Below are 57,671 nucleotides of genomic sequence, written 5' to 3'. Positions count from 1 at the left end.
GCCCGAGCGCGGTGGCCCTGGCGAACCGGTCGGCTGCCGCGCGCACCGCGTCCACCCGCACGCCCGCGCGGTCGGCGGCGGCCAGCACCAACCTGGCGTCCTTCTCCGCGTTGTCCACGGTGAACGCCGGGGTGAAGTCACCCGATCGGATGGCGGCGGACTTGCCCTGGAAGTAGCCGCTGTCCATCGGGCCGCCGCTGACCACCTCGACGAAGCGCGCCGGGTCGACCCCGAGGCCCTTGGCGAGCGCCAACGCCTCGGCGACACCGCTGGTCAGCGCGAGCACCCAGGTGTTGAGCACGAGCTTGAGCCTGCTCGCGGCCCCGGCCTCGGTCGCGACCCACACGGTCGTGCGACCGATGGTGTCGAACACCGGGGCCAGCACCGCGCGCACCGGTTCCGGTCCGGCGGCCAGGACGACCAGCTGGCCCTGTTCGGCCGGTTGCCGGGTGCCCTGCACCGGGGCGTCGACGAAGGCGATCCCGCGTTCGGCCGCCCACGCCGCCAGGCCGTCGATGTCCTCCCCGACCGTCGACAACTGCGCCCACACCACGTCGGCGGCCAATTCCGGGGCCGCCGCCTCAATGGTGTCCCGCACGGCAGGTGCGTCTTTGAGGACGGTGAGCACGATGTGCGCACCCTTGACAGCGGCGTTGGGGCTCGCGGCCACCGTGACGCCCGCGGACAGCAGTTCCTCGGCCTTCTCCCGGGTGCGGTTCCAGACCCGCACCTCGAATCCCGCCCTGGCCAGGTTCCGCGCCACCGGCGCGCCGATGATGCCCGTCCCGAGCACCGCAACGGTCGGCCGCGTCGAACTCATGGTGACTAGCTCCTCACGTGTGCCTGCTGTGTTCTCACTCGACGACCACCACCCCGTCGGTCACGGGGTCCGAAATGGACACCTCGGGCTCCCTCCTCCCGAGGTGTCCACGGGCTACAGCACCCGCAGGACCATCTCGACCACGCCGACCAACGCGTCCCTGGGCATCGTCTTGCCCAGCACGCGCAGCCCGTACATCGAGTTGAGCACGTACAGCGCCACAGCATCCGGGGCGTCACCCGCGGCCAACTCCCCGCTCGCCCTGCCCTCACGGATGGCGTTGGTCAGCGCCGTGGCCATGCGCTCGAACACCGCAGCGACCAACTCCCGCACCTCGGCGTCCTGATCAGCAAGCTCCAGCGCCGTGTTGACCGCGAAACAACCCCGAGGACCGTCGTCGGCACACTCCTCCTCAACCACGGTCATCAGCAGCCCGCGGACCCGGTCGCGCACCCCTCCCCCGCCCGCCAGGAACTCCTCCTGCCGAGCCGCCCACACCTCGTTGTACCGACGCAGTGTGTGGTGGAACAGATCTTTCTTGCCCGTGTACGCGTTGTAGAGACTCCCCCGACCGAGCCCGGTGGAATCCACCAGGTCAGCGGCAGAGGTCGCGAGGTAGCCCTTCGACCAGAACGCCACCATGGCACTGTCGAGAACCCGCTCCGGGTCATACGCCTTGGGTCGAGCCATGAGGGAAGACTAGCAGTTGTGTAACACTCGTTCAAGTATTCAGTCAGGTGCACTCGGTGAGCACGTGTCGATCGAGTCCAGGTGCGGGGAGCCATGGCCGCCCGGCGGGCATTCCAATAGCCCCTGACCTGGCGATTCGCGAGCTTCGCAGCAACGCGTGCTACTCGATGGAGCGAAGCCCGAGGTGCCAGCCTGCCCCCAGTCAGGTCTGCCCCAACCCACCTACCCAACCCGTGGACACTCGGACCTAGCGGTGCCAACCCCGCCCCCGTCAGGTCCGCCCAACCCACCTACTCAGCCCCTGGACACTCGGAACGGCCGGTGCCATCCCAGCCCCCTCTCGGCTGCCCTGCCAACCCAGCGCCTGGACAGTCGGACTCGCTGGTGCCAGGCCGGCTCGATGGGGCGGACTTGTTTTGCGTGGGGGGACGGCACCCGTAGCGTCGTCAGCGGCAGGGCCATGCTTTTCGGCCCCTGCTTTGCGGTCCTGCCGCGGGTGTTGTAGGGGCCCCGCGCAAAACAAGTTCGCCCCATCGAGCTCGTCGCATTGCCGCGGATCGGGCCCGATGTCGCCGCTAGGCGACGAGGCGTCCGATCCCGGGTCGCCGAGGTTGCCGCCAGGCAACGAGGCCGACCCACACCCCCGCCACCGGTGACACGTCCCACGCCAGAACCCGCCCCCACAACCCGTGCGGCATACTTGCGTCGCTGGTCAGGCGAATCTCGGAGGGACACGCGTGCGGGTCGTGATCGCCGAGGACGACGCCCTTCTCCGCGAGGGCCTCGTCCTACTGCTCAGCACCGCGGGCGTGGACGTGCGCGCGGCCGTCGACAACGCGACCGACTTCCTCGCCGTGGTCACCGCCGAGCGGCCCGACGCGGTAGTGGTCGACGTGCGGCTGCCCCCGACGTTCACCGACGACGGCCTGCGCGCGGCGGTCGAGGCGCGCCGGGTGCACCCCGGTCTCCCGGTGTTGGTCTTGTCGGCGTTCGTGGAGAACAGCTACGCGGCCGAACTGCTCGCCGACGGCGGTGGCGGGGTGGGGTACCTGCTGAAGGAGCGGGTGGGGCGGGTCGACAAGTTCCTCGACGCCCTGCACCGCGTGGCGGGCGGTGGCACGGCGATGGACCCCGAGGTGATCGCGCAACTGCTGGTCCGGCACCGAGCGGACGACCCGCTCGACACCCTGACCGGCCGCGAACGCGAAGTGCTCGCCCTGATGGCGGAGGGGCACAACAACACCACCATCGCGTCGATGCTCGTCATCAGCGACGGCGCCGTGCAGAAGCACATCCGCAACATCTTCAGCAAGCTCAACCTCCCCAGCGATGAGGCGGGCCACCGCCGCGTCCTCGCTGTTCTGGCGTACCTCAACGCTTCGTGACTGGGCCGTTCGCGCTTCGTTGGTAGCCCTAGCACTACCTTCCGACTGCAGGTAGCGCGACCTCGAAGACGGGTGCTCGCGGCATCGGAACTCGGCTATCCGACTTGTAGCTTGGGATTCACCGGGAAAGCCGGTTCCTAGAGGGGGAATCCCATTGCTAGTAAACAAGGTTAAGCGCCTGGGCGCGCTCGCGGCCGCGGCGACCATGGGGGTCGGCCTGCTGACAGGCACGGCAGCCGCGACATCCACTGTGGACAGCCTTGGGCAGTTCACCAAGCAGAGGCTGACCTGGAAGCCTTGCGAACACGAGGTTCTAGACAAAGCGGGCGCCCAGTGCGCGGACGTCACGGTGCCGATGGACTACTCGCGGCCACGTGGTCGCACCATCACCGTCGCGATCTCCCGGCTCAAGGCGACCGGCACCGGGCAGCGGCGTGGCGTCATGCTGTCCAACCCCGGTGGCCCTGGTGGGCCCGGCCTGGACATGATGGTGGGGGTCCGCGAGCGGATGACCGCCGACGTGCGGGCCAGGTACGACCTGATCGGCATGGACCCGCGCGGCGTCGGCCGCTCGACCCCGGTGGACTGCGGCTGGCCGGTCGGCACCATGCTGCGCTCGGGTGGGGAGAACCGGGCCGCGTTCGACCGCAACACCGCACTGCAGGCCGACCTCGCCCGGCGCTGCTCGGCGACCGAGGGCGAGTACCTGCGGCACATCTCGACGCGCAACACGGCGCGGGACATGGACGTGGTCCGGGGCGCTTTGGGCGAGTCGCGGATCAGCTACTTCGGGTGGTCGTACGGCACCTACCTGGGCGCGGTGTACACCCAGATGTTCCCGGGGCGCAGCGACCGGATCGTGCTGGACAGCGCGATCGACCCGCGTGAGTACGGGCTGCCGATGCTGCAGGCGATGGGCGGGGCGAACGAGGCCGCGCTCGACGACTGGGCGAGCTGGGCCGCGACCCGCGACGCCGAGTACCACCTGGGCACGACGCCGCGGCAGGTGCGCGCCGGGGTCGAGGACCTGCTCCGGCGGTCGGCCCGCAACCCGATCCCGGTGGGGAAGACCACGATCAACCAGCACGAACTGCCGACGCTGCTGTTCGTGCGCGTCGCCGACGCCCGCGACAACGCCGCACTCGCCGCCGACGTCCGCCTGCTGCTCGACGCCGCCGACGGCAAGCCGGTCACGCCGAGCCCGGGACTGGACGCCATCCTCCAGCTGCTCCAGAAGCCGACGCCGCAGACGCAGGGCTCTGGCCAGGCCGCGGTGATGTGCGGTGACTCCGCCATGCCGCGCGACCCGCGCTGGTACTGGCAGACCATCCAACGCGTCCGCCCCGCGCAGCCCGTGTTCGGCGCCCTGACCAACAACCTCAACGCCTGCGCGTTCTGGGCCCGGCCCGCCGAACCGCCGACCAGGGTGCACAACGCCGTCCCCGCCCTCATCGTCCAGGCCACCGGCGACACCCGCACCCCCTACACCAGCGGCGTTGGCCTGCACCGCGCCATGACCGCCTCCCGCCTCCTCACCCTCCAGAACGTCCGCATCCACGCCGTCTTCGGCCACCTCCCCAACACCTGCGCCGAATCCACCATCAACACCTACCTCCGCGACGGCACCCTCCCCCGCACCAACCCCACCTGCCACTCCGACTGACCCCCGCACCGGGGGTGGGCGGCCGCCCACCCCCTTCGGCGGATACCTGAGGAAGTTCACACCCAGGCGGACTGCCCACCGACCTCGGTGTCCGGGTGCCGAGATGGCCGGGCCCATCGGGTGGGTCACTCTGGGGTCCGCTGGTCAGCGCCGGAGTCGGGTACGCGATCGACCACAGTTGGAAGTAGGTTGGGTCGGTGTCTGCATTGTTGCTGGTCACCGACCTGACCTACCCCGCTCGCGGTCGTCGCTACGGCGATGAGGACGCGTACCTGTCCGCCCGCCTGCGGGAGTCCTTCGACGTCGCGTTGTGCCACCCGTTGGACGCGGTCGCGTTGATGGACCGGTTCGACGTGGTCGTGGTGCGCAACAGCGGGCCGGTGATGAACTACCCGGCTGAGTACGCGGCCTTTCGGGCGCGGGCCCTGGAGCGCGGGGCCGCCGTGTACAACCCGCTGGGCGGGCGCGGTGACATGGCGGGCAAGCAGTACCTCGTGGACCTGACGGCGGCGGGGTACCCGGTGATCCCCACGGTCGACAAGCTCGCGGATGTGGACCGGCTGCCCCAGGTGGAGACCTTTGTGGTCAAACCGAAGGCGGGCGCGGACTCAGCGGGACTCACCTTCACCACGCGCGACGGCATCGACACGAGCGGCGATGTGCTGATCCAGCCCCGGGTCGACTTCGAGTACGAGGTCTCGTTCTACTTCGTCGACCACCGGTTCCACTACGCGCTCTACGCGCCCGACCCCGCTCGCCGCTGGGAGCTGACCGAGTACCGGCCGAGCGGCGACGACTTGGCGTTCGCGCAGCGGTTCATCGACTGGAACACCCTCACCCACGGCATCCAGCGGGTCGACGCCTGCCGGACCGGGGCCGGGTTGCTGCTCGTCGAACTCGAGGACCTCAACCCGTACCTGTCGCTCGACCTCGTCCCCGAGGCGACCCGCGACACCTTCATCCACGCCGTCGCGCAGTCCGTGCGGTCACTGCTCGGCTAAGACAAGAGGCGACCGTGCGGCCCTGGATACCCGCCGCGGCCGACTTTCCCCGCACGGGAACCGATACCCGACTTCAGGGTGGTCGCCGACTCCGCTCGCGATGGGTCGTGCCACCGCGGTTCACCCCGCCAGGGACTGGGAAACCGGCGCCCGGTGTCCATAGCATTGGCGGTGTTCGGAGCCGACGGGACTGTCCACACCGGAAAGTCGACCGTCACCCAGAGCGCGGGTCTCCTCATCGGACGCCAGGTCCGGTGGGGGGACCCGCACCACATCCCCGGACCGGCGGTGCTTCAGGACCGCGGGCGAACCGACTTCAGCCGCTCGGTCTCCTTGCGGAACTCCGCCTGGGTCTCCTGCTCGCGGCGCAGCCAGTCCGGGTCCTCGGCCTTGATGGCCTCGATCTCCGCGGTGGTCAGCGCGTCGGTGAGCCCGGCGCGGGTGAGGCCCCCGATCGACACCCGCAGCTTGGCCGCCACCACCTGCCGCGGGTGCGGACCGTCGCGGCGCAGGTCCCGCAGCCAGGTGGGCGGATCGGTCTGCAGCGCGTTGAGGTCGTCGCGGCTGATCGGGCCTTCCTGGAACTCGGCGGGGGTGGCCTCCAGGTAGACGCCAAGCTTCTTCGCCGCGGTGGCGGGCTTCATCGTTTGGGGGGTCTTGCGCGCCGAGGTCATGGGGGCAAGCGTAGCGGGGGCGTTCACGGGCGGTAGTCTGACCTGGTGACAGGGTCGGACGTGGGTGCCCCCTTCAGGCTCGCGTACGTGCCGGGGGTGACGCCCACCAAGTGGGTGCGGATGTGGGCGCAACGCTCCCCCGAACTCCCGCTGGAGCTCAGCCAGCTCGCCGCCGCGGACGCCCCCCAGGCCGTGCGCGACCGCCGCGTCGACGCCGCCCTGCTCCGCGTGCCCGCCGACCGCAGCGGCCTGCACGCCATCCCCCTCTACACCGAGACCACCGTCGTGGTGATCCCCAAGGACCACCTCCTCACCGCCACCGACGAGCTGACCCCCGCGGACCTGGCCGACGAGATCGCCCTGCACCCCCTCGACGACACCCTCGGCTGGGACCACCCACCCGGCCACCCGGCCCTCGACCGCCCAGCCACGACCGGCGACGCGATCGAACTGGTGGCCGCGGGCATCGGCCTCCTCGTCGTCCCCCAGTCCCTCGCCCGCCTGCACCACCGCCGGGACTTGACGTACCGCACGCTGGTGGACGCCCCCCAGTCCCAGGTCGCCCTGTCCTGGCTGGAGGACGAGACCACCGACGCCGTGGAACACCTGATCGGCATCGTCCGCGGCCGCACCACCAACAGCACCCGCGGCCGCCAACCCGCCCCGGTGGAACCCAAGCCCGCCCCCAAGCGCCGCCCCACCCCACCGCGCGCGAAGCAACGCCGCCGCTAGTCCTCAGTAGACAGATGTGGCCGCGGCCAACTCCACCATCCGGTCGATGGCGAACCGCCGCTGCGCCGACTGCGGTTGCCCGGCGGCCTGATCGAGGAGCTCCCGGTACCGGTCGAGTCCGGCCCGCCCGAGGATCTGCCCGTAATCCGGCAGCACGGTGAGGAACACCCCGTTCTCACTGGCCAGCGCGAGGGCCACCAGACTCTCCGCCAGCTCCACAGGATCCGGCTCCCCCGCCGCGCAGGCATCAAAGTGCACCACCTGCACCCGCTCCAACACGTCGTCCACAAGCCCCCCATCATCATCAACATCCGCCGCCTCGAGCAGCTCAACCGCGTACTCAGCCAACCGAACCACCTCCCGCGGACGACTCGCGATCAGCGCCTCCAGCTCACGCACCACTTCCCGCGCCCCCTCGAAGTACGCCCAAGCCCCGTCCTCATCGATGTACCCCTCCACCTCAAGCACCCGCCGAAGCCGCTCCCGGACCTCATCCACCACAACCACCCTCCACACACTTCTGTCCACAACAGACCCCTCACTGGCCTGCGTCTCCCCCTCAGGATCCCAGAACCCCCACCACCGATCTGCCCCAGCCTCACCTACCCCACCAACCGTCGGGCAGCTCTCTGCGCCACTTCACCCTGTACCCGACCGCCCCCGCAGTACCAGCCACCGGACACCCGGATCCAACTCGGCTCTACTGTGCGGTCCTGCCACGGGTGTCGTGGGGCCCCACGCACAACAAGTACGCCCCATCGGGCTTACCACGCAGCACCGACAAAACAGCTGCGGCGACGAAGATCTGCGAACAGCAGCAAACGTTGTGGACCACCGACCACCACAACCGCCCCGCCAAGATCAACTGGATCGAGAGCCCCCGATACAGCCTACGAGAGCGCACCGACAAACCGGGAGCAGCAAAAGGAACCTGTGGACAAACGAACCGGTTGTGGACAACCTGCCCACAACCCCTCAACCAGCAGCCGCCCGTGCCTCAACATCCCCGCCCCGCGGCGCCTCCAACGCAAAGATTGCCAGCGCAGCGCAAATCAGCACCAAGTTCTTCAACACGAACTCGCCCGTAGCGGTCAGAAGCAACGGGTTGCTGTCGTGCACCGCCATGGCCGGGACCTGGACGAACACCAAGAACGTCCCCGCCAGGTGCGCCGCAACCGCGACCGGCGCGAGGCGTCGGAATGTGCCTGCCAGGAGCAGCAGGCCCAGGACGATCTCGACCGCCCCCAAAGCCGGTAATAGCCACGGACCGTGCACCCACGGCATCGTTGCCCGGACCAGGTCTTCGACCGGCGACTGGCCGATCACTTTCAGGACGCCGAACCACAGGTAGACCAGGGCCAACGAGATCCGCAGGGCGGGCAGCGCGAGTCGTGCAGGGGTGACGGTTGGGCGGGTGGGGAGTGTCTTCATCGCGTACCCCTGTGGTCGGCCGGGCAGGTCGATCCAGGGTAGGTCAGTGCGCGAGAGTTGGTCTAGACCATTGATCTTGTCGGGCGTTCACACTTCCACGATCTAGATGGTGACCACTGTGGACAGTCAGACCGCGAGGGCGGCGGCGATCTGGAGCAGGGTGGCGTCGGCGTGGACGCGGGTTTCCAGGCAGGCGCCGACGGGGAGGCCGTCGGGGGTCTTGCCTACGGGTAGGGAGATCATGGGGATGCCCGCGACCGTACCGGGGGTGACGTTGCGGGTCACGGTGGGGAAGGTGGCGACGAGACGGCCGTTGAGGCTGGTGAGGTCGTCGGCGCCGAGCAGTGGGGGTGGGACCGGGGAGGTGGGCGCGAGCACGACGTCCACGCGCTGGAACAGGTCGGCGTAGTGGCGGCGGAGGGTCCAGCGGTCGGCGCGGGCGGACCGGTAGGCGCCGACGGGCAGCGGTGTGGCCATTTGTTCAATGAGGGCGCGGACGTCGGGCGAGGCGATGTGGTGGTGCCATTCGTCGATCGGGTGGTCGATACGCGGGGTCAGTAGGCGTGGGGCTTCATGGAAGACAAGGGTGTTCCCGCTGTGCGACAAGGCATCGAGCTCGGTCAGGTCGAGGTCGACCAGGTGGGCGCCGGATCGCTCCACAGTGGACACGAAGTCGGCGAGGACGACCGCTATGTCCGGACTGAGGTCGTCGAAGCGGTTGCGGGGTATGCCGATGCGCAGCCCGGCGAGACTGACCGGCGGAGCAGCGGGCTCGCCGGTGATGAGCTCGTCGATGATGCGGACGTCTTCGGGGGTGTGGGCGTGGATGCCGATTGTGTCGCGGGTGCCCGAGAGGTTCACGACGCCATCGCCGGGGTACCGGCCGGTGGTGGGGCGGAAGCCGACGATGCCGCAGTAGGCGGCGGGGATGGTGACCGAGCCGCCGGTATCGGTACCAAGCGCGAACGGCACGACCCCCAGGGCGACGCTCGCCGCGCTGCCGCCGCTCGATCCCCCTGCCGATTTGGTCGGGTCCGCCGGGTTGCGGACCGGGCCGAAAGCGGCGTTGTTGCTCGTGATGCCGAAGGCCAACTCGTGCAGGTTGGTCTTGCCGAGGACGACGGCGCCCGCGTGGCGAATGGCGTCGACCAGGCCGGCGTCCACCTCGGCGGGCGTGGCGCGGAGCAGCCGACTACCGGCGGTTGTCGGGCATCCCTCGACGTCGATGTTGTCCTTCACCGAGAAGGGGATCCCGGCGAGCGCGCCACCACCGTGGGTGATGTCGGTGGCCACGCTGATCCAGTCGCCGTGGCCGGATCGCCCGGCCGCGGCGCGGGCCAGCGCGAGGTGGTGGGCCCGGCGGGGCGGGTCGAGCGCCAGCCAGTCGGTCAGTGTGGTGGGCACCTCGGCGAGTTCCTTCCGGCGCGGGTGGAGGTCGCACCGTAAGTTCGGTGGGCGGACGGGTCAATGACCGTGCGCGAACACAGCTGTGCACCCCGTGCACGTGGTCGGGCGGACACCGGGGGTGTCCGCTTGCTATTATTGGTCTATACCAAACCGGTCGCGGTTGGCTCGAGGACAGGAAGCACATGGAGATCGTGATCGTTGCCGACCGCGCGGCGGTGGGCGAGGTGGCCGCCGGGGCGATCGCCGACCTGGTCGGCGCGAAGCCGGGGGCACTGGTCGGGGTGGCGACCGGGTCCAGCCCGCTGCCGGTGTACACCTCCCTCGCGCGCCGCGTCGCCGCGGGCGAGCTGGACGTCAGCCAGGTGCGGGTGTGCCAGCTCGACGAGTACGTCGGCCTGCCGCCCGGGCACCCGGAGAGCTACCGGGCGGTCATCGAGCGGGAGGTCCTGACCCCGCTCGGGCTGACCACGGAGTCCTTCCTCGGGCCGGACGGCGCCGCCGCCGACCTGCCCGCCGCTTGCGCCGCCTACGAGCAGGCGCTGCGCGACGCGGGCGGGGTCGACCTGCAACTGCTGGGTATCGGGTCGGACGGGCACATCGGGTTCAACGAGCCGTGCTCGTCGTTCAGCTCGCGCACCCGGGTCAAGACCCTCACCCAGCGCACCCGCCTGGACAACGCCCGCTTCTTCGGCAGCCTCGACGAGGTGCCGTGGCACGTGGTCACCCAGGGCATCGCCACGATCAGCGACGCCCGCCACCTGGTCCTGGTCGCGACCGGCGAATCCAAAGCCGAGGCCATCGCCCTCGCCGTCGAGGGCCCCCTGGCCGCCGTGACCCCCGCCTCGGCCCTGCAACTGCACCCCCACGCCACCGTCATCGTCGACGAGTCCGCCGCCAGCCGCCTCAAGCACGCCGACTACTTCCGAGCCACCTACGCCGCCAAGCCGACCTGGCAGAAGCTCTGACCGGAGAGCGCTGCTCTCCTTCGCGAGCGCCGCTCACAAACAAGAGCACCGCTCTCGCGATCAACACCGAGTCGACACAGAGAACAACGCCCACAACGCAGAGCACTGCTCTCTTATGAGAGCAGTGCTCTGGCTTTCGCGGCACTCCCCGCGAACTCCACCCCCGGTCAACCCGGCACGAGAGCGCTGCCCGCCGCTGGCGTCCCGTCCTGCAGTGGCCGACACCTTCAGGGGCTGCGGCAGACCCAACGAGGCGAGAGCGCCGCTCTTGAATCAGAGCGCCATTCACTTGAGAGAGCAATGCTCTTGATGGAGAGCACTGCTCTTTGTGCGAGCACTGCTCTCCATCAGAGGCGGGCGGGCGGTACTCGTCGCAATGAGCGGCGTCCAGGCGAGTGCGAGCGGTGCTCTCGGATCTAGAAGCGGCGGATGATGCGGAGGGACGTCGCGTAGGTGCCGGGGCCGTCGAGGGTGGAGGGGCCGCCCAGGTCGGAGAGGGTGGGGCCGTTGACGGTTTTGCGGCTGGAGATGAAGCGGGCGTGGCCTGCGGGGTCTGGGCCGAAGTAGATGCCGACGTGGTCCAGTTCGGCGGTGGGGTCCGGGTCGGCGTCGAAGCAGACGATGTCGCCGATCTGGAGGTTGGGGTAGGGCGGGGCCGTGGTGTCGTCGCGGTGGACGATCACGCCGGGGCCGTGCGGGCCGATGTCGCGGGAGCGGCGCGGGAGCGTGGTCCCGTCGAAGCTCGCGGGGTTGTCGTAGACCACGGGGATACCCAGGTGGTAGCCGAACACCATGCGCACCATGCCGGAGCAGTCCAGCGTGCGCAGCCACTCCGCGGTACCCGCGGGCCTGGTCTCGCCGCTCTGGAACGTCCACGGGATCCCCATGTACTCGTGGAAGTCCGCGCCCTCCACCCGCGTCCCGTCCGGGTTGAGCGGCCCGTAGCCCGACTCCCCCAGCACCTGCGCCCCGCCCTGCGCGGGCGAGTTGTACGGCGCCGCACCCGTCGAGAGCATCGCGGCCAGGGCCAGGGCGTCCGGCGAGATGTCGGTCGGCCACGCCCGCACCCGCTGCTCCACCGCGGGCGTCCACGTCCCGCTGTACGCCGTCGGCAGGACCCGCACCCACGTGTCGTGCGTGACCACCGGCGGCGTCGCCCACACGCCGCTGCCCGCGAACTCGTGCACGTACACCCGGCTCGGCACCGCGGTGCTGTTCTTCGAGGCGATCGCGCGGATGCCGAGTTTGCCCGCGCCGAACGTCGCGTCGTCCAGGACGTGCGTCCACGTGCTCGGCTCGGCCAGGTCGGACCGCCACGCCCTGGCGCGCAGGGTGATCCCGGTCCGCTCGACCCGGATCCGCCACCGCTGGTTGGCCGCGTACCCGGTGCCGACCTGCACCGCGGCCGCCAGCGTGCTCACCACGTCGGCCTGTTCCTTCTCGACGCTGAGGCGCACCAGCCCGGCCGAGGTCACCGCGAGTCGGGCTCGGTAGTGGTTGTCGTAGCCCTGGTAGGCGAAGGTGAGCGAGACGGAGGTGTCCGCGCCCGCGGGCACGGCCTCGAGGCTGACCAGCGCGGTCGCGGAGAAGTCGGCGATGTTCGGGTCGTTGAGCGTGGTGAAGTAGCTGGAGTTGTTCTGCGACAACAGGATCACACCACGGCCGGGCTCGACGTAGTAGTTCGCCGGGGCGCCGTTGGCGGTGGTCCAGGTGCCACCGCCCGGGGACATCCCCCAGTCGCCGGTGAAGGTGCGGGCGAACGCGTCGACGAAGGGCCGCTTCTGCTCGGTGAACGTGCGGCGGGGGCCGCGGACGGTCACGGTCTTGGCGCCGGTGGTCAGCACGGCCAGGACCCCGCGCGAGTCGGAGACCTGGGTGCGCGCGGGCGTCCCCGGCAGGACCTGCACCGTCAGCGGTTCCCGGACCGCGTCGGGGAACCAGGTCGGTTCGCCGAACGCGATCATCCCCGGGATGCGGTTCTGCGCGAACTCCACCCCGGTCGCGGCTTGACCAGCCGCGGCAGCTTGACCAGTGGCAGCTTGACCTGCGGTGGCCTGGCCAGTGGCGGCGCTCGCGGTGGCCGTCCCGACCAGCGGTGCGGCGGCGGTCGAGGCGAGCGCGGCCAGCACGGATCTACGGTTGAACGAAGGCATGACGAACTCCCCCAGAGAGTCACGGCGTTCCGACCACCGACCTTAGGTGATCGGCGATCTTCCGACAACGGTGTTCGGCACCACCGGCCAGCTAGTCCATTGAGGACAATCAAGCTTCACCCCAGCGAATCCCGCAACGTCGACTCGAACCGCTTGAGCCAGCCGGTGATCGTCGACTCGTCGAACAGGTCGGTCGAGTACTCGGCGACCACCGTCAACGCGTCCTGCGCCGGGACCAGCACCACGTACAGCTCCGTCCTGGCCATCCCGGGGTGCGTGAGGGCCCGGACCGTGCACGAGGCGCCGGGTAGGGACAGCTCCGCGGGCGGGGTGGTGACGACGGTGAAGTACACGTCCGGGTGCGGTTTGTCGATGGTGATCGTCGGGTCGACGAGCCGCGAGGCCTCGACCAGCGGCAGGGCCTGGTGGTCGAGCGCCCGGTAGACCGTCTCCCCGAGTTCGGTGACGAGCGCGTCGAAGTCGCCGGTCAGCCGAGTGCGCAGGAGGACGCCCTCCCCCACCGAGCCAATCACCGAGTCAAGGTCGGGGTGCAGCCGGTTGGTGCTCGAGGTCGCGAGGACGAGGTCGGTGCGCTCGGCTAGGGCGCCGATCCACACCGCGACGGCGCCGGCCAGCACGATCGACGGTGTGGTGCCCGGGGCGGCGGCGCGGTCGCGGACCCGGGGCATGACGTCGTCGATGACCAGGTGGGCCAGGCCACCACGGCCGGACAGCACTTCGGGGCGGGGGCGGTCGGTGGGCAAACCGGTGCGCAGCGAGACATCGGCGAGTTCCGCGCGCCAGAAGCGTTCCAGCTCAGGCCGCCTGCGGTCCGCCTCCGCCTGCCGGGCGCCCATGACCTCCAGGTACGCCGGTGCGGGGTCGAGCGTGGCGCCCGTGTACAGCGCCGCCAGTTCCCGCCACATCAGGCCGAGCGACCAGGCGTCGCTGATGCAGTGGTGCACGGCGACCATCAGCGTCCACCGGTCGGCCAGCCTGCCGAGCCCGAGCCGGAACAGCGGCGCCGAGGTCAGGTCGAACGAGGTGTCGGCGACCTCGCGGCACCAGCGCTCGAGGTCGTCCGGGGTGTCGAACTCCAGCACCGGCAGGGCGACCGGCACCGCGTCGAGCACCGCCACCTCGCCGCCCGCGACCGGCCGCAGCCGGAACGCCTGGTGCCTGCGCACGAGTTCCTCGAACGCCCGGGTGAGCGCGGGCACGTCCAGGTGGCCGGTGATGTCGACGCGGGTCGCGATGGTGAACACCGCCGGGTTCCCGCAGGTCTGGCCCTTGCGCCACATCCGCCACATCGGCGGCGGCATCGGCTGGGTGTCCACTCGCGACAGCAGTCCGGCCACCGCGCGGATGGTCGGGTTGCGGAAGAACTCGGTCATCGACAGCCGGACGTCGTGGTCGCGGGCGAGCCGGTTCACCAGCCGGACCGCGCCGAGCGAGTGGCCGCCGAGCTCGAAGAACGACCGCGTCACCGGCACCGCGGTGATCCCCAACTCCGCGCACCACGCGTCGTGCAGGGACCGCTCCAACTCCGTCTCCGGCGTGTCGGCGGGCGCCGCCTCGGTCGACGGGGCGGGCAGCCTCGACTGGTCCAGTTTGCCGTTCACCGTGACCGGCAACCGGTCGAGCCGAACCCATTGGCGCGGCACGAGGTACTCGGGCAGGAGTTCACCCAGTCGGCTCTCGAGTTCCTTGATGGCCAGGGAAGGTGGAACGACGTAGCCGACCAGTTCCCGTTCCCCGTGCGCGTCCTGGCGGACCACCACGGCCGCGTCGCGCACCCCGGGCAGCCCGGCCAGCACGACCTCGACCTCCGCGGGTTCGACCCGGTGGCCGCGGATCTTCACCTGCGCGTCGCGCCTGCTGACGTACTCGATCTCTCCGTCGGACCGCCACCGCCCGAGGTCGCCCGAGCGGTAGGCACCATCCACAAAGGCTTCAGACTGGATCCCGAGGTACCCGTCGGCCACGGCGAGCCCGGCGACCTCGATCTCCCCGACGGCCCCCACCGGCACGTCGTGCCCGCGTGGGTCCACCACGCGGATCCGCACCCCGGGGATCGGCCCCCCGATCGGCGGGCGAGCCGGGCCGGTGATGTCCACCCGGTGCGAGGTGACGATGATCGTGGTCTCGGTCGGCCCGTACTGGTTGTAGAGCGCGCACTCCGCGTGTTCGGTGAAGAAGTCGCGCAGCGCCGGGGTGAGGACCATCTGCTCCCCCGCCGCGAACACCTCGCGCAGCGACGGCAACGACGGCCGTGACTCCACGAGGTACTTCAGCGGCGTGTACGGCAGGAACAACCGCTCGACCGAGTGTGCCGCCACCACGGCGGCCAAGTCGTGCCGGTCCTGCTCGTCCACCAAGACGAGTGCGGCGCCGGACGCGAGCGTGGTGAACACCTCCTGCACGCTGACGTCGAACGACAGCGACGTCCACTGCGCGGTCCGCGCGGGTTCGAACGTCTTCAGGTGCCACTGGATCAGGTTCACCGGTGCGCGGTGCGGTACCACCACACCCTTCGGTCGACCGGATGACCCCGACGTGTAGATGCAGTACGCCGGGTCGAGCGGGCTCACCACGGGAAGTGTCCCAGTAGGACTCGCCACGATGTCCTCGACGAACAGCACCCGCTCGGCGACCAACCCCGGGTGCCGAGCGAGGGTGTCCCGGTCGGTGACCAGCACCCGCGCCCCGCTGTCGGTGACCAGCATGCTCAACCGCGCCGTGGGCAGAGCCGGATCCATTGGCACATAAGCAGATCCGCTCTTGAGCACACCCAGCACCGCCGAGATCAACTCCGGCCCGCGCGGCAGCAGCACCGCCACGAACCGGCCACTCACCTGGTGGGCCACCTGCGCAGCGCGCGTGTCCAGCTCCCGGTAGGTGACCTCGTGGTCGCCCGCCACCAAGGCCACCGCGTCCGGCGTCCGCGCGACCTGCCGCTCGACCAGCTGGTGCAGGCACAGGTCCGGCTCGGGCACCGGCGCGCCCTGCCACCGCTCGACCAGCGCCCGGTCGCTGGGCACCATCGAGGTCAACGCGGACAGCGGGGCGTCCGAGTCGCTGATCGCCCCGCGCAGGACGTGCTCGAGGTAGCCGAGCAGCCGCGCCACCGTGGCCTCGTCGAACAGCGCGGTGTCGTACTCGACCATGCAGCGCAGCCCGTCGGGGTGCTGGGTGAAGTACAGGGTCAGGTCGAACGGGGCGCGGTCGCTGGGCACGTCCAGCAGCCGGGCGCTCAGCAGTGGCGGCGCGAACCGCACCCCGGCCTCGTTCTCGAACTCCACCATCACCTGGAACAGCGGGTTCGCACCGGGGTCGCGGTCGGGGTTGATCGCGGCGACCAGTTCGTCGAACTGCGCGGCGCGGTGGTCGTACGCGTCGGCCGCGCGGGTCCTGACCTGCCCCAGCAGTGTCCCGAAGGACGGGTCGCCGGACAGGTCGGTGCGCAGCACCACGGTGTCGAGGAACAGGCCGACCTCGTGCTCCGCGCCCTCCGGCCGGTTGGCGACGGGCGTGCCGACCACCACATCGGTCTGGCCGCTGAACCGCCCCAGCACCACCGACACCGCGCCGAGCACCGCCATGAACGGGGTCGCCCGGTGCCGGGCCCCGACCTTGGCCAGTCCCGCCCGCACCTGCGGGCCGAACTCCCAGGTGAGCGACGCGCCCGCGCCGGTGCGGGTCGCCGGTCGGGGCCGGTCGCCCAGCGGTGCGGCGGACGGGAGGTCGGCCAGTTCGGCGCGCCAGAACTCCAGGTCCCGCCCCACGGCGGCCGGGTCGACGACCTCGGGCTCGCGGCTGCGCAGCGGCGGCAACTCGGGCGGCTGCGGCCAGGACCGATAGGCGGCGGCGATGTCCTGGACCAGCACCGCGGTCGACGACGAGTCGAAGACGATGTGGTGGGCCAACAGGAACAGCAGGTGCCGCTGGTCGCCCAGCTGGGCCAAGCGCGCGGTGAGCAGCGGGCCCTCGGCGAGGTCGAAGGTCTGCTCGGTCTCGCCCGCCAGCAGTTCCTGGATGACCGTGTCCGGGTCACCGCCGATCCGGTCGACCACGGGGCACTCGATGTCGATGGCGGGCAGCGGCACCCGGCGCGGCTCACCGTCGCGCTCCTGGAACACGACCCGCAGTTCCGGCTGCCGGTTGACCGCCCACTTCAGCGCGCCGATGAGCGCGTCGACGTCGAGCTCGCCCTCGAGGAGGATGCCCTTCGGTTCGTGGTAGGTGGTCTGACCGGGGTGCAACCGCTCCAGCAGCCAGATCCGCAGCTGCGCCGGGGAAAGCGGCAGGTCCCGCTCCTGGTAGCGCTGGCGGAGTCCATTGAGGAGCGGGAGCGAGTCGAGCACCTGGTCCGCGGGCACGCCGAAGTCCACGAAGCACGCGATCTCGTCGGCGCCCGCGGCCACCAGGCGGTCGACCACGCCTGCCGCCGTGGCGGGGCTCCCGATGAGCGCCCGGGACTCGCAGTAGCGGCGGTATGCCTGCTCCAGCATGAACTCGACGTCGTCGGCGGGGGTGTTGTCGAGGTCGATGTCCAGGCCCAGGCTGTTGGTCACCTGGTCGAACAGCGACAGCGACGACCTCAGGTAGTCGCTGAACGGTTGGTAGGCCTCGGCGCGGGCCTGGTCGGCGTCGGCGCCCAGGTAGGTGTGCACCAGGACGACGACCCGGCCCGCCGCGGGATCGAGGCCGTGCTCGGCGCGGGTTCGCCGGTACAGCGCGATGTTCTCGGCGAGTTGTTCGAGGCTCTGCGCCATGAGGTTAGTGACCACACCGAGGTCATTTCGCGCGGCGCGCCGGTAGCTCTCTGGGTTGCCGACCACGGCGACGTACAGCGGCGGCATCGGCTGGATCGGACTCGGGTGCAGGCGCACCTCGATCGGCTCCCCGGTGCCGGAGGTGGCCGCGACCGCAGCACCTGTCCACAATTGACGGACAGTCTCCAACTGGTCGTAGACGAGCTCGCGGTGGCGGCCGAAGTTCTCCGGTGCCAACGCGAAGTCCCCCGCGTGCCAGCCGCTCGCGACACACAGACCCACCCGGCCGCCGGACAGGTTGTCCACGACGGACCATTCCTCAGCGACCCGGATCGGGTTGTGCAGCGGTAACACGACCGAGCCCGCGTGCAGTCGGATCCGCTTGGTGCGCGCGGCGAGAGCGGCGGCGAGGACCGACGGGTTGGGGAACAGCGCGCCGAACGAGTGGAAGTGCCGTTCGGGCAGCCACACGGCGTGGAAGTCGTGTTGGTCGCCGAACTCGGTGGCGGCGTTGATGAGCCGGTACTTGTCGGCGGCCTGGTTCTCGGGGTAGTCACCGAAGAAGTAGAGGCTGAAGTCGCAGCGCGCCGTGGACGGGGCGATCGGCTGGGGTGCGGGCGCCGGAGTGGTCTGGACGGGAAACCTGGGCTGGATGGGAACGCTTGCCGGAGCGGGCACCTGGACCGGGATGGGGACCTGGACCGGAGCGGCGGCGGGCGGGGGTGTGCTGCCGGACAGGAGGGCGAATTGGCGCTCCATCAGGTCGACGAGACGCTCACTCACCCGCAACTGGTGGCTCACCACTTCCCGCACTCCGTCGGGGACCACGGCGAGCGGAGCGGCGGGAGCGGCCGCGGGGACGGCGACCGGCTCGGGTTCGGGGCGGGGCGTGACGAGCGCGGCCAGTTTGCCCGGGGTGTCGATGTCGGCGAACAGGTCGCGGACCGGGATCCGCACGTCGTACACGCGATCGAGTTCCCTGGTCAACCCCATCAGCGACAGCGAGTCGGCGCCCATCTCGAGGAACGAGCGGTCGGCCGACACAGCGTCCGGTTCCAGGCCGAGGGCCTTCGCCACCAGGTCGCGTACACCACTGATCGCCGACGGCGCCGCTTGCGCGACCACGGGGATCGCCGGAGCCGCCGCCGGGGTAGAGACGGGCTGGACGGCGAACACCGTGCGCGCGAACGGATATCCGGGCAGGGTGATCCGGCTGCCGGTGGTGATCGGCCGCCAGTCGATGGCGACTCCCCTGGTGTACAGGGCGCCCACGGCCTCACACAGGGCGGTGATCGAGTCGATCCCGTGCCGCTGGGTCGACAGCCACCTACCGTGCGCGGCCGTCGCGGCGAGCACCCCGCCGGGGCCGACTTCCAGCCAGTCCCGATCAGGCTGCTCGGACACGACGAGGTCGAACCGGACGGGCTCCCTCGCCTGGCGCACCAGGTAGTCCGCGTCCGGCCGCCAGCCGCGTGGTCGCAGCAGCCCGTCGAGCCCGCTGAGCAGTGGTGTGCGGATCGGATGTGCCGGGGTGGCGGCGGCGAGTTCGCGCAGCGCGGCCAGCGCCGGGTCCAGCGCGCTGGTGTGGAACGCCCGGTCGACCGCGAGCCTGCGGTGGCGGACGCCAGCGAGCAGCTGCTCGGCGCGGTCCAGCCCGGCTACCGGTCCCGCGAGCACCACGGAGTCGGGCGCGTTGATCGCCGCGACCTCCACACCGGACTCTTCCGCAATCCTTTGCGCAGCAGAGCTATCCATGCGCACGGCAATCATGCCGCCCTCAGGCAGGCGCGCGAACTCCCGCCCCCTGGCGGCGGTGAGACGCAGCCCGTCGGCGAGGTCGATGGCGCCAGCCACGCAGAGCGCCGCGTACTCACCGAGGCTGTGCCCGGCAACGACATCGGGCAGCACACCCAGGCTTTCCCACAGCCGAGCCAGTGCGACCTCGAACGCGAACAGGGCGGGTTGCGCCAACTCCGTTGGCCACACCTCGTTGCCCGCACCGGTGAGCAACGCGGGCACGAGACCTGGTTCGATCCGCTCGCACTCGTCGAGAACGGCGCTAAACACGGGAAAAGCGGCATACAGGTCGCGGGCCATGCCTCGGCGGGCACTACCCTGGCCGGAGAAGGCGAACACAAGCTCGGTACCCGGTGTCGTGTCGCGGGGTTCGCGCGACGCCGCCAACTCGGCCGCGGTCGAGCCGATCAGCACGGTGCGGTGGCTGTGGTGGCCACGCCCGAAGGCCATGGTGGTCGCGATGTCCGCCGCGCTGAGCCCGGGATTGGCGACGAGGTACGCGCGCAGCCGCTCCACAGCCTCCTCCAGTCCGCGCTGGTCACGACCGGAGACGGGAACGACAACCGGACGATTCGGATTCGGTTGCGCTCGCCGGGCTGGCGCCTCTTCAAGCACGACGTGCGCGTTGGTGCCGCCGACGCCGAGTGCGCTCACCCCGGCCCGCAGGGGTCCGGCCGCGGTCCACGGGCTCACGGACGTGGCCAGGACGAACGGGCTGCCGTCGAGCGGGAGCGCCGGGTTCGGGGTGGTGAGGCCGACTGTGGGGACGATCTCGCGGTGGCGCAGCATCAGCACGGTCTTGATCAAGCCCGCCATGCCCGCGCAGCTGTCCAGGTGGCCGACGTTGCCCTTCACCGACCCGAGCGCGCAGCGGGCGGCGCCGTCCTCACCCAGTGCCCGCGCCAGCGCGGTGAACTCCACCGGGTCGCCCAGTTCCGTACCAGTTCCATGTGCCTCCACATAGGACACGCTGGAGCCGGGTACCCCGGCCTTGCGCAGGGCACGCCGGATGACGTCGACCTGACCGGGCACGCTGGGCGCGGCGAACCCGACCTTGCCCGCGCCGTCGTTGTTGATCGCGGACCCGAGGATCACCGCGTGCACGGTGTCCCCGTCGGCGAGCGCCCGGTCCAGCCGCTTGAGCAGCACGGCGGCGACACCGTTGCCGCCGACCGTGCCATCGGCGCGGGCGTCGAACGGGCGGCAGCTGCCGGTCGCGGACAGGATGGATCCCGGCTGGTGCAGGTATCCCGCCTCCTGCTGGGGGAACACCGCCGCGGCGCCCGCGAGCGCGAGATCGGTCTCGCCGGAGAGCAGCGCCTGGGCCGCCAGGTGGACGGCGACGAGGGCGGTCGAGCACGCGGTCTGCACGGCGATCGCCGGACCGGTGAGGCCGAGGCGGTAGGCGACGCGGGTCGCCAGGAAGTCCGGCTGCGAGCCCAGGGTGGCCTGCATGGCGTCGTCCGGGTGCGCCGCGGCCGCCGGACCGCGCTGGTGGCCGTAGAGGTTCATGCCGGAGCCCGCGTACACGCCGACCGCGGTACCGGGGTCGGTCGTGGCGTAGCCGCCGTCCTCGAGGGCGTGGTAGCAGCACTGCAGGAACAGTCGTTGCGCCGGATCGGTGAGCCTAGCCTCCTGCGGCGTCATCCCGAAGAAGTCGGCGTCGAATGCGTCGAGGTCGTCGATCGCGCCAATGGCGGGCACCCTGGACGGGTCGGCAAGCCTTTGCGCGGGGACACCGGCCGCGACCGCCTCCGCGTCGGTGAACAGGCGGATCGCGCTGGTGCCGGATCTCAGGTCCCGCCAGAACTCCTCGGCCGTGACCGCCCCGGGGAACCGCAGCGCCATCCCGACGATCGCGATCCGGGTGTCCTCGGTGGACTCAGTGGACTCGCTGGACTCGCTGCCCGGCGGCCGCACCACCTCGGGCTCACCCGCGGTCAGGTGGGCGACGAGGGCCGCGGTGGAGGGGTGTTCGAAGAAGGCCGTGTGCGCGATGGGGTGCCCGAGTTCGCGTTCGAGGCGGGCGCGCAGTCGCACGACCGCGACCGACGTCAGACCGGCTTCGTAGAACGGCTTGTCGTCGGGCACGGGATGGCCCACGACCTCGGCGACGGCCCGCGCGACGACCGCCGAGACGTCCACCGGGCTCTCAAGCGCGGCGACGAGCCGGTCGCGCAATGCAGCGCGGCGCACCTTGCCCGACGGGGTGCGCGGGAACTCGTCGGCGTCCATCGACACAACGTGTTCGACCGTGAGGTGCAGTCCGGTGTAGAGCGCCCGGCGGATCGCGTCCGCCAGACCGGGGCCGCCGGTGTGGAACACGGCGAGCACCTCGGTCCCGGTGGCCGCGTCGGGGATCCCGCACACCGCGACACCGCCCGCGCCGATGCCGGGCACCGCGAGGACCGCTTCCTCGATCACGTGGGCGAAGTGGTTGGCGCCGTTGAGGACGATGACGTCCTGGGTGCGGCCGGTGATCACCAACTGACCGTCGGCGATGAACGCCATGTCCCCGGTGTCGAACCAGCCGTCGGCGTCGACCACCGGCGCGGGATCGCCGTGGTAGCCCGGTGTGATCCGGGGGGAGCGGATCCGCAGCCGCCCGATCCGGCCCGTCACGGGCGTTCCCCCGTGGTCGACGAGCCGCAGCTCGGTCTCCGGGGCGGGTGGACCCACCGCGACGAACGTGACGCTGTCCTCGGCGGTCGACGCCGGTTCCAGCTCGCCGCCGAGGCTCGACTTGCGCACGTGGTGAACCGAACCCGGCTCGCCCCAACGGCCGTAGGTGATCCCCGTGACGGTCTCGGCCATCCCCCACGCCGGTCGGACCGCGCCGGGCTCGATCCCGGTCGCGTCGAGGAAGCCCTCGACGACCGGCACCGTGACCTGCTCACCGCCGCACAGCACGGAGCGCACCGCGGTGAGGTCCCTGGCCTTGCGGGGCGCGTCGGAGGCGAGCCGGAAGCCGAACGCGGGCGCCCAGGTGTGGTTGACCCGGTGCGCCGCCACCAGGTCCAGCCAGCGGCTCGGGTCATCGAGGACGTGACCGGTGGGCACGTGGATGTTCGTGACGCCCGCGAACACCGGCAGCCAGTGGTAGATCAGCAGTGCGCCGCTGTGGTCGACGGGCAGCCAGTTCAGGGCCACCTCACCCGGCTGGAAGTCCAGGGTCCGCCGGGTGCTCGTGGCGAACTTGAGCAGTCCGGCCTGGGTGAGCCGAGCGGCCTTGGGCGCGCCGGTGCTGCCCGAGGACAGCATGAGCAGCACGTCACCGTCCGACTCGGTCACCAGCCCGTCGGGTTCCCCGGTTCCCAGTTCTTCCACTGTGGACACACGGGCGCCCGGCAGCGCCGGGATCGGCCCGTCGGCGACGATGAGCGGCTCACCGAGCAACCGCCAGGTGTGCCGGAGGCGGTCCAGCGCGCCCGCGTCCGGCGACTCCGCGATAGCCGCCGGGATGACGCCGCCGAGCACGCAGGCCCACAGCGCCGGGAAGAAGTCGTGGTGGGCCAACCCGCACAGCACGACGTGATCAGCTTGGCGGACACCCTGTCCACGCAGGCCGCCGAGCAACACCCGCGCCCGGCGCAGCAGTTCGAGGTAGCTGGTCAGGGTGGTGGAACCGTCCGGCAGCAGGGTCACCACACCGGCGTCGGGCCAGGTCCGCGCGGCACGCAGCAGCGCGCCCGCGATCGTGGTCGGCTCGGCGTCGACCGGCCGCGGCTCGCGGTTCCCGGCGTGCCCCGGCTGTTCCCCCATGGCGTTGCCTCCACCCAATCCGTCTGCCCGGCCCGCCGACTACCGGCGGGCGACCGCGAAAACCAGGAAGGCCAGCGCGGCGACGACCGCGAGGCCGTGGAACGAGGCGACGACCACGGCGGGCGCGGCCACCTCCAGCGCGGCGGCGCTGGCGACCATGCCCAGCGCGAACCCCGAGGTCTCGGCGGTCGCCGACAGCCCGAACAGCCGCCCCCGCAGGTGATCGGGCTCGGCCTGCAGCCGAGCGGTGTAGGTGATCTCGGCGAACCCCTCGGCCAACCCGGCCACCAGCGCCGCCAGGCACACCAGCACCAGGGTCGTGTCGAGGAAGGCGAGCGCGAACGACACCGACATCACGGCCGTGCCGACGGCGAACGCCCGCGCGCCCGGCTCGACCCGCCGCCACCGGGTCAGCACCAGGTGCGCGAGCACGATGCCCACCGCCCAGGCCGACCAGAACAGCGCCATGACCGTCGCGGGCCGCGCCGGGTCCGCCGCGGCGGCGAACACCGGCAGCGCGATGTTGTGCGAGGAGGAACTCAGCGCGTCGACCCCGCGCACGGCCACCATGGCCAGCACCGCGGGTGCCACGACGCCCAAGAGCCGGATCCGGGTGCCCGGCACCGCTCCCGGCTCCGCGGCCTCGGGCGCGCCCCGCTCGGCGATGACCCGGCCGAGCAGCACCAGCGCGACCGCCGACGCCACGAAGCTCGCGGCGTTGAGCAGGAAGGCCACCTCGAAACCGCCGGTGCCGATCACGATGCCCGCCGAGGCGAACCCGCCCACCGCGGCGAGCGAGCGCACCGTGACCAGCAGGCCGGTGACGCGCACCCGCTCGTCCTGGCCGAACAGCTGCGGCACCGCCGTGCGCATCGCCACCAGGAAGGTGGTGTTCCCGGCGCCCAGCACGACCACGACGCAGGCCAGCAGCACCACCGACCGCGCGGCCACGCCGAAGGCCAGCACCAGCATCGCCGCCATCTGGGCGAAGTCCGCGGCCAACATCATGTGCCTGCGGTCGAGGCGCCCGGCGAGCCGACCGGCGATCGGCGCGGCGCACACCCCGGCCGCCAGGCGCAACGACATGACCAGGCCGATGCCGATCGGACTACGCGTGACCTCGTAGGTGAAAAGGCTCAACGCGATGATGTTCAGGTAGTTGCCGTACGAGGAGATGGCGTATCCGCTCACCAGCAGCGGGATTCCACCGACGCGACGGGTCCCGATCCGCGCGTTCACCATGAGACCGCCATCGCTAACACAAGAGCCCCCCAGCGGCGCCGACCGCGGTCAATGTAACAGCGCCACCATCGGCTGTCGACATCGGCGAACGTGTGATGCCGCTGCCGCGAAACAGTCGCGAGAACGCCAACCGCCGCCAAGTGGAGCATCCCGATAGGAGGTTCCGCCGAATATCGAGTGCGACCGGCAGTTTTCCACCGCTATCGTGGCGCACATCGGCCGGGCACCATTCCATCACCCATTCAGGTGGTTGCCCAGGGCCGGGACGGGCCGGTCGGGGACCGGCCGGGAAGGGGCGCCACCCATGTCGGACTCGCTATCGGGGCAGCTCGACGACCTGCGGGCCACGCTGCTCGGCGAGCTCGCGGCGGCGGCGGACCGGGCCGCGGTCGAGGCCGTCCGGCGGCGGTTCCTCGGTCGCCGGGGACTGATCACCCGACGCAGCGCCGAGGTCGACTTCGGCGCGTTGACCGCGCCGGAGCGCGCGCGGATCGGGGCCCTGTTCAGCGCGTTGCGGACATTCGCCGGTGAACAGCTCGACACTGCGGCGGACCGGTTCACCGAAACTGCCGATAGGTGGACGACCGGGATCGACCCGACGCTGCCCGGATTGCGTGCGATCCCGGGTCGACTACATCAGGTGAGCGCGATCGAAATGCTGCTGGAAGACATTTTCAGCAGTATGGGATTCACCGTCGACCCCGGTTTCGAGGTGGAGACCGAGTTCGCGAACTTCGACAGCGTGAACATCGACGCCGACCACCCGGCGCGCGACACCCAGGACACGTTCTGGCTCGAGGACGGCAGGCTGCTGCGCACCCAGACCTCCGCCGGGCAGGTGCGGCACCTGCGCCGCCACGGCGCCCCGACGCGCGCGGTGTTCCCCGGCCGCTGCTTCCGCAAGGAGGAGACCGACGCCTCCCACGAGACCACCTTCCACCAGTGCGAGGGCCTGGTCGTGGGGCCGGACGCGAACGTCGCGACGCTGGTCGGGGTACTTAAGGCGGTGCTGGCCGAGGTGTTCGGCCGGACCGTGACGGTGCGGCTGCGGCCGGGGCACTTCCCGTTCGTCGAGCCGGGGTTCGAGTTGGACATCCACTGCCTGATCTGCGACGGCGCCGGGTGCGCGGTGTGCAAGCGGTCCGGGTGGCTGGAGCTGATCCCGTGCGGGCTGGTGCACCCGGCGGTGCTCGTCGCGGGCGGGGTGGACCCGGAGCGGCACAACGGGTTCGCCTTCGGCATCGGCACGACGCGGTTGGCGATGATGCGCTTCGGGGTGCCGGACGTGCGGCTGTTCGCCAGTGGCGACATCCGCGTGGCGACCGACCGCCCCTCGCTGCTCTGACCCGCACCGGCCTGAACCGCACCGGCTTGAACGGAGTCCCGCTGTGAAGATCTCACTGAACTGGATCGGCGACTACGTCGACCACGACGACCTCGCGCCGCAGGACCTGGCCGACCTGCTCACGGTGCGCACCGCCGAGGTCGAGGCGGTGCACGAGGTCACCAACCACGCCGACCAGGCGGTGGTGGCCCGGGTCACCGACGTGCGGGTGCTGGGCGAGCGCACGGTGGTCGCCGTCGACGACGGCTTGCGGCGCCACCGGGACGTCGACTGCCCCGCCGGTGCCGCCGTCGGTGACCTGGTCGCCTACGTGCCCGTGCTGGGGACCGTGTGCGCGCCACGCGACATCGGCCTCGGGGCTGATGACCGCGTGCTGCGCGTGCCCGCCGGGTCGGCGTTGGGTGCGCCGCTGTCGCGGTGGATACCGACCCGGGACGTGCTGCTGGAGGTGGACAACAAGAGCCTCACGCACCGGCCGGACCTGTGGGGCCACTACGGGTTCGCCCGCGAGGTGGCCGCCGTCCTCGGCAGGCCGTTGCGCGAACTCGCGGTGACCGACCTGGCCGAGTTCGACGAATTGCCGCCGGTTGAACTCCACAACGACGTGGGCGAGGACTGCCCGGTGGTGACGGCGCTCGCGGTGGATGTCGCCGCCGTGCGCGGGACACCGCTGCTCGTGCTCGCTCGACTGTCCTTGATGGACGTTCTCCCCCGCGGGCTCGCCACCGACATCTCGAACTACGTCCTGTGGGAACTCGGCCAGCCGACTCAGTTCTACGATCAGTCCGCTGTGGACTCATTGCGGATCGCCCACGCGGGTGAGCTTCCCCAGTTGCGCACGTCCGATGGCGAGACCAGGCTTCTGAAGCCCGATGACGTGGTCGTCTTCAACGGCGGGCACCCGGTCGGCCTCGCGGGGATCATGGGTGTCGCCGATGCCTCGACGACCGGGCTGCTGCTGGAGAGCGCGACTTTCCGGGCCGCGCGGATCCGGCGCACGGCGGGCAGGCTGAACCTGCGCACCGACGCGGCCCAGCGGTACGAGAAGTCGCTACCACCGGCGATGACCCGCGTGGCGGCAGCCCGCGCGTTCACCCTGCTCGCCGAGGCGGGCGCCAACCCGGTCCCGCGCAGCAGGCACACCGTGGTCGGCGACCTCGACGACCAGCCCAGACCGCTGCGCGTCTCGGTCACCCGGGCCGCCGACCTCGCGGGCATCCCGCTCGACCACAGCCGGATCGCCGAGGTGCTGACCCCGCTCGGGTTCGGCACCACAGTGGACGGTGACGACCTGGTGGTGGCGATTCCGCCGTTCCGCAGCAGGCGCGACATCGCCATCCCGCACGACATCGTCGAGGAGGTGCTCAGGATCATCGGCTACGACCAGGTGCCGCCGCGGCTGCCGACCGCGACCCTGGAGCCCGCTCCCCTGGCGAAACCGGTGCTGTTCGAGCACCGCGCCCGCCGGGTGCTCGTCTACAGCCACGACCACACCGAGGTCCAGACCTACCTGTGGGGCGACGACACCTGGCACGCGGCGCTGGGCTACGACGCCGCGGCGGGCTTGCGGGTGCGCAACCCGGTGGCCCCGGAGCGGGCGCGGCTGCGGATGACGCTGCTGCCGAACCTGTTCAAGGCGACCGCGGAGAACCTCGCCCACCACGACGAGGTCTCGCTGTTCGAGGTGGGTCGGGTGCTGGTCCCGGGTACCCCGGCGCACCGGGAGGCGCGTCGGCTGGGCGCGGTGAGCGCGCTGGTGTCGACCGATCCGCAGTGGCACCTGCGCAAGGTCCGCACGGCGGTCGAGGACGTGGTGCGGGCCATCGGGCGGCCGCCGGTGCGCGCCGAGGTCAGCGCTCCCGCGCTGCCGTGGGAGGGCACGACCGTGGACCTGTTCGACGCGAGCGGGCCGATCGGCCGGATGGGTCTGCTCGCCGCGCCCCTGGCCGCCGTGGTCGCACCGCGCAAGCAGGTGGTGTGGTTCGAACTCGACCTGGACGCGCTCGACGGGGACCGGTACCCGGGCTCGTGGTCCACGCCGGTGTCGAACCACCCGCAGTCCATTCAGGACTTCTCGCTGCTGTGGCCGGTCGAGCGCGGGTTCGCCGCCCTGCAGGAGGTCTTGGGCCGCTTCACCCACCCGCTGGTCCGCGGCGTCCAGTTCGTGGACGTCTACAGCGGACTCCCCGACGGCATGAGCAGCCACACCTTCCGGTACTGGATCAGCGCGGCGGACCGCACCCTGGACGCCGCCGACCTGGCCGGGTTCCGCGCGGCGCTGCTCGCCCACCTCGACACGCACGGCATCGCCCTGCGCTGATGGCGCCCGCGCAAGACCGCTCGGGCCAAGCAGGCGCACGGCACCGCCCCGCGCTGGACCCGGTGCAGGGCGGTGCCCGCCCGCCCTACAGCGGGCTGGCCCGCAGCGTGAGCGTGCCGGTCAGCCCGCCGGTCGCGTCCAGGGTGATCTTGTAGGTGCCGGTCAGCGGCAGCGCGAAGTCGGTGGTCCAGTCGACCCACTGGTTCAGCTCGATCTGCTTGCCGTCCGGTCCGAACACCCGCCACAGCAGGGCCGCGCGCTGGAACTGCGGCGAGGCGTCGCTGCTGCCGATGCGCACCCGGCTACCCGCGGTGGCGTTGAAGGTGAGGAACGCGTTGCGGCCCGGTTCGGTCAGGTTGATCACCTTGGCGGTTCCGTTGAGCGGCATCGCACCGAGGTCGAGGTCGGTGGCGGCGACGGTCCACACCTGCGCGGTGATCGAGCCGACGACGGTGCCCTGCGGGTCGAACACGACCTTGTAGGTGCCGGTCTGCGGTACCCGGAGCTGGATGTTGTTGTTGTTCGACCTGAGCCAGGCCAGCGGGGTGCTGCCGTCCGGGGCGACCAGCTTCCACCGCAGGTCGCAGCAGCCGAAAGCGGGCGACGCCTGGCTGGTCTCGATCAGGATGTGCTGGCCCGCGGTCGCGCTGAAGGTCGTGTAGCCGTTCTGGCCGGGAGCGTTGAGGGCCAGCGTGCGCGGGGCACCGGTCAGGACGTGGGCGCCCCCGTTGAGGTCGGCGGGCACGACCCAGCCGCGCAGGGTGAGCGAGCCGGTGCGCACCTCCTCGGGGTCGAACACGACCTTGTGGGTACCGGTCTTGGTCAACGTGAGTTCGGGGGCGGTGTCGCCGATGTGTTGGCTGATCAGCGCGCCGTCGGGCCCGAAGACCTTCCAGTACAGCCAGCAGCAGCCGAAGACGTCCTCGCCGCCGGTGGTCTCGAGGATCACCCGCTGACCCGCGGTGCCGGTGAACGTGGTGGCGGTGGTCCCACCGGGCCAGCCGATGGTGACCGTCCTGGGGGTTCCGCCCAGGGTCAGCGGCCCGGCGTCGGCCTGCGGCTTCTCGTCCCAGGCGGCCAGGGTGAGCGATCCGGTCAGCGTGCCGTCCGGGTCGACCACGATCTTGTACGCGCCGGTCGCGGGCAGGACGACCTCCAGCACCGCGCTCTCGCGCAGCGTCCAGGAGACCTGGGCCCCGTCCGGGCCGTGCAGGCGCCACGCCACGCTGGTGAGCGCTGTGGTCGCCTTGACCACCAGGCGCCGGTTGGCGGTGCCGGTGAAGGTGGCGAAGGCGCTGCGACCGGGATTGGTGATGGTGACGGTCTTCTGGGCGCCGGTGAGCGCGATCGGCCCGGCGTCGAGGTCGGCGGCCACGGTCCACGCGCGCAGGGTGATCGACCCGGTGAGCGTGGCGTCGGGGTCGACCACGATCTTGTAGGAGCCCGCGGTGGGCAAGGTCGTCTCGACGGCGGCGGTGGCCCAGCCGGAGGAGCTGACACGGGTGCCGTCGGCTTTGGCGACCCACCAGCTGATCGAGCAGCAGCCGAAGACCGGGGAGGCGTTGCTCGCCTGGATGATCAGCCGTTGGTTGGCGGTGCCGGTGAAGGTCGTGTAGGCGGTGTTGTTGGCGGTCGCGACGGTGATGACTTTCGCGGTGCCGTCGAGCGGTTGGGCACCGGCGTTGACGTCGGCGGCCAGCGCGGGGGCCGCGGTGGCGGCCGAGAGCAGTAGGGCGGCGATGGCCGGTAACAGGAATCTGCGCACCAGAGAACTCCTCATTGTGGGGGAGTTGGTGATCGCGCCCCGGCCGGGGGACTCGATCGGTCAGCGCCTTCCTATCGCGCTGTGCCCACGCGCGAAAGCCGCGTCATCCCAATGGCCGCAACCGCTGGCGTTAGGGGGAAACCGCACCGTTGCGCGAATGTTCGCGCTCTGGTCACCTTGGCCGCGTACCGACAACGATCGTTGAGTCCCGCTCGTCGCACGTGCGCACCTCGGCGGTGAAACCCGCGCCCGCGAAGACTTCCAGCGACACCGGCGACTGGCGCTCACTGGTCTCGACCAGCAGGTGACCGCCGGGCCGCAGCCAGTCCAGCGCCCCATCGGCCACCGCGCGCTGGAAGCCGAGCCCATCGGCCCCACCGTCCAATGCGGACAGTGGTTCGTGCAGCCGCGCCTCGACCGGCATCCAGTCGATCTCCGCGGTAGGCACGTAGGGGACGTTGGCGACGACGACGTCGACGTGGCCGCGCAACGCCCGCGGCAGCGGGGTGAACAGGTCGCCCAGGTGGACCTCGGCGGTCGGCAGGTTGCGGCGCGCGCAGGCCACCGCGGCCGGGTCGACGTCGGCGGCGTGCAGCACGACCCCGGGCACCGCGGCGGCCACCGCGGCGCCGATCGCCCCGCACCCGCAGCACAGGTCCACCACCACCGACCCCGGCCCGCACAACCCGGCCGCCGCCTCGGCGAGGAACTCGGTGCGCCGCCGCGGCACGAACACCCCGGAGGTCACCGCGATCCGCAGCCCGGCGAACTCCGCCCAGCCCAGCAGGTGTTCCAGCGGCTCCCCCGCGACCCGGGCGGCGACGAGCTCGTCCAGCTCGACCGGCGACCCGGCGGCCTCGGTCAGCAACCGCGCCTCATCCTCGGCGAAAACACAGCCCGCGGCCCGCAGCCGAGTGACGACATCCATGGTGGGGTTAGTTTAGTGACCGACCCGCTCCGCCCTGGTCTCCAGGTAGCGCCGCTCCGGCAGGCTCAGCGTGCCGCGCGCGGCGAGCCGGTAGGCGTCCCGGGCCGCGTCGCGGTCGCCCTCGAGTTCCAGCAGGTGGGCCCGCACGGCCGCGAGCCGGTGGTGGCCCTCGACGCGCTTGTCCCCCGCCAGCGAGTCCAGGACCGCCAGCCCGGCGCGCGGTCCGGACACCTGCGCGACGGCGACCGCGCGGTTGACCGTGACCATCGGGTTCGGCGCGATCCGGTCGAGGATGTCGTAGAGCACCAGGACCTGGGCCCAGTCGGTCGACTCGGTGCTGGCGGCCTCAGCGTGGATGGCCGCGATGGCCGACTGGAGTTGGTAGGGCCCCAGCGGCGCCCGCGACAGGGTGTCGGTCACCAACTCGACCCCTTCGGCGATCGCGGCGCGGTCCCACAGCGCGCGGTCTTGCTCCGCCAGCGGCACCATCGCGCCGTCCGCGGTCGTGCGGGCGGCGCGCCGGGACTCGGTGAGCAGCATCAGCGCCAGCAGGCCGGTGACCTCGCCGTCGTCCGGCAGCAGCTTGTGCACGAGGCGGGTCAACCGGATGGCCTCGGTGGTGAGGTCGGCGCGGTTGAGGTCTGGGCCGGAGGTGGCGGTGTGCCCCTCGGTGAAAATCAGGTAGAGCACGTGCAGCACCGCTCCGAGCCGGGCAGGGTCGCCGCCGCGTGGGAATGCCTCCCCACGTAGGCGGGACTTGGCGCGGCTGATCCGCTGCGCCATCGTCGCCTCGGGGACCAGGAACGCGGCCGCGATCTGCGCCGTGGTGAGCCCGCCGACCGCGCGTAGCGTCAACGCGATCTGCGACGGGGTGCTCAGGTCCGGGTGGCAGCAGAGGAAGAACAGCTCCAGCGTGTCGTCGGTGTCGACCGTCCGCGGCGCCAGGAGCTCGGTGTGCGCGGCGACGATGTCCTCACGGCGGCGCCGGGCGTTCTCGGACCGCCAGTGGTCGGTGAGCTTGCGCCCGGCAGCGGTCACCAGCCAGCCGGTCGGGTTGTCCGGCACGCCGTCGCGCGGCCAGGCGGTGACCGCGGCCAGCAACGCCTCCTGCACCGCGTCCTCGCAGGCGTCGAACCGCCCGTGGTGGCGCACCAGCACGCCGAGGACCCGCGGCGCGCACTCGCGCAGCAGGTCCTCGACGGCAGGTGGGGTGTTCATCGGATCCGGCGCCCGGGGCTCACATGTCGGAGCCGCTGGAGAACATCACCGGCCGCACCTCGACCGCGAGCCCCTCGACCCGCGCGTCCGGGATCATCCGGGCCAGCTCGACGGCGCGCTCCTTGCTCTCGCAGTCGACCAGGTAGTAGCCGCCCATGTACTCCTTGGCCTCCACGAACGGCCCGTCGGTCACCACGGTCTCGCCGCCGCGGCTGGACACGGTGACGCTGGTGCCCGGGTCGCCGAGGGCGTGCGTGCTGACCATCTCGCCGGACTCCTGGATGGTCTTGATGAACGCCTGGTGGCCGCTCATCACGACCTCCCGCTCCTGCTCGGTGAGCGCGTCGAGGATGGCGTTGTTGATCTGCATGATCAGGAGGTACTTCATCGGTGCTCCGGTTCTTCGCGGCCGTTGTCGCCCCCATGACGGAGCCGCGGCCGGGTTCTCTACACCTACCGCAGCCGGGATGTCGCGGTCGGCTCGAGCAGCAGGTGCTCCGGTTCCCGGACCGCCAGCCGCGCCCAGGCGTCGGGGGTGGGCGGGATGGCGGGGTCCAGGGAGATGGTCACCAGGACGTGCTCGCCCTCGCGGACCGGCAGCGCGGGGAACTCGTTCGGACCGGGGTGGGTGGCCAGCACCAGCGGGTCCGGGCTGTGGTCGGCGTGCTCGTCGGCCGGGCCCGCGAAGTGGTGGACGCTGATCCGCACCACACCCGGCTCGTCGCGCGGCGGCGGGAACTGCCCGCGCACCGGGCACAGCAGGTGGACGTCGTGGAAGTCGGCCATGGTGGCGTTGGCCGCGGTGCGGTGCTCGGCCCAGACCGGGCCGGAGTAGAACGCGGTCAACGACGGCGCCCGGCTCGCCAGGTCGGGGAACGAGCGCACCCAGATGAACGCGTCCGGTTGGGACGGTTGGCGGAAGGTGCCCAGGATCGGCATCCCCACCTCGGCCTGCGAGTCGACGAACTCGCGCTCGAACAGCTCGACCAGCTCGTCGCGCCGTCCTGGGTGCGCGGTGTAGCGGCGCAGCTCGACGATCCCCGGCACCGGCATGGCGCCCTCCCCCACAACCGCCCGGCCTCGACCGGCCGGGATCCCGGGGTACATCATGCCGACCGACACCGACAGGACGTCGCGGTCGGTCGGCGCGCGCGAGAAGACGGCCGCCCGGCTGGGGGTTCCGGGCGGCCGTCGATTCGGGTGGTCGTCAGGCGGTGCGGCTGCGGCGACCGCGCAGTTCGGTGAGGCGCTCGGTGAGCAGGTCCTCCAGCTCCGCGATCGTGCGCCGCTCGAGGAGCATGTCCCAGTGGGTGCGCGGGGGCTTGATCTTCTTGGGCTCCGGGTCCGACCCGTCGATCATCTTGGACTCGGCGCCGTGCAGGCGGCACTCCCAGACCGAGGGGACTTCGGCGTCGTCGCTGAACGGCACCTCGAAGTCGTGACCCTTCGGGCACGCGTACCGGACCGTACGACGGGGGGCCAGGTCGTGGTTGCGGTCAGTCTCGTAGCTGACCGCACCTAGCCTGCTACCACGGAGAACACGGTCGGCCATAGCGGTGTCCTTTCACTGGGCCCGCCGGGACGGGCCAGGGTGTTGCTTACCCAGAGCAACGAGTGGATCGAGAAAATGATTCCCGTTCCGCCCGCCGCGATCGCTCAGGGTGACATGCTTCACCCGTCAACAACAGCATCCTCCTAAGAGATGCCACGTCTCCGGGATTGTGACGCGCGATCGGCGGAACGACGTCGACATCTCACCCACTCGGGGGATGCTATCCACACCGGGGCCGATCAGGCGAACGCGAGTTGCCCTTGCACATCGGCGGTGGTCCCGAGGTCCCCGAGGCGGAAGTGGCGCCTGCAGAGCACCCGATAACGGACCGTAGCCCCTACGGTTCCCGAGCCACTGACGTCATCGTCACCCTCCGTCGCCCCTCGGGCGGTCTCCGTGTCGGCCACCAGCACCGTGTCGCCCTCGCGGACCACCCGGCCACCGACGACCCTGGCGTTGAACCTGGCCGCCTGCCCGCACCAGCACAGCACGTCCACCTGCACCGGGCGCAGCTCGTCGGCCAACTCGACCAACCTCGCCGCCCCCGGGAAGAGCCTGCCCTGGAAATCGGTGGCGATCCCGAAGCAGTACACGTCGACCTGCGAGTCGTCGGCCAACTCGGCCAACTGGTCGACCTGGGCGGCGGTGAGGAACTGCGCCTCGTCGACGATCAGGTAGTCCACCCGCTCCCCGCGCGCCCACCGCGACCGCACCAGCTCCCGCACGTCCACCTCGGCGCCCACCTCCAGCGCGGGCCGGGTGATGCCGATCCGGCTGCTGATCTGCGGGCGGCCGGAGCGGTCCATCCGCACCAGCAGCAGCCCCACCCGCCCCTGCCTGGCGTGGTTGTGGTCGACCTGCAGGGCCAGCGTGGACTTCCCGCAGTCCATCGGCCCGTAGTAGAACCGCAGGTGACCGGAGACCGGGGTGGCGCGGCGGGCACCGGCGGCGGGGACCGCCGACAGCGCGCCCGCCGGTTCGGGCTGGGGATCAGTGGAGTCGGGCTGCACGGGCCGCAACCCTAGAGCACGGGCGGCTACAGCAGGGCGGGCTCGGGGTTGCCCGCCGCCCGGATGGCCCTGCGGACCGGGACGAAGTACATCAGCACCAGCCCGATCACGAAGAACACCACGAGCGAGATGATCGCGTACCGGTAGGACCCGGTGGTGCTGGCCATCACCGCGAACAGCAGCGGCCCCAGCCACGACGTGGCCCGCTCGCCCATCTCGTACACCGAGAAGTACTGGGCCTCCTTGCCCGCGGGCACCAGCTGGCTGAACAACGACCTCGACAGCGCGTTCGTGCCGCCGAGCACCAGGCCGATACCGCCCGCGAGCAGGTAGAACTGCAGCGCCTGACCCGCCTGCACGAAGTAGGCGAAGCCGATCACCACCACCCACACCGCCAGGCTGGCCATGATCGTCTTCTTGGCGCCGACCCGGCGGGCGAGCAGGCCGTGCAGCACCCCGCCGAAGAACGCCACGAACTGCACGATCAGGATCGTGGTGATCAGCACGTCGGCCTCGAACTTGAGCTCCTCGCGGCCGTACTGGGCGGAGACGTTGGCGACGGTCGCGATGCCGTCGGTGTAGATCAGGTACGTGCCCAGGAACGCCAGCGTCAGCGGGTACGCCCGCGCCTCGCGCAGCGTGGTCCGCAACTCGCGGAACCCGGCGGTCAGCACCGAGCCCCGGGCGCCCTCGGCCGCGGTGCCCTGCGGCCGCTCGTGGTGCCCGCGCAGCCGCCGCAGCGGGATCAGGGTGAACAGCGCCCACCAGATGCCCGAGAGCACGAACGCGATCTGCGCGGCGTTGCCCGCCGTGATGCCGATGCTGTCGCGGAACAGGTAGATGACCAGCTGGATCGCCAGCGCCAGCCCGCTGCCCAGGTAGCCGAACGCCCACCCGCGCGAGGACAGCCCGTCGCGCTCGTCGGCCGTGGCGATCTCCGGCAGGAACGAGTAGTAGATCACCACCGAGGTTCCGTAGCCGATGTTGCCGAGGATGAACAGCACCACCCCCAGCCCCCAGTTGGAGCCGCTGACCAGCGACATCGCGATCGTGGCCAGCGAACCGCCGAAGGCGAAGGCGGCCATCATCGGCTTCTTGTTGCTCGAGCGGTCGGCGATCGCGCCCATCAGCGGCACGACCAGCACCTGGATCACGGTCGCGATCGAGAGCAGGTAGCCCCACAGGGAGCCCGCCGGGAAGTCCAGGCCGAGCAGGCTGATGTCGCAGTCGCGCAGCTTGTCGGTGTTGCCGTTGCCGTCAGCGGGGCACGGGTTGGGCCCGTTGCGGGCGGTGTCGGCCATCGCGGCGGTGGCGGCGATCTCGGTGAGGTAGAGCGAGCCGAACACGGTGGTGACCGACGTGGGGAACACCGAGTTCGCCCAGTCGTACCAGCACCAGCCCCGCTGCTCCCGCTTCCTGGCCGTCGGGCTGTCGTCCACCATGCTCAAGGCCGCCTCCGTGCGGGGGAACTGCAGTGGGGGTAACGCCGATCACGCAGCCGGGAGCGTACTGGCCGGGACCGGTCGGCGGACCTGTCGAGTCCAAACAGTCACTTGGCGGCTTTCCCGGCCACCGCACCGCTGGTCACGGCCTCGGCGGTGGTGGCGGCCGCCACGGTGCCGGTCGCGACACCGGTCAATGTGGACAGCGTGAACCCGCCGTGGTCGGCGACCGCGTCGCGCACCCGGCTCTCCACGACCGAGGCCAACAGGTCCCAGGTGACCCCGGCCGACTCGGGTCGCTGCGCCCGCAGCAGCGCCAGCGCCTGCGCGGTGTCCAGCGTCGTCGCACCGCGCACCGGGGTGAGTGCGACGTCGGTGAGGTGCCTGCGCAGCCACGCCTCGGCGTGGTCGAGGGAGAACCGCTCGTCGTCGTCGAGGAACGCGGGCGGGTCGACCACCCCGCAGTCGCGGGCCGCGGTCGCCCACAGCCCGCGCAGCTCCCTGCGGTGGGCCAGCGCGTTGGCGGAGATGACCACCCGGCCGCCGGGGCCGACGACCCTGGCGAACTCGGCCAGCGCCGCGTCGACGTCGTCGACCTCGTGCAGGGCGTGCAGCGCCACCACCGCGGCCGCGGTCCCCGAGCGCAGCGGCAGGGCGTCGACCTCGGCCCGCAGGTCCACCCCGACCACGACCACCGGGCCGCGGGCGCGCAGCGCGGCCAGGGTCGCGGGGTCGGCGCCGATGAGCACGGTCGGCCCCGCGCCGGGGGCGCCCGGGTCCGCGTCGAGGTCCTCGAGGGCCGCCACGACCGCGTCGACCAGTTCGACCTTGTCGCCTGGTCGAGTGGTGCTTGTCGCCGATGGGGTGGTCACCCGGAAAGAATGCCCGCTCCGTGCCCGTTTCGGGAGCACCACCGGGTGAATGTCGGGCGTTTCGGCGTGATCCGCACCGCGCGGGGTTGTCCAGACCTCACGCGCGCTGCCACAACCCGAGTTCGACGAGGACGTCCTTGAGCACCCGCGGCCGGTCGGTCATCAGCCCGTCCACGCCGAGGTCGAGCAGGTCGCGCATCTGCGCGGGCTCGTCGATGGTCCACACGTGCACCTCGGCCGCGCGGCGCTTGGCGGCGGCGACCAGCGCGGCGTCCACCACCCGCAGCGGCCCGTGCCGCACCGGGACCTGCGCGACCAGCGGCCGGGGGCCGGGTCGCAGCACCGCGGCGGGCAGTCGCCGCGCCGCCCAGAACGCGACCATCGCGCGCATCCCCATCGAGGTGAGCACGCCCGGCCCGGCCTGCTTGCGGATGCGGGCGAGCCTGGCCTCGGAGAACGACGCCAGGCACACCCGGTCGGCCGCCCCGGTCGCGCGCAGCACCTCGAGCACCGGCCCGATCGCCGCCTCGGACTTCACGTCGATGTTGACCCGGGCGTCGGGCAGTTCCTCCAGCAGGTCGGTCAGCCTGCTGACCGGTTCCCGCCCGCCGATCTTGGCCTGGGAGATCACGCGCCACGGCAGGGCGGCGACGGTGCCGGTGGCGTCGGTGGTGCGCTGCAGCGTGCTGTCGTGGTGCACGACGACGACACCGTCGCTGGTGGCGTGCACGTCGGTCTCCAGGTAGCGGTAGCCCTCCTCGGCGGCGCGGCGGAACGCGGCGAGCGAGTTCTCCAGGCCTGCGAGGTCGTCGTCGTGCCAGCCGCGGTGCACGAAGGCGCGCGGGTGGGGGCCGTCGAAGAACCCGTGGCGGGTCGGTGGCACTGGCACTCCCCGAGTGTGCCCCAGCGGCGTGGCGCTGCGGTGCACCCCGGGTGTCCGGATAGCGTCACCGGCCATGTCCTCGACCACATCGCACGCGGCCGCGCCCGCGACCGGTCGGCGCCGCCCCGGTCGGGCCAACCCCTGCGGGTGGTGCGGTGCCCAGTTGCCGGAGGAGGCGGGCACCGGTCGACGGCGCCGCTACTGCGCCCAGTCGTGCAGGCAGCGCGCCTACGAGCGGCGGACCGCGGTGCAGCGCGGCGGCCTCCCGGAGGACGCGGTGGTGCTGTCCACGGCCGAGCTCACCGACCTGCAGGACCGGCTGTTCCAGCTGCGCTGCGCCGCCGAGGACGTGCTCACCGCGGCCCAGGACGGCGCCACCCCCGCTGAGCTGGGCGAACTCGCCGAGCTCGTTCGCCGCGGCGCGAAAGACCTCGAGCGCCTGCGCTGAACATCACCGGTCCACTACGCTTCGTGCTCGTGTCCCCACGAGAACGGGTGAGGGGTTGGGGTGATGAGCGACACCGAGTGTGATACAACGACACAGCCGGTGACCGAGCAGGCTGTGGCCGAGACGGTCGACCCGGCTGTCCCGGCCGACGCGGCGGTCATCACCGGTGCGGACGCCGAGGCGATAGCGGCCGCCCCCGCCACCCCGGACCCGGGTGACACCCGGACTCCCGACGCGGCTGATGGCCCCGGTGGTGTCACCCGGCTCAGCCTGGTCCCCAACGGTGCCGCCCCGACCGCCGCGATCCCCGCCCTGGACGCCGCGGCCGTGCTGGCGACCACCGACACCGCGTTCGCGCTCACCGACCACCGCGGTCACATCGGCTGGGTCAACCCGGCCATGTCCGCGTTGCTGGGGTTGACCGCCGAGCAGAGCGTGGGCCGCGCGCTGACCGCCCTGCTGGCAGGCGCGCCGGACGGCCCGCGCGGCACCGACGTCGTCGTCTCGATCCCGCTGCCCGACGGCGGTGGCCACCGCTGGCTGGAGATCCGCTGCACCCAGGCCAAGCACGGGCAACTGCTCTACCGGGTCGCCGACGTGTCCCGCTGGCGCGCCCGCGAGCTCGACGCCGCGGGCCTCGCCGGGCACCAGGACGAACTGCTGCGCATGGTCGACGAGGACCCGTTGACCGGGCTGCCCAACCGGCGCGCGCTGACCAGGGAGCTGGAGCGGCAGCTGGCGCTAGGCGCGCGCGGCGCGTTCCTGCTGCTGGACTTAGACCACTTCAAGGACATCAACGACCTGCACGGCCACCCCACCGGTGACCGCGTCATGTGCACCCTGGCCTCCCTCTTACGCGACCGCCTCGGCGGAGTGCAGGGTCAGGTGCTGGGCAGGCTCTCCGGCGACGAGTTCGCCGCGGTGCTCGCCGACACCGACGAGCGCGAGGCCGTGGCGGTCGCCGACCGGCTGCGCAACGCCATCGCCGCGATCCCGATGAGCGGGGTGGCCGGTGCCAGCCGGATCACCATCAGCGTCGGGATCGCCACCTTCGACACCGGCGTCGGTTGGCAAGAGGTCCTGGCCAACGCCGACATGGCGCTCTACGCGTCGAAGGCGGCGGGCCGCAACCGGGTCACCGTGTACGAGCAGGGCCACTACAAGGACACCGCGCTGCGGGTCACCGTGATCGAACGGGTCCGCGCGGCCCTCAAGCACGGCGGGTTCGTGCTCAACGCGATGCCGATGGTCAAACTGGGCAGCGGCCGGGTGATCGGCCACGAGCTGCTCCTGCGCCTGGAGGACGGCCGCGAGCCCCGCCTGGGCCCGGGCGAGTTCCTGCTCGCCGCCGAGCGCAGTGACCTGGTCTTCGAGATCGACCGCTGGGTGGCCGACAAGGCGATCGAAACCCTGGTGGCCCACCCCTACCCCGGCCTCCGCTTCAACGTCAACGTCTCCGGCCGCACCCTCGAAGACGAGGACTTCGGCGGCTTCGTCCTCGACCGCCTGACCGCAGCAGGCGTCGCCCCCGGCCGACTCGGCTTCGAAATCACCGAAACCGCAGCGGTGACCAACCTGGACGCCGCCCGCAGCCTCGCCCAACAGTTACGAGCCAGCGGCTGCCGGATCACCCTGGACGACTTCGGCTCCGGCTTCGGGTCGTTCGTGCACCTTAAGCAGCTCCCGATTACCGGCCTCAAGATTGATGGCGAGTTCATCCACGGGATCGACTACGGCAGCCGGGACACGGTACTGGTTCAGGGCATCGTCGATATCGCGCGGGGGCTTGGGCTTTCGGTGGTCGCCGAGTGGGTCGAGCGGGCCACGCAGGTTGAGGCACTCTCGCGACTGGGTGTGCGGGTAGCGCAGGGGTTCCACCTCGGAGAACCAGAGCCATTGGACGCACTACTGGCCCGCCCACACGGCGCCTGGATGCGGCGCCCAACACTGATGACCGACGCGACGGTCGCCGCTCAAGCACGGGAACGGCCCTAGGCGTTCGGTTGCTGCCCTGCCACTTGGGGCGCCTGTCGGGCTGTTGAGGTCGCTTGCCTGCCGCTGGGGGCGGGTGTCGGCTGGTGGAGTTGGTTGTCCACAACGGCTCGCATTGTCCACAGGCTATGTTTGTTGCTCCCGTTTTGTCGGGGCTCCTCGGTAGGCTGTATATCGGGGGCTCTTGTGGCGGATGATCTTGTTCGGACCGCTGTTGCGGCGGTTGTTTATCCACAACGGCTCGCTTTATCCACAGGCTGCGCTTGCTGCTCCCGTTTTGTCGGCGGGCTCTCGTAGGCTGTATATCGGGGGGTCTTGATTCAGTTGATCTTGCGGGGGTGGTTGGTTGTCCACAACGTCTTCTGCTGTCCACAGGGTCTTGCTTGGCGCTCCTGTTTGTCGGGGTGCGGCGATAAGCTGTGTATTTGGGGGCTTTCGATCAGGTTGATCTTGACGTCAGCCGTGGCTGGGAGTGCGTCGCAAGGGATTCGGGCCTCCGCCTTCGGCTCCGGGAAACGCCTCGTCGCCTGGCGGCAACATCGGCGAAGATCCGCGATTTTCGAGCTCTGCTCGATGGGGCGAACTTGTTTTGCGCGGGGCCCCTACAACACCCGACGCAGAACCGCAAAGCAGGGGCCCAAAAGCAGGCCCTGCCGCGCGGAAACGCTACGGGTGCCGTCCCCCCACGCAAAACAAGTCCGCCCCATCGAGCCGGCCTGGCACCAGCGACTCCGACTGTCCACGCGCTGGGTTGGCAGGGCAGCCGAGGGCGGGCTGGGTTGGCACCGCCGGGTCCGAGTGTCCACGGGCTGGCACTGTGGGTTGGGGCGGGCCTGACGGCAGCTGGGATGGCACCGACAGGTCCGAGTGTCCAGGTGCTGGGCAGGTGGGCTGGGGCGGACCTGACGGGGGGCGGGGTGGCACCGCTGGGTCCGAGTGTCCTGGGGCTGGCCAGGTGGGCAGGGGCTGGTCCTGGCGGGGTTGGGCTGGCACCGGCGGCGAGCGAGGGGCCAGAGGCAGCAAGTGCAGGAATATGGAGCTGGCGTAAGAGCCTCTAAGAGCTCTCGGCGAGCGAGAGGCCAACCACACCAAGACGAAGAAGTTGCCCGGAAAGCACTGCGCGGCTGGTTCGGTCGTTCGAAGACGAAGGAACCAGCCGCGCAGTGAGGAGAGATCAGCCCTTGCGGGTGAAGAGGGACTTGAGTTGGGTCCCCCGGCGGCGGAGGCCCCACTTGGTGACGCGGAGGTAGGCCTCTCGGACGATGTTGCCGCTCATCTTGGACTCGCCGCGTTCGCGTTCGGCGAAGGTGATGGGGACCTCGCGGACGGTGAAGCCCGCTTCGATGGTGCGCCAGGCCAGGTCGATCTGGAAGCAGTAGCCCTGGGAGGCGACCGTGTTCAGCTTGAGCTTCTCCAGGACCTCGCGGCGGAACGCGCGGTAGCCGCCGGTGATGTCCTTGGGCTTGGCGCCCAGGGCGAGGCGGGCGTAGAGGTTGCCGCCGCGGGAGAGGAACTCGCGGTGCCAGGGCCAGTTCACGACCTTGCCGCCGGGGACGTAGCGGGAGCCCAGGACCAGGTCGGCGTTGGGCAGGGCGGCGAGCAGGCGCGGGAGGTCCTCCGGGGCGTGCGAGCCGTCGGCGTCCATCTCGACGATGACGGCGTAGTCGCGCTCCAGGGCCCAGCCGAAACCGGCGATGTAGGCGGCGCCGAGGCCCGCCTTCTCGGTGCGGTGCAGCACGTGCACGCGCTCGTCGGCGGCGGCGAGCTCGTCGGCGAGGTCGCCGGTGCCGTCGGGGCTGCCGTCGTCCACGACCAGCGCGTGGGCGTCGGGCAGCACCGCGTGCAGGCGCCGGACGATGGGCTCGAGGTTCTCCCGCTCGTTGTAGGTCGGGATCACCACCAGCACCGGTTCGAGCTGCCCCTGCCCTTGCGGCTGGTCCATCCGTTCGTTCCTCTCCGGCATCACTTCACCCGGCCGCGCCTGGCCCGCACCGCGGTGAACACCAGGGCGGCGAGCGCGACGGCGACCATGACCCGTTCGGGCCAGGCACCCAATCGGTCCGCAATGGTAGTGGCCGTGCGCAGCGGCACGCGCTCGACCAGCGCGGCGGGCGTGAACAGTTCTGTGCGCTGGCTCACCGTGCCGTCCGGGCGCACGATCGCCGAGACGCCGCTGGTGGCCGCGACGACCACCGCGCGGCCGTGCTCCACGGCGCGGACGCGGTCCATGGCCAGCTGCTGGTAGGTCATCTCGCTGCGACCGAAAGTGGCGTTGTTCGTCGGCACCGCGAGCAGGTTGGACCCGTTGAGCACCGACTCGCGCACGACCCCGTCGAAGGCGACCTCGTAGCAGGTGACCAGCGCCACCCTGGCGTCGTCCATGGCGAACACGGTCGCCTTGTCGCCGGGGACGAAGTTGCCAGCGCGCTCGACGGCGCTGCTGAAGATCTTGAAGAACGAGCGCATCGGCATGCTCTCGCCGAAGGGCTGCAGCTGGCGCTTGGTGTAGGTGTCGACCGGGCCGCGCTCGGGGTCCCAGAGGATCACCGTGTTGCGCGGCAGCTTGTCGTCGCCGACCACCACGGCGCCCAGCGCGATCGGGACGCCGACGTCCTTCGCGGCGCGGTCGATGAGCTGGTAGGCGTCGCGGTTGCGCAGCGGGTCGATGTCGGAGGCGTTCTCCGGCCAGATCACCAGGTCCGGCTGGGCGACCGCGCCGGAGCGGATGTCCGCGGCGAGCTGCTCGGTGCGCCGGACGTGGTTGTCGAGCACGGCGCGGCGCTGGGCGTTGAAGTCCAGGCCCGCGCGCGGCACGTTGCCCTGCACGGCGGCGACGGTCACCTCGCCCGCGTCGGCGTCGGTGCCCACCAGCGGCCCGGTGGCGATCGCGGCGACCAGCGGCACGACGACGGCCAAGGCGGGGACGACCAGCAGGCGGACCTCGCGCGCGGCGATCCGGCGCACGACCTCGCCGAGGCCGAAGCCGGTGAGGGTGACCGCGAACGCGATAAGCGGGGTGCCGCCGAGTGCGGCGAGGTAGAGGTAAGGGCCTTCGGGTTGGCTAAACGCGATCCGCCCCCAGGGGAACCCGCCGAAGGGGAACAGTGACCGCAGGTACTCCCCCGCGACCCAGATCAGCGCCGCGAACACGACGCCCCCGGGCAGCCGCATGACCAGCGGGACCGCCATACAAGCCACGGCGACCAGCAGCGCCTCGAGGGCGCTAAGCGGCAACCAGGCGACCGGGCCGACGAAGATCCCGGTCCACGCGAGCAGCGGCGTCATGAACCCGAGGCCGAAGAGGAACCCGTAGCCGAGGGCGGCCTTGAGGCGGCGGCCGTGCAGGACCAGACCGAGCACGGCGAAGCCCAGCGGCGCCAGCCACCACACGGTGCGCGGCGGCACGCTCAGGTAGACGAGGCCACCACCTGCGAGCGCGGCGAGCGCGCGGGCCAGCACCCAGGCTCTCGGCCGGGCTGGTGAGCCGGTGACCTCGGGCTCTGGGGTGACGGCGGGGGCGACCACGCGGTCAGCGTACGGGCACCCACCTGAGGCTCCGGTGAGGGGACGCACCGCAGGTCGGAGGCAACTCTCAAGGTGAAGTAGAGGGTTAGGGTGGCCGGAAACTCAGTCTGAAGTAGAGGGTTCACCCGCTACCGTCTTGACCGTGGCAGAACAGTGGCGCGTCGAGTTCGACGCAGAGGTGACCTTCCGCAACGGCGGCTCGTTGAGCGTCCAGGGCTTCCGGCTGGACTCCCCCACCGCGGAGCTGACCGACGCCGAGGCGGGCGAGTCGCTGGTGCGCCACCTCGGCCTGCTGATGGTCGGCACGGTGGCGGTGGCGAACCGGCGGATGATCGCCGAGCCGCACAAGGGCTCGCGCGGGGTCGAGGTCGCCACCCGCCCGGCCGCGCGGCTGGTCGACCTGAGCCACCCGATCCGCGAGGGCATGATCACCTACCCCGGTGTCCCCGGCCCCGAGATCAGCGACCACCTCAGCCGCGAGGCGTCGCGGTCGGTGTACGGGCCGGGCACCGAGTTCAACATCGGCCGGATCACCCTGGTCGCGAACACGGGCACCTACGTGGACAGCCCGTTCCACCGCTACCCCGACGGCACCGACCTGGCGGGCCTGCCGCTGGAGCGGTTGGCCGACCTGGACGCGGTGGTGGTGAGGGTCGCCGGTGACGGTGTGCGGGCGGTCGACAAGGCGGCGCTGCTGCCGTTCGACGTGGCCGGTCGGGCCGTGCTGGTGCACACCGGGTTCGACGCGAACTGGGGCACCGAGGCGTACTTCACCGACCACCCGTACCTGACGGCTGACGCCGCGCAGTGGCTCGTCGAGCAGGGCGCGGCGCTGGTGGGCATCGACAGCCTCAACATCGACGCCACCGACGGGCCGCACCGACCGGTCCACACGGCCCTGCTCGCGGCGGGCATCCCGGTCGTCGAGCACCTGCGCGGCCTGGAGCAGCTCCCCGCGTCGGGGTTCCGGTTCCACGCGGTACCGCCGCCGGTGGTCGACTTCGGGACCTTCCCGGTGCGGGCCTACGCCGTCCTCTGAGCGACCGGCCGGGTCGCGACGCGGATGCAGAGCACCAGGTGGACGAGGATGAACGGCGCCCAGCCGTAGCGCTCCCACGGGCTGCTGGATGCGGCGTTCATCAGCGCCCCGGCACCGAGCAGGGCGACGATCACCCAGGTGCCGACCCGCGCGACCTTCGGCGGCAGCGGGCTGTCGATGACACCACCGCGACGCAGGACGACCACCGCGGCGAACGCCCACAACACGATGGCGAAACCGCTGGCGACCCGCAGTCCGGTGGGGAGCTCGGCGGCGGTTCCACCCCAGGCAGCACGCCCCAGCGGCGCGCCCGCGGCCAAGGCGAGCTGAAAGGCCGACACAACGCCGAACATCGTGGCGGCGGCGATGGTGGTTCTCCTGCGGTTCACTGTTCTTCTCCTTCGGGCAGGCGGGGGTGGGGCAGATCGGCTTCGAGCAGCGCCCCGTTCAGGCAGGGCGGGCAGATCCGGCCAGGTGTGGGCTGGCCAAGATCAGGCAGGCCGGGATCGGACTAGTCAGCTCCGGGCTGCTCAAGTTCGGAAGGGGTGGCTTCGGGCAGCGCGGCGAGGGACTCCTCGGCCCAGGCCAGGGCGGCGCGGGCGGTGTGCACCCCCGCCGAGATGGTGATCAACGAGTACGGCGTGTCCGGCCCGCCCTCCCCGGCAACGGCGGCGCGCAAGGCGGCGAACTCGGCCAACTGCCGCTCCGCGTCGGCCTTGGCTTCGAGCAACAGCGCACGACAGGCCTCAGGCCCGAGCTGACGCCCGAAGAACAACCGCAACATCACCCCGTTCCGCGGCGGCACCCGCTGCGGTGGCTCGGCCAACAACTCCCGCAACCGAGCCACCCCCTCCCCCGTCAACTCAAACGGCGCGGCCCGGTCCGCCCTCCGCACGTACCCCCGCTCCTCCAGCCCCGCGAGGGTCGGGTAGATCTGCCCGAAGCTCTCGCTCCAGAAGTGCCCGAGCACATCCCTGATCGCCTCCCGCACCGCGTACCCCGTCATCGGCGCCACGCTCAACGCCCCCAACACCGCCACCTCCGTCTGACTCCGCCGCGCCATGCCACCCCTCTCTAGTAGATATATCTAACAGATACCACGCCGCGACCCCGCCGTCCACCTGGACCTCGGTGCCATTTCCCCGACGCGACCTCACAGCCGACTGGCGCCGATCGAAGTTGATGGCAACCCGGCCAGGGGAACTATGAGCAAGCAACTCCGGCCGCACGAGAGCTCTGTTCCGGAACAGAGCCCCGGCGCACCGCATTGGCAGTCCTCGACAACGCCGATCAGGCCGCCCAGGTCCGGCCGTTCGTGCCAGGCCACCGGATAGTCTTCGTGCGAGGCCATCGGATAGTCGCAGGACGCGATGGTTGTACCCGGTGCCGTGCGCCATGATGACCCGCAGATCGGCCAGCTCACCGTTGTATCCGTGGCGATGACCAGTCCGAACACGTTTGGAGTAGGACTACGTCGCGCCCAGACCGACTTCCCGGCACAACTCCCGGCCGCACAGCCCATATCGCTAATGTCCGCCGTCGTCGGGGAGCACACATCGCCCCGTTCGCGCGGCAGGCTGACCAAACACCCCTGACACGGCGATTGGCCGCCTGCGCTATAACTTGGCCGCAGCCAAACTTTGGCGATCAGCCGGTAGGCGGTCGCGCTCTCACAGCCATGCCAAGAGGCTATGACGATCTCGATATCCAGCACTGTCACACGCCGAACGATGTCCCGGGAGGTCGCAGGTGTCCGACATCAGGGGGCCATGGTCCCAGCAGCGCAAACTCCGCCTCGAACTCGGCCATGCTCGCAACCGTGCGGGTTTCTCACAACAGCAAGTGGCCGACGCCCTGGAGTGGCCACTGTCGAAGGTCATCCGCATCGAGCAGGGCACGATCGGGATCTCGATCACTGACTTGCGCGCGCTACTGCACCACTACCGGGTCCCTGAGGGCGCGGCCGTCGAGGAACTGCTCGATCTGGCGCGGAAACGATCGGAAGGTCGCTGGTGGTAGGCGTATACCAGGAACATCCCGCCAGGCTTCGCGAAACTGATGGATCCTGAGGACGCGACGACGCTGCCGCGGCAGTTCCAGGGGAACATCGTTCCGGGTTTGCTGCAGACCGAGGACGTGGCGCGCAGCGATCTCCACTTACCCACTACTCGATTCCGGAGTAGGGCCACTACATGACACGCTTGTCCGGCGAGTTCACGTCGAATAGTGCAATACGTCGAGGCGTTCGCCGAGGTGGGGAAGTCAGCCGTTCCCGCGGACCAGTGCGGTCAATCCTGCTCGGCCAAGAGGCGCTTGACTACCTTGCCGGTGGCGTTGCGGGGGACGGTGGGGACGAAGATGACGTCTCGGGGGACGGAGAAGCGTTCTAGGTGGTCGTGGACGTACTCGCGGATGGCGGTCGCGCCTAGGCGGGTGCCGGGTTTGAGGGCGACGTAGGCGGCGAAGCGCTGGCCGTATTCGCGGTCCGGCACGCCGACCACGGCGGCGTCGGCGACGGCGTCGAGGGCTAGGAGGAGTTCTTCGACGGGGCGGGGGAAGACGTTCTCGCCGCCGGAGACGATCATGTCGTCGTCGCGGCCGGAGACGAACAACCGGCCGTCGGCGTCGAGGTAGCCGCGGTCGCCGGTGACCATGAGGTCGTCGTGCATCTCGTTGCTGGTGCCGTTGGTGTAGCCCTCGAACAGCATCTCGTTGCCCACGCAGATGCGCCCGACCGAGCCGGGGCCGACCGGGGCGCCGTCGGCGTTCAGTATCCCGACGCGGGTGCCGACCGGGCAGCGGCCCGCGGTGGTGGGGGCGGCGCGCAGGTCGGCGGGGTCGGCGATGCTGGCCCAGGACACCTCCGTCGAGCCGTAGAGGTTGTAGAGGACGTCGCCGTAGGCGTCCATGAAGGACGTGACCAGCTGCCGGGACAGCGCCGAGCCGCTGGAGGCGACCACGCGCAGGCTGGAGGTGTCGTAGCGGGCGCGGACCCGCTCGGGCAGGGCCATGATCCGCTGCAGCATGACCGGCACCGCGATCAGCGCCGTGCACCGCAGTTCGGCGATCGCGGCCAGGGTCGCCTCGGCGTCGAAGCGGCGTTGCAGCACGAGGGAGGCGTGCAGCGGCATGCCCAACTGCATGGCGGCCAGGCCCCAGGTGTGGAACAGCGGCGCGGCGACCAGCATCCGCTCCCCCGCGCGCAGCGGTATCCGCGACAGCACCGCCGCGGCCGACCCCAGTCCGGGCGGGTTGCGGCGGCGCGCGCCCTTGGGCGTCCCGGTGGTCCCCGAGGTCAGCACGATGATCTTGCCCGCCTGCGCGGGCGGGCGGACCGGGGTGGCCCGCGACGAGGCGATGACCCCGTCGAGGGTCAGCTCCCCCGGACCGGCCGACCAGGTGGAGATCCACGGCAGCGACGAGGGCAGGTTGTGGAACAGCGGCGCGAACTCGTCGTCGGCCAGCAGCGCGATCGGCCGGTGCGCCTCGATCAGGTCGGCGACCTGGTCGGCGGACAGGCCGGTGTTGAGCAGCAGCACGTCCGCGCCGAGCTTGCCGCAGGCGATGGTCGACTCGACCAGCCCGGCGTGGTTGCGGCACATCACCGCGACCCGCCGCCCGGAGCGCACGCCGTGCTCGGCCAGCCCGTTGGCCAGCCGGGTCGTGCGCCGGTCGATGTCGTCGAAGGTGAGCTTGCCGCGCTCGTCGACCACCGCGACCGCGTCGGGCACCCGGGCGGCCGCGGCCCGGTAGCCGCCGACGAGGGTGGCGCCCCAGCGGGCCAGCGCGCCCAGCTGCCGCGCGACCCGGTCCGGCCGGCCGGGGCTGAGCACCCCGGCGCGGGCGAGGGTGCGGGCGACGGTGATCGTGGACTGGCCGCGGGCGGTCTGGTCGATGCGGGTGGGTGAACTGGTGATCGCCCGCCCGGACAGGTGGTCGTCGACCCGGCTGAGGGCCTTGCGGATGCGCTTGCGCAGCCACGGCGCGGTCAGCGCGGTCCCGGCGGTGATCCCCTCCGGCAACGACAGCACGACCTCGACGAGCGTGTCGTCCCCGCTGGGGTCGAGCCGGATGGACAGGTGGCCGCCGTCCCAGGCGGGCCCCACCAGCACCAGGTGCTCACCGGGCCGGTTGACCAGCACCTCGACCCGGTCCTGGACGGGGTCGCCGCCCGCGACGCTGAAGCGGACCCGGTAGCGGGGGCGCCCGGTGGCGGGTTCGCGTTCCGCGCAGGCGATCTCGCGGACGAACCGGGGGTACAGGCCGGGTTCACCGAGGACGTCCCAGACCTTCCCCGGCGCGTGCGCGAGGAGTTGCTGCACCTCGACGAGCTCGGTCGGCATGGTCCTCCGTTGACAGACAGCCGCAGGGGGAGACCGCTCACCGCCCCGACAGCGTTGTTCACACGTGGTTCCGGTTGTTATCAGCGAAGGGCTGACCGGCGCAAGCACAGTGTCCGCCGAACGGAGCAACGACGATCAATATCACTCACTCGGCGCAGTTGATCGGCTACTCGATCCCCGCTGGTGGGACCACGACCGTGCCAGCACCTCGGGTGGTAACACCCCCGCGCCCAACCGGCCCGCCCCGTTCCGGGGACCGCCCCCACCCGGCCCCGCCCCCCACCACACCACGGGGGGCGTCCCCAGTGCCAGTCTACCCGGCCTGACCTGCGCAGAGGGGGTCGACGGAAAACTGTGGACAGCCGATCGGGTTGTGGATAACCGCGACCTGGGCGTTCAGTGGTGGCGGAGGTCAAGTTCACCCGGAGGTGCCGAGGCAAGAACGAGGCTCCAGAACAGCGTGACGGCCGCTCACCTCGGTGGCAGAGGTCTTCCCACGGTCTTCCCGCGCGGACCTGACGGGAACCGCAATTCGCTGGCCGATCCGGCTACTCGACCGGTGGGAGCACGACCGCGCCGGTGGCAACACCCCCTCGGCGGCACACGCCCGACCGGCGCGACCCCGTTCCGGGGACCGCCCCCGCGCGGCCCCGCCCCCCACCACACCACGGGGGGCGTCCCCAGTGCCAGTCTACCCGGCCTGACCAGCGCAGAGGGGGTCGGCGGAAAACTGTGGACAGCCGATCGGGTTGTGGATAACCACGACCTGGGCGTTCAGTGGAGGCGGAGGTCAAGTTCACCCGGAGGTGTCGAGGAACCGGCGCCCGGTGAAGAGGGGCAACCTGCTCGGGAGGGCTACTGGGCAGCTGGGACCACGACCGTGCCGGTGGCGCGGGTGATCACGATTGGCGGGTCCAGCACGTCGGCCGCTGATGGGCCGCGCTCGGGGGCGGCTCGGCACACGACCCGGGCCTCGAACCGGACGCCCCGGGAGCGGGTGCCGACGCGGGTGAGGGTGGCGGTGGCTTCGACCACGTCCCCTGCTCGGAGCGGGGCCAGGAACTCCACGTCGGAGTAGCCGGCGAACAGGCCCTCGTCCCCGTCCGCGCGCACGCACAGCTCCGTCGCCACGTCGCCGAACAGGCCCAGGGAGTAGGCGCCGTCGACGAGGCTGCCGCCGTAGTGGGCGTGGGCGTGGGGGACGTAGCGGCGGTGGGTGACGGTGAGGCCTGGCTCGGCGGTCATGCGGGCTGCTCCTTGCGCAGGGAGATGGCGTGGACGAGGTAGCTGGCGACCTCGCCGGGGGTGGTGCCGCGGCTGAAGACGCGGTCGACGCCGAGGTCGGGGGCCATTCTCGGGTCGAAGCGGGGTCCGCCCGCGATGAGCAGGGGGCGGCGGGCGCCCATCGCCTCGCGGAAGGCGGCGGACATCTCCTGGGTGTTGAGGATGTGCGCGTCGCGCTGGGTGACGACCTGCGACACCAGGACCGCGTCGGCCTTCTCGGTGCGCGCCCGCTTCACCAGGTCGGGCACGCTGACCTGGGCGCCGAGGTTGACCACGCGCAGCTCGCGGTAGTACTCGAGGCCCTTCTCGCCCGCGAAGCCCTTGATGTTGAGGATCGCGTCGATGCCCACGGTGTGCGCGTCGGTGCCGATGCAGGCGCCGACGACGACCAGTTTGCGGCGCATGGACCGCTTGATCGCGGTGTTGACCTCGCTCGGCGGCAGCAGCGGGTACTCGCGTTCGACGACCTCGACCTCGTCCAGGTCGATGATGTGGCGCACCGAGCCGTAGACGACGAAGAAGGTGAAGTCCGGGCCGATGGGGTTGGAGTGCACGACCATCGCGGGCTCCATGCCCATCTTCTGCGCGAGCAGCAGGGCGGCGCCCTCCGCGCGCGGGCCGTGCGGGACGGGCAGGGTGAACGAGGTCTGCACCATGCCGTCGCCGCTGGTGTCGCCGTAGGGGCGGACGTGGCGCTTGTCGGTCACCGGGCCACCCCCTCGTCGAGCAGGTCCACGGCCGGGTTGACGTAGTCGTCGGACCGCGCGACCACGCCAGCGGCACCCTTGCCCTGGTCCGGCGGGCGCTTCATCAGGCCGAAGGTGCCCTCGGCGATGGCGTTGAGCAGGCCGTCGTCGACGATGCGGGCGAGCAGGTCGACGGCCTCGCCGAGGACCTGGTGGGCGCGTTTGACGATGAGCCCGTCCGGCGCGGGGCGGAAGTCCTCGACCAGTCCCCCGGCGGCGTCGAGGACGTAGCGGACGTTGGCCAGCGCCAGGTCGCGGTCGGACAGGAACGGCGTGACGACGGCCTCGGTCATCATGCCGACCAGCAGGATGGACTGGCCGGTGAGCGCGCCCGCGAGGTTGAAGAACCCGTCGAGCAGGTAGCCGTTGAACACGTCGCCGGTCATGTGCTTGGTCGGCGGCATCCACTTCAGCGGCGCGTCCGGGAACAGCTCGCGGGCCAGCAGCGCGTGCGCGAGCTCCAGCCGGAACGACTCGGGGACCTTCGGGTTGATCTCGAAGGCGTGCCCTAGGCCGAGCAGCTCGTCGGGCAGCCCCGCCTCGTGCGCGAAGTGCTCGTTGAGCAACTGCGACACAGTGACGGTGTGCGCGGCGTCCACGGCGTCGGCGGTGGTGAGGTAGTTGTCCTCGCCGGTGTTGATGATGATGCCCGCGCGGGCGTGGACCTGGCGGGAGAACCGCTGGTCGACGAAGGTGCGGATCGGGTTGATGTCGCGGAAGAGGATGCCGTACATGGAGTCGTTGAGCATCATGTCCAGCCGCTGCATGCCTGCCAGGACCGCGATCTCGGGCATGCACAGCCCGGAGGCGTAGTTGGTGACGCGGACGTAGCGACCGACCTCTTTGGACACCTCGTCCATCGCGGCCCGCATGATCCGGAAGTTCTCCTGGGTGGCGTAGGTGCCCGCGAACCCGTGGTGGGTGGCGCCCTCGGGCACGTAGTCCAGCAGCGACTGACCGGTGGAGCGGATGACGGCGATGATGTCGGCCCCGGCGCGGGCGGCGTTGGCGGCCTGCACCACGTCCTCGTCGATGTCCCCGGTCGCCACGATGAGGTAGATCCACGGGCGGCGCGGTGGGTCGCCGAGGCGGGCGATCATCTTGTCGCGTTGGGCACGGTTGCGGTCTACGAGCCGCAATCCCTTACCTACGGCAGTACGAGCGGCTTTAGCTGCACGAGTGGCATCCCGGCCAGTCGGGACGCGATAGGTGACTTGTCCGGCAGCAGTGGCCTCGGCGAGTTCGGTGAGGCTGCCGAGGTTGTGCTCGGCGAGAGCGTGGAACACCGGCCCGCACACGCCGTCCTGAAGACCGCAATGCTCGGCGACAGTGTCAACAACGCGGTTGACCCACGGCACGTCACCTGCGCGGTGAGTGCTGTCGGCGCCGGTTATGCCAGCCAGCCGCAAGGTAGCGCGCTCAACGGACACAGTGGTGTGCGAGCGCGCGATCTCGACCACCGGTGCCGCCGCCTTGGCCGCCAAGTGCCGGGCGGTGTCGACGACGGCGGGGTCCAGGTCGAGAAGCGGTGCGCGGTTACGTAGTGGCACTGCGGCTCCCTCCACTGTCGTGGCTCGTGCGGTCGTGGCTCGTGCGGTTGAAGATCGTGCGGCCGCGCAGGACGGTGCGCAGGCAGGTCGGCTGGGGCGCGCCGGAGTCCATCGGCGGCAGGCCGGGGACCCGCGAGCGCGGGTCGGTCGACCAGCGGCGGACCCGGTCGTCGGGGACGGCCACGACGAGTTCGGGCGCGTCCCACACGGCGAAAGTCGCGGGGGCGCCGGGTACGAGGGTGCCGGTGAGGCCGTCGTCGACCCCGGCCGCGCGCCAGCCGCCGCGGGTGTGCGCGGTGAACGCGGCGCGCGGGGACAGCCCGGCGCCGTCGGTGCGGTGGTTGACCGCCGCGCGCACGCTCGCCCACGGGTCGACCCTGGTCACCGGCGCGTCCGAGCCGAGGGCGAGCACGACCCCGGCGGCGACGAGCTGGGCGTACGGGTTGAGCGAGGTGCCCCGGTCGACGCCGAGCCGGGTCGCGTACATGCCGTCCGGGCCGCCCCACGCGGCGTCGAACTGGGGTTGCACGGAGGCGACCACGCCCCACTGGCCCAACTGCCCGGCCTGCTCGGGGGTGACCATCTCCAGGTGTTCGAGCCGGTGGCGGGACCCGGCCAGCGCGGGCAGCCCGACCCGCCTCTCGGCGAGGGCGAACCCGGCGATCACCTCGGCGGTCGCGGCGTCGCCGATGACGTGGAACCCGGCCTGGATGCCCGCCTCGGTGCACACCGCGAGGTGCTCGGCGATGGCCGCCGCTTCGAGGTAGAGCGCGCCGCTGGTGTCGGCGTCGGCGTACGGGGAGCACAGGGCGGCGGTGCGGGAGCCGAGGGCGCCGTCGACGAACAGGTCGCCCGCGAGGCCGCGGACCCGGTGCCGGACGGCGAGTTCGGCGGGCCCGATCTCGCCCCAGTAGCCGACGACCTCGGGCAGGTCGCCGCCCGCGCGGGCGAGCAGCGCGGTCAGGTCGTCGGCGCCGGAGATGTCGGGTCCGGCGCACTCGTGCACGCAGGCGATGCCCTGGGCGGCGGCGTGGCGCAGGAACTCCAGTTGGGCCTCGTCGCGCTGGGCCGGGGTGATGGCGTCCTGGGCGGCGCGGCGGACCCGGTGGTGCGCGTCGCGGGTCAGCGGGCCGTCGGGGTGGTAGCCGTCGGCGGCGGTGACGCCGGGGGCGCGGTCGAGCAGCGCGGTCGACACGAGCGCGGAGTGCACGTCGACCCGGGACAGGTAGACCGCGGCTCCCCCGGCGGCGGCGTCGACCTCGGCGCGGGTGGGCGGGCGGTTCTCCGGCCAGGTCGTCTCGTCCCAGCCGTGCCCCCAGACCAGCGGGTGCCCGGTGGCGCGGACGTGCGCGGTGACCATGGTCAGGCAGTCGGCCAGGGTGCGCGCTCCGGTCAGGTCGAGCCCGACGCGCAGCAGCCCGGCGGAGGTGGCGTGCACGTGGGCGTCGACGAAGGCGGGGGCCACGAACGCGCCGTCGAGGTCGACGACGTCGGCGTCCGCGTGCAGGGAGCGGCCGACGGAGTCCTGCCCCAACCACACGACCACGCCGTCCTGCACGGCGAGGGCGGTGGCGGACGGGTCGGCCGGGGAGTGCACGCGACCGCCGGTGTACAGGGTGGTGCTCGCGCGGGTCGGGGTCGTCGCGCTGTCTTGGGACGTCACGGCTACTGAGTCTCGCGGGCGGCGAACAGGGCGCGCACCCCGGGCTCGGCGCGCAGCAGGTCCAGGGCGAACGCGGCGTGGCCGGGGACGTAGCCGTTGCCGACGAGCATCCGGACGTCGGCGGCCAGCCCCTCGGCGCCCAGCGCGGCGGCGGGGAACGAGGTGGCCATGGAGAAGAAGACGACCGTGCCGCCGTCGGCCGTGGCCATGATCGCGCCGTGTTCGCAGCCGGGCACGTCGACGCACACGACGGTCACGTCGACCGGTGTCCCGACGGCGGCGTGGACGGCCAGCGGGTCGCGCGCGTCGGCGATGACGACCTCGTCGGCGATGCCCGCGGCCCGGACCGCGTCGGCCTCGTCGAGGGTGGGGACCAAGGCGACCAGGCGGGTCGCGCCCGCGCGCCGGGCGGCGGCCAGCGACAGCGAGCCGGACTTGCCGCCACCGCCGAGGACCAGCACGGACGCGCCCGCGCCCGCCTCGCGCACGACCCGGTCGGTGAGCGCGGGGGCGCCGCAGACGTCCATGACCGACAGCGCGATCCCGTCCGGCAGGTCGTCGGGCAGCACGGCGGCGATGGAGCGGCCGAAGAGGACGGCGGTGCCGCGGCAGGGGACCTGTTCGCTGAGCCCGTCCCAGCCGGTGAGGCCGTCGGTGATGCGCAGCGGGGTGAGGGTCAGCGAGACGAGGGACGCGACCCGGTCGCCCACCTCGAGGCCCAGCGGCGAGTCCGGGCCGACCGCGCGGACGGTGCCCAGCAGCATGCCGCCGGAGCCGGTGACCGGGTTCTGCATCTTGCCGCGCTCGGCAACGATCCCCAGCACCGCGGCGCGGACGGTCGTGCCGTCACCGTGCTGGTCGCGCAGCTGGCGGTAGGAGGCCGCGTCCAGGTTGAGCCGGTCGACGTCGAGGACGACCTCGTCGGCGTAGGGCTCGGGGTCGTCGTCGAGCCGGTGCGCCTGCTGCGGCAGCACCCCGGCCGGTTCGAGCACCCGGTGCAGCCCGAAGGGCGACCCGACCCGTGCGACCTGTGCGTTCATCCCCGCGCCTCTCCCATGTCATCCCGGCCATACGTCCTGTAGATTTTACGGAGTACACCCGCTCTGGCAGCATATCTTCACGCCACCCTAGCGGCTAGGAGCACATATGACTGCGTTGCACGACCTGCAGCAGGCCGACACGAGCGTGTCGGCCGCGGTCGAGATGGCGGGCCACCAGCCCTACGAGTACGTCCGCCGCGAGCTGGTCGAGCCGGAGTGGCGCCGCTTCCCGGGCTGGGCGGCGGTCACCGAGGCGCAGTGGCGCGACGCGCAGTGGCAGCGGGTGAACTGCGTCAAGAACGAGCGCCAGCTGCGCAAGGTCGTCGGCGACCTGCTCGACGAGTCGTTCTACGCGGAGCTGGCCGCCGACCAGCGCGACCTGGCGACGATGTCGATGTTGCTGCCGCCGCAGATGCTCAACACCATGGCCCCGACCGCCTCGGCCGCGGAGTTCACCGACGCGTTCTTCGCCGACCCGGTGCGCCGCTACATGCTGCCGGTGCGCTCCGACCGCGACCCCGAGTGGCCCAGCCACCCGCACTCGGCCCGCGACTCGTTGCACGAGGCAGAGATGTGGGTGGTGGAGGGCCTGACCCACCGCTACCCGACCAAGGTGCTCGCCGAGCTGCTGTCCACCTGCCCGCAGTACTGCGGGCACTGCACCCGGATGGACCTGGTCGGCAACTCGACCCCGCAGGTGGACAAGCACAAGCTCGTCCTCAAGCCGGTCGACCGCCAGGACCAGATGATCGACTACCTGTCGCGCACCCCCGGCGTCCGCGACGTGGTCGTCTCCGGCGGCGACGTGGCGAACGTGCCGTGGAAGCAGCTGGAGAACTTCCTGATGCGGCTGCTAGACATCGAGACGGTGCGCGACATCCGGTTGGCGACCAAGGCCCTGGCTGGCCTGCCCCAGCACTGGCTGCAGCCCTCGGTCGTGGAGGGCCTGGAGCGCGTGGCCCGCACCGCCGCCCGCCGCGGCGTGAACCTGGCCATCCACACCCACGTCAACCACGCGCAGTCGGTGACACCGCTGGTGGCCGAGGCCGCGCGGACCGCGCTCGAGGTCGGCGTGCGCGACGTGCGCAACCAGGGCGTGCTGATGCGCGGCGTGAACGCGACCCCGGAGGCGTTGCTGGACCTGTGCTTCGCCCTGCAGGGCGAGGCGAACATCCTCCCGTACTACTTCTACATGTGCGACATGATCCCCAACGCGGAGCACTGGCGGGTCGCGGTGTGGGAAGCGCAGGAACTGCAGCACGCGATCATGGGCTACCTGCCCGGCTACGCGACCCCCCGCATCATCTGCGACGTGCCGTACGTGGGAAAGCGGTGGGTTCACCAGGTCACGGAATACGACCGCGAACTCGGGGTGTCGTACTGGACGAAGAACTACCGGGCAGGCACCGAGCGCGACGAGGCATCGGACGCGGCGGCGATCCTGAGTCGGCGCTACCCGTACTACGACCCGATCTCGACCCTCCCGGCCAGTGGACAGCAGCGGTGGCGGGACGAACCCGACTACGAGGGGTAAGACCCCCGGCGGTCGCCCAGGTGCGCGAGGGCCATGTGGGCGGCCGCCGCTCCCTGTTGGGTTGCTGGGCGGTTGGCGCTGACAGCGGCTGGGGGTGCTTGAAGGGTGCTCGGCTGTCCGCCGGGCGCTTGGGGGTGTGCGGGGCGCTTGGTTGTCCACAACGGTTGTGGTTGTGCACAGGCCTTGTTTGCTGCTGCCGTTTTGTCGGAGTGCGTCGGTAGGCTGTATATCGGGGGCTCTTGCGGCAGATGATCTTGTGGTGCTGTTGTTGTTTATCCACAACGGGTTCGCTTGTCCACAGCCCGCGTTCGCCGCTCCCGGTTTGTCGGTGCGCGTCGGTAAGCTGTGAGGGTTATTCAGAGGTGGACTCACCCTCGCCTGGCGATCATGAAGGCCGGGGTGGGTTGACGTAGGCGGCGGTCCATTTGAGAGGATCTGGTTACCACACCAAAGAAACTCACCAAACGGACCGCCTGACATGTATCATACCACTGGCCTGACGCGCGAGTCCGTCGAGAACCTCTGCGCCGCGATTCACCACCAGGTCGGTGATGGTCGGCGGCCGTGGCCGCCGGTGTTGGGTTTGTTCACCTCGTTGGTCGTCACTTTGACGTATTTACGGCGGAATCGTGTCCAGGCGGAGTTGGCGGAGACCTTCGGGGTGTCGCAGTCGAC

General features: G+C 71.2%; 40 protein-coding genes and 1 pseudogene (1 of these 41 running past the window's edge). 12 read left to right on the top strand and 29 right to left on the bottom strand.

Annotation, left to right across the window (positions count from 1 at the left end; genetic code table 11):
- Both LV75_RS34315 and LV75_RS34310 read right to left on the bottom strand, forming a co-directional pair.
- A pseudogene (locus LV75_RS34315) lies at window positions 1-826 on the bottom strand (NAD(P)-dependent oxidoreductase); its annotated part reaches 47 nt to the left of the window's first position; the annotation flags it as partial.
- Between the two features lie 108 nt (window positions 827-934).
- Window positions 935-1,510 (bottom strand): TetR/AcrR family transcriptional regulator, encoded by a 576-nt coding sequence (locus LV75_RS34310; RefSeq protein WP_253891709.1) that lies wholly within the window; start codon window positions 1,508-1,510, stop codon window positions 935-937.
- Window positions 1,511-2,247: 737 nt separating this feature from the next.
- Here LV75_RS34310 and LV75_RS34305 point away from each other — a divergent pair.
- The 3 genes from LV75_RS34305 to LV75_RS34295 all read left to right on the top strand — a co-directional run bounded on the left by LV75_RS34305 (window position 2,248) and on the right by LV75_RS34295 (window position 5,559).
- Window positions 2,248-2,895, top strand: coding sequence for a response regulator (locus LV75_RS34305; RefSeq protein ID WP_253891708.1), 648 nt, complete (start codon window positions 2,248-2,250; stop codon window positions 2,893-2,895).
- 154 nt (window positions 2,896-3,049) lie between these two features.
- The gene (locus LV75_RS34300) at window positions 3,050-4,558 is read left to right on the top strand and encodes an alpha/beta hydrolase (protein ID WP_253891707.1); all 1,509 of its coding nucleotides are present in this window, start codon (window positions 3,050-3,052) and stop codon (window positions 4,556-4,558) included.
- 197 nt (window positions 4,559-4,755) lie between these two features.
- On the top strand, window positions 4,756-5,559 hold the full coding sequence (locus tag LV75_RS34295; protein ID WP_253891706.1) for a hypothetical protein: 804 nt from the start codon (window positions 4,756-4,758) through the stop codon (window positions 5,557-5,559).
- A gap of 293 nt (window positions 5,560-5,852) precedes the next feature.
- Here LV75_RS34295 and LV75_RS34290 read toward each other — a convergent pair whose 3' ends face one another.
- Window positions 5,853-6,203, bottom strand: a complete 351-nt coding sequence (locus LV75_RS34290; RefSeq protein ID WP_372504304.1) for a DUF5997 family protein — start codon at window positions 6,201-6,203, stop codon at window positions 5,853-5,855.
- 75 nt (window positions 6,204-6,278) lie between these two features.
- Between LV75_RS34290 and LV75_RS34285 the strand changes: the two genes are divergently transcribed.
- Entirely contained in the window at window positions 6,279-6,965 is a 687-nt protein-coding gene (locus LV75_RS34285) for a LysR family substrate-binding domain-containing protein (RefSeq protein ID WP_253891704.1), read from the top strand.
- A 3-nt stretch (window positions 6,966-6,968) separates the two neighbouring features.
- Here LV75_RS34285 and LV75_RS34280 read toward each other — a convergent pair whose 3' ends face one another.
- The 3 genes from LV75_RS34280 to LV75_RS34270 all read right to left on the bottom strand — a co-directional run bounded on the left by LV75_RS34280 (window position 6,969) and on the right by LV75_RS34270 (window position 9,800).
- The gene (locus tag LV75_RS34280; RefSeq protein ID WP_253891703.1) at window positions 6,969-7,463 is read right to left on the bottom strand and encodes a hypothetical protein; all 495 of its coding nucleotides are present in this window, start codon (window positions 7,461-7,463) and stop codon (window positions 6,969-6,971) included.
- A 477-nt stretch (window positions 7,464-7,940) separates the two neighbouring features.
- Window positions 7,941-8,396: a DoxX family protein gene (locus LV75_RS34275; protein ID WP_253891702.1), complete on the bottom strand. Its 456-nt coding sequence runs from the start codon at window positions 8,394-8,396 to the stop codon at window positions 7,941-7,943.
- A gap of 126 nt (window positions 8,397-8,522) precedes the next feature.
- Window positions 8,523-9,800 carry an amidase family protein gene (locus LV75_RS34270; protein WP_253891701.1) on the bottom strand — a complete coding sequence of 426 codons (1,278 nt, stop codon included), beginning with the start codon at window positions 9,798-9,800 and terminating at the stop codon, window positions 8,523-8,525.
- Between the two features lie 185 nt (window positions 9,801-9,985).
- Here LV75_RS34270 and nagB point away from each other — a divergent pair, with 185 nt between their 5' ends.
- Window positions 9,986-10,768 carry a glucosamine-6-phosphate deaminase gene (nagB, locus tag LV75_RS34265; RefSeq protein WP_253891700.1) on the top strand — a complete coding sequence of 261 codons (783 nt, stop codon included), beginning with the start codon at window positions 9,986-9,988 and terminating at the stop codon, window positions 10,766-10,768.
- 416 nt (window positions 10,769-11,184) lie between these two features.
- On the opposite strand, the gene LV75_RS34260 is transcribed toward nagB, so the two are convergent.
- The 3 genes from LV75_RS34260 to LV75_RS34250 form a co-directional block, all read right to left on the bottom strand.
- Window positions 11,185-12,921, bottom strand: a complete 1,737-nt coding sequence (locus LV75_RS34260) for an NlpC/P60 family protein (protein ID WP_253891699.1) — start codon at window positions 12,919-12,921, stop codon at window positions 11,185-11,187.
- Between the two features lie 116 nt (window positions 12,922-13,037).
- A complete protein-coding gene (locus LV75_RS34255; RefSeq protein WP_253891698.1) occupies window positions 13,038-23,255 on the bottom strand; it encodes a non-ribosomal peptide synthetase/type I polyketide synthase in 10,218 nt (3,405 codons plus the stop codon).
- 39 nt (window positions 23,256-23,294) lie between these two features.
- Window positions 23,295-24,497: an MFS transporter gene (locus tag LV75_RS34250; protein WP_253891697.1), complete on the bottom strand. Its 1,203-nt coding sequence runs from the start codon at window positions 24,495-24,497 to the stop codon at window positions 23,295-23,297.
- A gap of 304 nt (window positions 24,498-24,801) precedes the next feature.
- On the opposite strand from LV75_RS34250, the gene LV75_RS34245 reads away from it, so the two are divergent.
- On the top strand, window positions 24,802-25,842 hold the full coding sequence (locus tag LV75_RS34245; protein ID WP_253891696.1) for a phenylalanine--tRNA ligase subunit alpha: 1,041 nt from the start codon (window positions 24,802-24,804) through the stop codon (window positions 25,840-25,842).
- Between the two features lie 43 nt (window positions 25,843-25,885).
- Window positions 25,886-28,162 carry a phenylalanine--tRNA ligase subunit beta gene (locus LV75_RS34240; RefSeq protein WP_253891695.1) on the top strand — a complete coding sequence of 759 codons (2,277 nt, stop codon included), beginning with the start codon at window positions 25,886-25,888 and terminating at the stop codon, window positions 28,160-28,162.
- A gap of 85 nt (window positions 28,163-28,247) precedes the next feature.
- On the opposite strand, the gene LV75_RS34235 is transcribed toward LV75_RS34240, so the two are convergent.
- The 10 genes from LV75_RS34235 to LV75_RS34190 form a co-directional block, all read right to left on the bottom strand.
- Window positions 28,248-29,927, bottom strand: coding sequence for a hypothetical protein (locus LV75_RS34235; RefSeq protein ID WP_253891694.1), 1,680 nt, complete (start codon window positions 29,925-29,927; stop codon window positions 28,248-28,250).
- Between the two features lie 172 nt (window positions 29,928-30,099).
- Window positions 30,100-30,855 (bottom strand): putative protein N(5)-glutamine methyltransferase, encoded by a 756-nt coding sequence (locus LV75_RS34230; RefSeq protein ID WP_253891693.1) that lies wholly within the window; start codon window positions 30,853-30,855, stop codon window positions 30,100-30,102.
- A 12-nt stretch (window positions 30,856-30,867) separates the two neighbouring features.
- Window positions 30,868-32,073, bottom strand: coding sequence for an RNA polymerase sigma factor (locus tag LV75_RS34225; protein ID WP_253891692.1), 1,206 nt, complete (start codon window positions 32,071-32,073; stop codon window positions 30,868-30,870).
- Window positions 32,074-32,092: 19 nt separating this feature from the next.
- A complete protein-coding gene (locus LV75_RS34220; protein WP_253891691.1) occupies window positions 32,093-32,461 on the bottom strand; it encodes a YciI family protein in 369 nt (122 codons plus the stop codon).
- Between the two features lie 65 nt (window positions 32,462-32,526).
- Entirely contained in the window at window positions 32,527-33,126 is a 600-nt protein-coding gene (locus tag LV75_RS34215) for an NIPSNAP family protein (RefSeq protein ID WP_253891690.1), read from the bottom strand.
- A gap of 154 nt (window positions 33,127-33,280) precedes the next feature.
- Window positions 33,281-33,625, bottom strand: a complete 345-nt coding sequence (locus LV75_RS34210; RefSeq protein ID WP_253891689.1) for an RNA polymerase-binding protein RbpA — start codon at window positions 33,623-33,625, stop codon at window positions 33,281-33,283.
- Between the two features lie 239 nt (window positions 33,626-33,864).
- On the bottom strand, window positions 33,865-34,635 hold the full coding sequence (locus LV75_RS34205; protein WP_253891688.1) for a thymidine kinase: 771 nt from the start codon (window positions 34,633-34,635) through the stop codon (window positions 33,865-33,867).
- Between the two features lie 26 nt (window positions 34,636-34,661).
- A complete protein-coding gene (locus LV75_RS34200; RefSeq protein WP_253891717.1) occupies window positions 34,662-36,077 on the bottom strand; it encodes an MFS transporter in 1,416 nt (471 codons plus the stop codon).
- Between the two features lie 107 nt (window positions 36,078-36,184).
- Window positions 36,185-36,949: a methyltransferase domain-containing protein gene (locus LV75_RS34195; protein ID WP_253891687.1), complete on the bottom strand. Its 765-nt coding sequence runs from the start codon at window positions 36,947-36,949 to the stop codon at window positions 36,185-36,187.
- Between the two features lie 97 nt (window positions 36,950-37,046).
- On the bottom strand, window positions 37,047-37,838 hold the full coding sequence (locus tag LV75_RS34190; protein WP_253891686.1) for a glycerophosphodiester phosphodiesterase family protein: 792 nt from the start codon (window positions 37,836-37,838) through the stop codon (window positions 37,047-37,049).
- A 67-nt stretch (window positions 37,839-37,905) separates the two neighbouring features.
- On the opposite strand from LV75_RS34190, the gene LV75_RS34185 reads away from it, so the two are divergent.
- Both LV75_RS34185 and LV75_RS34180 read left to right on the top strand, forming a co-directional pair.
- On the top strand, window positions 37,906-38,280 hold the full coding sequence (locus tag LV75_RS34185; protein ID WP_253891685.1) for a hypothetical protein: 375 nt from the start codon (window positions 37,906-37,908) through the stop codon (window positions 38,278-38,280).
- Window positions 38,281-38,379: 99 nt separating this feature from the next.
- On the top strand, window positions 38,380-40,275 hold the full coding sequence (locus LV75_RS34180; protein WP_253891684.1) for a sensor domain-containing protein: 1,896 nt from the start codon (window positions 38,380-38,382) through the stop codon (window positions 40,273-40,275).
- Window positions 40,276-41,446: 1,171 nt separating this feature from the next.
- On the opposite strand, the gene LV75_RS34175 is transcribed toward LV75_RS34180, so the two are convergent.
- Both LV75_RS34175 and lnt read right to left on the bottom strand, forming a co-directional pair.
- The gene (locus tag LV75_RS34175; protein ID WP_253891683.1) at window positions 41,447-42,214 is read right to left on the bottom strand and encodes a polyprenol monophosphomannose synthase; all 768 of its coding nucleotides are present in this window, start codon (window positions 42,212-42,214) and stop codon (window positions 41,447-41,449) included.
- 20 nt (window positions 42,215-42,234) lie between these two features.
- Window positions 42,235-43,797 carry an apolipoprotein N-acyltransferase gene (gene lnt, locus LV75_RS34170; protein ID WP_253891682.1) on the bottom strand — a complete coding sequence of 521 codons (1,563 nt, stop codon included), beginning with the start codon at window positions 43,795-43,797 and terminating at the stop codon, window positions 42,235-42,237.
- Between the two features lie 142 nt (window positions 43,798-43,939).
- On the opposite strand from lnt, the gene LV75_RS34165 reads away from it, so the two are divergent.
- The gene (locus tag LV75_RS34165; protein ID WP_253891681.1) at window positions 43,940-44,836 is read left to right on the top strand and encodes a cyclase family protein; all 897 of its coding nucleotides are present in this window, start codon (window positions 43,940-43,942) and stop codon (window positions 44,834-44,836) included.
- Here LV75_RS34165 and LV75_RS34160 read toward each other — a convergent pair.
- Window positions 44,821-45,225 carry a hypothetical protein gene (locus LV75_RS34160; protein WP_253891680.1) on the bottom strand — a complete coding sequence of 135 codons (405 nt, stop codon included), beginning with the start codon at window positions 45,223-45,225 and terminating at the stop codon, window positions 44,821-44,823. The genes LV75_RS34165 and LV75_RS34160 overlap by 16 nt on opposite strands.
- A gap of 122 nt (window positions 45,226-45,347) precedes the next feature.
- Window positions 45,348-45,899 (bottom strand): PadR family transcriptional regulator, encoded by a 552-nt coding sequence (locus LV75_RS35340; protein WP_301320319.1) that lies wholly within the window; start codon window positions 45,897-45,899, stop codon window positions 45,348-45,350.
- A 686-nt stretch (window positions 45,900-46,585) separates the two neighbouring features.
- Here LV75_RS35340 and LV75_RS34140 point away from each other — a divergent pair.
- Window positions 46,586-46,855, top strand: coding sequence for a helix-turn-helix domain-containing protein (locus LV75_RS34140; protein ID WP_253891679.1), 270 nt, complete (start codon window positions 46,586-46,588; stop codon window positions 46,853-46,855).
- Between the two features lie 269 nt (window positions 46,856-47,124).
- On the opposite strand, the gene LV75_RS34135 is transcribed toward LV75_RS34140, so the two are convergent.
- From LV75_RS34135 to kdd, 6 genes are all read right to left on the bottom strand, one after another.
- Entirely contained in the window at window positions 47,125-49,179 is a 2,055-nt protein-coding gene (locus tag LV75_RS34135) for an AMP-binding protein (RefSeq protein WP_253891678.1), read from the bottom strand.
- Window positions 49,180-50,034: 855 nt separating this feature from the next.
- Window positions 50,035-50,424, bottom strand: coding sequence for a 3-aminobutyryl-CoA ammonia lyase (gene kal, locus LV75_RS34130; RefSeq protein ID WP_253891677.1), 390 nt, complete (start codon window positions 50,422-50,424; stop codon window positions 50,035-50,037).
- The gene (gene kamE / locus LV75_RS35760; RefSeq protein ID WP_253891676.1) at window positions 50,421-51,170 is read right to left on the bottom strand and encodes a lysine 5,6-aminomutase subunit beta; all 750 of its coding nucleotides are present in this window, start codon (window positions 51,168-51,170) and stop codon (window positions 50,421-50,423) included. The genes kal and kamE overlap by 4 nt, the downstream gene beginning before the upstream one ends.
- Entirely contained in the window at window positions 51,167-52,759 is a 1,593-nt protein-coding gene (gene kamD / locus LV75_RS34120; RefSeq protein ID WP_253891675.1) for a lysine 5,6-aminomutase subunit alpha, read from the bottom strand. The genes kamE and kamD overlap by 4 nt, the downstream gene beginning before the upstream one ends.
- Window positions 52,746-54,422 carry an amidohydrolase gene (locus LV75_RS34115; protein ID WP_253891674.1) on the bottom strand — a complete coding sequence of 559 codons (1,677 nt, stop codon included), beginning with the start codon at window positions 54,420-54,422 and terminating at the stop codon, window positions 52,746-52,748. The genes kamD and LV75_RS34115 overlap by 14 nt, the downstream gene beginning before the upstream one ends.
- A gap of 2 nt (window positions 54,423-54,424) precedes the next feature.
- Window positions 54,425-55,462, bottom strand: coding sequence for an L-erythro-3,5-diaminohexanoate dehydrogenase (gene kdd / locus LV75_RS34110; RefSeq protein ID WP_253891673.1), 1,038 nt, complete (start codon window positions 55,460-55,462; stop codon window positions 54,425-54,427).
- 163 nt (window positions 55,463-55,625) lie between these two features.
- On the opposite strand from kdd, the gene LV75_RS34105 reads away from it, so the two are divergent.
- Complete coding sequence (locus tag LV75_RS34105; protein ID WP_253891715.1) at window positions 55,626-56,996, top strand: KamA family radical SAM protein; 1,371 nt, start codon at window positions 55,626-55,628, stop codon at window positions 56,994-56,996.
- Window positions 56,997-57,671 lie beyond the last annotated feature (675 nt).

Origin of the sequence: Actinokineospora diospyrosa, from assembly GCF_024171925.1 — a bacterium.
Taxonomy (GTDB): Bacteria; Actinomycetota; Actinomycetes; order Mycobacteriales; family Pseudonocardiaceae; genus Actinokineospora; species Actinokineospora diospyrosa.
The sequence above is the reverse complement of the archived record's forward strand: the minus strand, read 5'-3'. Positions and strand labels throughout refer to the sequence as shown.

Bases quoted from the DNA above. Each gene is read 5' to 3' on its own strand.
- LV75_RS34310 (WP_253891709.1), bottom strand. From the start codon at position 1,510: ATGGCTCGACCCAAGGCGTATGACCCGGAGCGGGTTCTCGACAGTGCC.
- LV75_RS34290 (WP_372504304.1), bottom strand. From the start codon at position 6,203: ATGAAGCCCGCCACCGCGGCGAAGAAGCTTGGCGTCTACCTGGAGGCC.
- LV75_RS34275 (WP_253891702.1), bottom strand. From the start codon at position 8,396: ATGAAGACACTCCCCACCCGCCCAACCGTCACCCCTGCACGACTCGCG.
- nagB (WP_253891700.1), top strand. From the start codon at position 9,986: ATGGAGATCGTGATCGTTGCCGACCGCGCGGCGGTGGGCGAGGTGGCC.
- LV75_RS34260 (WP_253891699.1), bottom strand. From the start codon at position 12,921: ATGCCTTCGTTCAACCGTAGATCCGTGCTGGCCGCGCTCGCCTCGACC.
- LV75_RS34255 (WP_253891698.1), bottom strand. From the start codon at position 23,255: ATGGGGGAACAGCCGGGGCACGCCGGGAACCGCGAGCCGCGGCCGGTC.
- LV75_RS34250 (WP_253891697.1), bottom strand. From the start codon at position 24,497: ATGGTGAACGCGCGGATCGGGACCCGTCGCGTCGGTGGAATCCCGCTG.
- LV75_RS34245 (WP_253891696.1), top strand. From the start codon at position 24,802: ATGTCGGACTCGCTATCGGGGCAGCTCGACGACCTGCGGGCCACGCTG.
- LV75_RS34230 (WP_253891693.1), bottom strand. From the start codon at position 30,855: ATGGATGTCGTCACTCGGCTGCGGGCCGCGGGCTGTGTTTTCGCCGAG.
- LV75_RS34225 (WP_253891692.1), bottom strand. From the start codon at position 32,073: ATGAACACCCCACCTGCCGTCGAGGACCTGCTGCGCGAGTGCGCGCCG.
- LV75_RS34220 (WP_253891691.1), bottom strand. From the start codon at position 32,461: ATGAAGTACCTCCTGATCATGCAGATCAACAACGCCATCCTCGACGCG.
- LV75_RS34215 (WP_253891690.1), bottom strand. From the start codon at position 33,126: ATGCCGGTGCCGGGGATCGTCGAGCTGCGCCGCTACACCGCGCACCCA.
- LV75_RS34210 (WP_253891689.1), bottom strand. From the start codon at position 33,625: ATGGCCGACCGTGTTCTCCGTGGTAGCAGGCTAGGTGCGGTCAGCTAC.
- LV75_RS34200 (WP_253891717.1), bottom strand. From the start codon at position 36,077: ATGGTGGACGACAGCCCGACGGCCAGGAAGCGGGAGCAGCGGGGCTGG.
- LV75_RS34185 (WP_253891685.1), top strand. From the start codon at position 37,906: ATGTCCTCGACCACATCGCACGCGGCCGCGCCCGCGACCGGTCGGCGC.
- LV75_RS34175 (WP_253891683.1), bottom strand. From the start codon at position 42,214: ATGGACCAGCCGCAAGGGCAGGGGCAGCTCGAACCGGTGCTGGTGGTG.
- LV75_RS35340 (WP_301320319.1), bottom strand. From the start codon at position 45,899: ATGGCGCGGCGGAGTCAGACGGAGGTGGCGGTGTTGGGGGCGTTGAGC.
- LV75_RS34135 (WP_253891678.1), bottom strand. From the start codon at position 49,179: ATGCCGACCGAGCTCGTCGAGGTGCAGCAACTCCTCGCGCACGCGCCG.
- kal (WP_253891677.1), bottom strand. From the start codon at position 50,424: ATGACCGCCGAGCCAGGCCTCACCGTCACCCACCGCCGCTACGTCCCC.
- kdd (WP_253891673.1), bottom strand. From the start codon at position 55,462: ATGAACGCACAGGTCGCACGGGTCGGGTCGCCCTTCGGGCTGCACCGG.
- LV75_RS34105 (WP_253891715.1), top strand. From the start codon at position 55,626: ATGGCGGGCCACCAGCCCTACGAGTACGTCCGCCGCGAGCTGGTCGAG.